General features: G+C 62.5%; 50 protein-coding genes, 1 tRNA gene and 1 pseudogene (2 of these 52 running past the window's edge). 27 read left to right on the top strand and 25 right to left on the bottom strand.

Annotated elements, in window-relative coordinates; genetic code table 11:
• From FW789_RS14715 to FW789_RS14750, 8 genes are all read left to right on the top strand, one after another.
• Positions 1-11: the 3' end of a ribose-phosphate pyrophosphokinase gene (locus tag FW789_RS14715; RefSeq protein ID WP_099773531.1), read on the top strand. 931 nt of this gene lie to the left of the window's left edge; the window shows 11 of its 942 coding nt (coding positions 932-942); its start codon lies beyond the left edge, outside the window; it ends in the stop codon at positions 9-11.
• A 123-nt stretch (positions 12-134) separates the two neighbouring features.
• Positions 135-731 carry a 50S ribosomal protein L25/general stress protein Ctc gene (locus FW789_RS14720; protein WP_150570046.1) on the top strand — a complete coding sequence of 199 codons (597 nt, stop codon included), beginning with the start codon at positions 135-137 and terminating at the stop codon, positions 729-731.
• A 77-nt stretch (positions 732-808) separates the two neighbouring features.
• Entirely contained in the window at positions 809-1,393 is a 585-nt protein-coding gene (gene pth / locus FW789_RS14725) for an aminoacyl-tRNA hydrolase (RefSeq protein WP_103436029.1), read from the top strand.
• Positions 1,394-1,415: 22 nt separating this feature from the next.
• Complete coding sequence (ychF, locus tag FW789_RS14730) at positions 1,416-2,516, top strand: redox-regulated ATPase YchF (RefSeq protein ID WP_103436028.1); 1,101 nt, start codon at positions 1,416-1,418, stop codon at positions 2,514-2,516.
• Positions 2,517-2,598: 82 nt separating this feature from the next.
• Positions 2,599-3,156, top strand: coding sequence for a histidine phosphatase family protein (locus tag FW789_RS14735; protein WP_207073611.1), 558 nt, complete (start codon positions 2,599-2,601; stop codon positions 3,154-3,156).
• A 326-nt stretch (positions 3,157-3,482) separates the two neighbouring features.
• Positions 3,483-3,872: a YybH family protein gene (locus FW789_RS14740; protein ID WP_446431659.1), complete on the top strand. Its 390-nt coding sequence runs from the start codon at positions 3,483-3,485 to the stop codon at positions 3,870-3,872.
• Between the two features lie 98 nt (positions 3,873-3,970).
• The gene (locus FW789_RS14745; protein WP_446431660.1) at positions 3,971-5,473 is read left to right on the top strand and encodes a purine-cytosine permease family protein; all 1,503 of its coding nucleotides are present in this window, start codon (positions 3,971-3,973) and stop codon (positions 5,471-5,473) included.
• A gap of 13 nt (positions 5,474-5,486) precedes the next feature.
• Positions 5,487-6,917 (top strand): aldehyde dehydrogenase family protein, encoded by a 1,431-nt coding sequence (locus tag FW789_RS14750; protein WP_446431661.1) that lies wholly within the window; start codon positions 5,487-5,489, stop codon positions 6,915-6,917.
• 43 nt (positions 6,918-6,960) lie between these two features.
• Here FW789_RS14750 and FW789_RS14755 read toward each other — a convergent pair whose 3' ends face one another.
• The 3 genes and pseudogenes from FW789_RS14755 to FW789_RS14765 all read right to left on the bottom strand — a co-directional run bounded on the left by FW789_RS14755 (position 6,961) and on the right by FW789_RS14765 (position 10,983).
• A complete protein-coding gene (locus FW789_RS14755; RefSeq protein WP_186701384.1) occupies positions 6,961-9,363 on the bottom strand; it encodes a DUF3772 domain-containing protein in 2,403 nt (800 codons plus the stop codon).
• Positions 9,364-9,418: 55 nt separating this feature from the next.
• Positions 9,419-10,222: pseudogene (gene ada / locus FW789_RS14760) on the bottom strand (bifunctional DNA-binding transcriptional regulator/O6-methylguanine-DNA methyltransferase Ada); the annotation flags it as partial.
• A gap of 128 nt (positions 10,223-10,350) precedes the next feature.
• The gene (locus FW789_RS14765) at positions 10,351-10,983 is read right to left on the bottom strand and encodes a DNA-3-methyladenine glycosylase family protein (protein WP_103436021.1); all 633 of its coding nucleotides are present in this window, start codon (positions 10,981-10,983) and stop codon (positions 10,351-10,353) included.
• 126 nt (positions 10,984-11,109) lie between these two features.
• Between FW789_RS14765 and FW789_RS14770 the strand changes: the two genes are divergently transcribed.
• The 3 genes from FW789_RS14770 to FW789_RS14780 all read left to right on the top strand — a co-directional run bounded on the left by FW789_RS14770 (position 11,110) and on the right by FW789_RS14780 (position 15,123).
• The gene (locus FW789_RS14770; protein ID WP_207073605.1) at positions 11,110-11,625 is read left to right on the top strand and encodes a sigma-70 family RNA polymerase sigma factor; all 516 of its coding nucleotides are present in this window, start codon (positions 11,110-11,112) and stop codon (positions 11,623-11,625) included.
• On the top strand, positions 11,612-12,568 hold the full coding sequence (locus FW789_RS14775) for a FecR domain-containing protein (RefSeq protein ID WP_446431662.1): 957 nt from the start codon (positions 11,612-11,614) through the stop codon (positions 12,566-12,568). The genes FW789_RS14770 and FW789_RS14775 overlap by 14 nt, the downstream gene beginning before the upstream one ends.
• Before the next feature lie 95 nt (positions 12,569-12,663).
• Positions 12,664-15,123 carry a TonB-dependent siderophore receptor gene (locus FW789_RS14780; protein ID WP_446431663.1) on the top strand — a complete coding sequence of 820 codons (2,460 nt, stop codon included), beginning with the start codon at positions 12,664-12,666 and terminating at the stop codon, positions 15,121-15,123.
• A 15-nt stretch (positions 15,124-15,138) separates the two neighbouring features.
• On the opposite strand, the gene FW789_RS14785 is transcribed toward FW789_RS14780, so the two are convergent.
• The 3 genes from FW789_RS14785 to FW789_RS14795 form a co-directional block, all read right to left on the bottom strand.
• Entirely contained in the window at positions 15,139-16,299 is a 1,161-nt protein-coding gene (locus FW789_RS14785; protein ID WP_181089123.1) for an MFS transporter, read from the bottom strand.
• Between the two features lie 382 nt (positions 16,300-16,681).
• Positions 16,682-18,757 carry a TonB-dependent receptor gene (locus FW789_RS14790; protein WP_446431664.1) on the bottom strand — a complete coding sequence of 692 codons (2,076 nt, stop codon included), beginning with the start codon at positions 18,755-18,757 and terminating at the stop codon, positions 16,682-16,684.
• 160 nt (positions 18,758-18,917) lie between these two features.
• Positions 18,918-20,132: an MFS transporter gene (locus FW789_RS14795; RefSeq protein WP_103436015.1), complete on the bottom strand. Its 1,215-nt coding sequence runs from the start codon at positions 20,130-20,132 to the stop codon at positions 18,918-18,920.
• 190 nt (positions 20,133-20,322) lie between these two features.
• On the opposite strand from FW789_RS14795, the gene FW789_RS14800 reads away from it, so the two are divergent.
• The 3 genes from FW789_RS14800 (at position 20,323) to FW789_RS14810 (ending at position 22,970) form a co-directional block, all read left to right on the top strand.
• A complete protein-coding gene (locus FW789_RS14800; protein ID WP_446431706.1) occupies positions 20,323-21,249 on the top strand; it encodes a FecR family protein in 927 nt (308 codons plus the stop codon).
• Positions 21,250-21,345: 96 nt separating this feature from the next.
• Positions 21,346-21,422 (top strand) — tRNA-Met (locus FW789_RS14805).
• 315 nt (positions 21,423-21,737) lie between these two features.
• Positions 21,738-22,970: an MFS transporter gene (locus tag FW789_RS14810; RefSeq protein WP_411562189.1), complete on the top strand. Its 1,233-nt coding sequence runs from the start codon at positions 21,738-21,740 to the stop codon at positions 22,968-22,970.
• Between the two features lie 2 nt (positions 22,971-22,972).
• On the opposite strand, the gene FW789_RS14815 is transcribed toward FW789_RS14810, so the two are convergent.
• A complete protein-coding gene (locus FW789_RS14815) occupies positions 22,973-23,584 on the bottom strand; it encodes a LysE family translocator (RefSeq protein WP_446431665.1) in 612 nt (203 codons plus the stop codon).
• Positions 23,585-23,725: 141 nt separating this feature from the next.
• Here FW789_RS14815 and FW789_RS14820 point away from each other — a divergent pair, with 141 nt between their 5' ends.
• Entirely contained in the window at positions 23,726-24,643 is a 918-nt protein-coding gene (locus tag FW789_RS14820; RefSeq protein ID WP_446431666.1) for a LysR substrate-binding domain-containing protein, read from the top strand.
• On the opposite strand, the gene FW789_RS14825 is transcribed toward FW789_RS14820, so the two are convergent.
• Genes FW789_RS14825 through FW789_RS14840 form a run of 4 tightly spaced genes read right to left on the bottom strand, consistent with a single transcriptional unit; the run spans position 24,583 to position 27,135 of the window.
• Positions 24,583-25,167 (bottom strand): D-Ala-D-Ala carboxypeptidase family metallohydrolase, encoded by a 585-nt coding sequence (locus tag FW789_RS14825; RefSeq protein ID WP_446431667.1) that lies wholly within the window; start codon positions 25,165-25,167, stop codon positions 24,583-24,585. The genes FW789_RS14820 and FW789_RS14825 overlap by 61 nt on opposite strands.
• Before the next feature lie 46 nt (positions 25,168-25,213).
• Complete coding sequence (gene can / locus FW789_RS14830; protein WP_101316418.1) at positions 25,214-25,852, bottom strand: carbonate dehydratase; 639 nt, start codon at positions 25,850-25,852, stop codon at positions 25,214-25,216.
• A gap of 51 nt (positions 25,853-25,903) precedes the next feature.
• Positions 25,904-26,359 (bottom strand): ribosomal protein S18-alanine N-acetyltransferase, encoded by a 456-nt coding sequence (rimI, locus tag FW789_RS14835; RefSeq protein ID WP_101316416.1) that lies wholly within the window; start codon positions 26,357-26,359, stop codon positions 25,904-25,906.
• On the bottom strand, positions 26,356-27,135 hold the full coding sequence (locus FW789_RS14840; protein ID WP_411562192.1) for an energy transducer TonB: 780 nt from the start codon (positions 27,133-27,135) through the stop codon (positions 26,356-26,358). Before FW789_RS14840 ends, rimI begins: the two co-directional genes overlap by 4 nt.
• 211 nt (positions 27,136-27,346) lie before the next feature.
• On the opposite strand from FW789_RS14840, the gene mksB reads away from it, so the two are divergent.
• The 3 genes from mksB to mksF are packed head-to-tail and all read left to right on the top strand — an operon-like array spanning position 27,347 to position 32,140.
• Complete coding sequence (gene mksB, locus FW789_RS14845) at positions 27,347-28,615, top strand: Mks condensin complex protein MksB (protein ID WP_181089112.1); 1,269 nt, start codon at positions 27,347-27,349, stop codon at positions 28,613-28,615.
• On the top strand, positions 28,605-29,312 hold the full coding sequence (gene mksE, locus FW789_RS14850) for an Mks condensin complex protein MksE (RefSeq protein WP_103436010.1): 708 nt from the start codon (positions 28,605-28,607) through the stop codon (positions 29,310-29,312). Before mksB ends, mksE begins: the two co-directional genes overlap by 11 nt.
• Positions 29,309-32,140, top strand: coding sequence for an Mks condensin complex protein MksF (mksF, locus tag FW789_RS14855; RefSeq protein ID WP_150570021.1), 2,832 nt, complete (start codon positions 29,309-29,311; stop codon positions 32,138-32,140). The genes mksE and mksF overlap by 4 nt, the downstream gene beginning before the upstream one ends.
• Positions 32,141-32,276: 136 nt before the next feature.
• Here mksF and FW789_RS14860 read toward each other — a convergent pair whose 3' ends face one another.
• From FW789_RS14860 to rplU, 5 genes are all read right to left on the bottom strand, one after another.
• Positions 32,277-32,738 carry a CreA family protein gene (locus tag FW789_RS14860; protein ID WP_150570020.1) on the bottom strand — a complete coding sequence of 154 codons (462 nt, stop codon included), beginning with the start codon at positions 32,736-32,738 and terminating at the stop codon, positions 32,277-32,279.
• A 4-nt stretch (positions 32,739-32,742) separates the two neighbouring features.
• A complete protein-coding gene (gene proB / locus FW789_RS14865; RefSeq protein ID WP_103438693.1) occupies positions 32,743-33,861 on the bottom strand; it encodes a glutamate 5-kinase in 1,119 nt (372 codons plus the stop codon).
• Between the two features lie 75 nt (positions 33,862-33,936).
• Positions 33,937-35,163, bottom strand: coding sequence for an Obg family GTPase CgtA (gene cgtA, locus FW789_RS14870; protein WP_101316404.1), 1,227 nt, complete (start codon positions 35,161-35,163; stop codon positions 33,937-33,939).
• Positions 35,164-35,349: 186 nt separating this feature from the next.
• Positions 35,350-35,607 carry a 50S ribosomal protein L27 gene (rpmA, locus tag FW789_RS14875; protein WP_101316402.1) on the bottom strand — a complete coding sequence of 86 codons (258 nt, stop codon included), beginning with the start codon at positions 35,605-35,607 and terminating at the stop codon, positions 35,350-35,352.
• Positions 35,608-35,645: 38 nt separating this feature from the next.
• Positions 35,646-35,960 (bottom strand): 50S ribosomal protein L21, encoded by a 315-nt coding sequence (gene rplU, locus FW789_RS14880; protein ID WP_101316400.1) that lies wholly within the window; start codon positions 35,958-35,960, stop codon positions 35,646-35,648.
• A 245-nt stretch (positions 35,961-36,205) separates the two neighbouring features.
• Between rplU and FW789_RS14885 the strand changes: the two genes are divergently transcribed.
• The 3 genes from FW789_RS14885 to FW789_RS14895 all read left to right on the top strand — a co-directional run bounded on the left by FW789_RS14885 (position 36,206) and on the right by FW789_RS14895 (position 38,179).
• Positions 36,206-37,174 carry a polyprenyl synthetase family protein gene (locus FW789_RS14885; RefSeq protein ID WP_446431668.1) on the top strand — a complete coding sequence of 323 codons (969 nt, stop codon included), beginning with the start codon at positions 36,206-36,208 and terminating at the stop codon, positions 37,172-37,174.
• Between the two features lie 270 nt (positions 37,175-37,444).
• Positions 37,445-37,786, top strand: coding sequence for a zinc ribbon domain-containing protein YjdM (locus tag FW789_RS14890; RefSeq protein ID WP_103436006.1), 342 nt, complete (start codon positions 37,445-37,447; stop codon positions 37,784-37,786).
• A 147-nt stretch (positions 37,787-37,933) separates the two neighbouring features.
• Entirely contained in the window at positions 37,934-38,179 is a 246-nt protein-coding gene (locus FW789_RS14895) for a PA4570 family protein (RefSeq protein WP_101316394.1), read from the top strand.
• Positions 38,180-38,219: 40 nt separating this feature from the next.
• On the opposite strand, the gene FW789_RS14900 is transcribed toward FW789_RS14895, so the two are convergent.
• From FW789_RS14900 to FW789_RS14915, 4 genes are all read right to left on the bottom strand, one after another.
• The gene (locus FW789_RS14900; protein ID WP_101316392.1) at positions 38,220-38,837 is read right to left on the bottom strand and encodes an FKBP-type peptidyl-prolyl cis-trans isomerase; all 618 of its coding nucleotides are present in this window, start codon (positions 38,835-38,837) and stop codon (positions 38,220-38,222) included.
• Positions 38,838-39,010: 173 nt separating this feature from the next.
• Positions 39,011-39,499, bottom strand: a complete 489-nt coding sequence (locus FW789_RS14905) for a TIGR00645 family protein (protein ID WP_101316390.1) — start codon at positions 39,497-39,499, stop codon at positions 39,011-39,013.
• A 114-nt stretch (positions 39,500-39,613) separates the two neighbouring features.
• A complete protein-coding gene (locus FW789_RS14910; protein WP_101316388.1) occupies positions 39,614-39,952 on the bottom strand; it encodes a PA4575 family protein in 339 nt (112 codons plus the stop codon).
• A gap of 162 nt (positions 39,953-40,114) precedes the next feature.
• Positions 40,115-42,553 carry a Lon protease family protein gene (locus FW789_RS14915; RefSeq protein ID WP_103436004.1) on the bottom strand — a complete coding sequence of 813 codons (2,439 nt, stop codon included), beginning with the start codon at positions 42,551-42,553 and terminating at the stop codon, positions 40,115-40,117.
• Between the two features lie 255 nt (positions 42,554-42,808).
• On the opposite strand from FW789_RS14915, the gene FW789_RS14920 reads away from it, so the two are divergent.
• The 4 genes from FW789_RS14920 (at position 42,809) to FW789_RS14935 (ending at position 46,285) form a co-directional block, all read left to right on the top strand.
• Positions 42,809-43,297 (top strand): DUF3015 domain-containing protein, encoded by a 489-nt coding sequence (locus FW789_RS14920; protein WP_103436003.1) that lies wholly within the window; start codon positions 42,809-42,811, stop codon positions 43,295-43,297.
• Between the two features lie 75 nt (positions 43,298-43,372).
• Positions 43,373-45,226: an Lnb N-terminal periplasmic domain-containing protein gene (locus FW789_RS14925; RefSeq protein ID WP_103436002.1), complete on the top strand. Its 1,854-nt coding sequence runs from the start codon at positions 43,373-43,375 to the stop codon at positions 45,224-45,226.
• 133 nt (positions 45,227-45,359) lie between these two features.
• The gene (locus FW789_RS14930; protein WP_103436001.1) at positions 45,360-45,716 is read left to right on the top strand and encodes a hypothetical protein; all 357 of its coding nucleotides are present in this window, start codon (positions 45,360-45,362) and stop codon (positions 45,714-45,716) included.
• 68 nt (positions 45,717-45,784) lie between these two features.
• Positions 45,785-46,285 carry a GreA/GreB family elongation factor gene (locus FW789_RS14935; protein ID WP_103436000.1) on the top strand — a complete coding sequence of 167 codons (501 nt, stop codon included), beginning with the start codon at positions 45,785-45,787 and terminating at the stop codon, positions 46,283-46,285.
• A gap of 149 nt (positions 46,286-46,434) precedes the next feature.
• On the opposite strand, the gene gdhA is transcribed toward FW789_RS14935, so the two are convergent.
• The 3 genes from gdhA to FW789_RS14950 form a co-directional block, all read right to left on the bottom strand.
• The gene (gene gdhA / locus FW789_RS14940; protein ID WP_186701374.1) at positions 46,435-47,775 is read right to left on the bottom strand and encodes an NADP-specific glutamate dehydrogenase; all 1,341 of its coding nucleotides are present in this window, start codon (positions 47,773-47,775) and stop codon (positions 46,435-46,437) included.
• Positions 47,776-48,007: 232 nt separating this feature from the next.
• Positions 48,008-49,675: an energy-dependent translational throttle protein EttA gene (gene ettA, locus FW789_RS14945; RefSeq protein ID WP_446431669.1), complete on the bottom strand. Its 1,668-nt coding sequence runs from the start codon at positions 49,673-49,675 to the stop codon at positions 48,008-48,010.
• Positions 49,676-49,881: 206 nt separating this feature from the next.
• Entirely contained in the window at positions 49,882-50,313 is a 432-nt protein-coding gene (locus FW789_RS14950) for a hypothetical protein (RefSeq protein WP_103435997.1), read from the bottom strand.
• 249 nt (positions 50,314-50,562) lie between these two features.
• On the opposite strand from FW789_RS14950, the gene FW789_RS14955 reads away from it, so the two are divergent.
• Entirely contained in the window at positions 50,563-54,393 is a 3,831-nt protein-coding gene (locus FW789_RS14955; RefSeq protein ID WP_411562196.1) for a sensor domain-containing protein, read from the top strand.
• A 136-nt stretch (positions 54,394-54,529) separates the two neighbouring features.
• Entirely contained in the window at positions 54,530-55,783 is a 1,254-nt protein-coding gene (glyA, locus tag FW789_RS14960) for a serine hydroxymethyltransferase (RefSeq protein ID WP_101316367.1), read from the top strand.
• 109 nt (positions 55,784-55,892) lie between these two features.
• Here glyA and FW789_RS14965 read toward each other — a convergent pair whose 3' ends face one another.
• Together FW789_RS14965 and FW789_RS14970 are read right to left on the bottom strand one after the other, a co-directional pair.
• Positions 55,893-56,798 carry an alpha/beta fold hydrolase gene (locus FW789_RS14965; RefSeq protein ID WP_446431670.1) on the bottom strand — a complete coding sequence of 302 codons (906 nt, stop codon included), beginning with the start codon at positions 56,796-56,798 and terminating at the stop codon, positions 55,893-55,895.
• Positions 56,799-56,993: 195 nt separating this feature from the next.
• On the bottom strand, positions 56,994-57,428 hold the 3' portion of the coding sequence (locus FW789_RS14970) for an LrgB family protein (protein WP_186701370.1). 252 nt of this gene lie beyond the right edge of the window; 435 of the gene's 687 nt are visible here — the last part of the coding sequence; its start codon lies off the right edge, out of view; the stop codon is at positions 56,994-56,996.

Genomic DNA, 57,428 nt, shown 5'->3' on the forward strand with positions numbered 1-57,428 from the left:
TGTTCCGCTAAGCGGAACCCCGTTGACGAAAAGCGCCCCGCCCCGACCCTTATGTCGGGGCGGGGCTTTTTTGCCCACCCCGTTTGGCGCTGGTCGCAAACGCCTGCGGGTGCTGGCTATTTTGGAGAAACAAAATGACTGATTTTACCCTGAACGCAATCAAGCGTACTGACCTGGGGAAAGGTGCGAGCCGCCGCCTGCGTCACACGCAGAGCATCCCTGCCGTCATCTACGGTGGCAACAAAGAAGCTGAGTCCGTGACCTTCGTTCTGAAGGAAATCGCCAAGCTGTTCGAAAACGAAGCTGCCTTCAGCCACGTGATCGAGCTGAACGTTGACGGCGCCAAGCAGAACGTCATCGTCAAGGCTCTGCAGCGTCACCCGGTCAAGCAGTTCATCATGCACGCCGACTTCATCCGTGTTGTCGCTGGCCAGAAACTGACCGCTCAGGTTCCAGTGCACTTCATCAACGAAGAAGCACCGATCAAGAAAGGCGGCGAGATCTCGCACGTTGAAGCTCAGATCGAAGTTTCCTGCGAAGCCAAAGACCTGCCAGAGTTCATCGAAGTTGACCTGGCTAACGCTGAAATCGGCACCATCATCCACCTGTCGGACCTGAAAGCTCCTAAAGGCGTAGAGTTCGTTGCTCTGGCCCACGGTGATGACAAAGCTGTTGCCAACGTTCACGCTCCGCGCGTTGTTGCTGACGCTGAAGAAGGCGCTGCTGAGTAATCTACTCGGCGCGCCGGTGTTGACCGGGTTACAGTGCCCAGCACTGTGACCCACCAACTCCAAGGAAGAGCCCCTACGTGACCGCCATCCAGTTGATCGTCGGCCTGGGTAACCCCGGCCCCGAATACGAACAGACCCGGCATAACGCAGGGGCTCTTTTCGTTGAACGCATTGCCAGCGCCCAGCGGGTTTCACTCACTGCTGATCGCAAATATTTCGGCCTGACGGCAAAATTCAGCCATCAGGGCAACGACGTTCGTCTGTTGATCCCCACCACCTACATGAACCGCAGCGGCCAGTCCGTGGCGGCCTTGGCCAATTTCTTCCGGATCAAACCGGAGGCCATTCTGGTGGCTCACGACGAACTCGACCTGCCTCCGGGCGTCGCCAAACTCAAACGAGGTGGCGGCCATGGTGGGCACAACGGGCTGCGCGACATCATCGCGCAACTCGGCAACCAGAACGACTTCCATCGCCTGCGGCTTGGCATCGGCCACCCAGGTGACGCCAAGCTGGTCTCCAACTTCGTCCTTGGCCGCGCACCGCGCGCCGAACAGGACAAGCTCGACGCCAGCATCGACTTTGCCCTCGGCGTGCTGCCGGACGTGCTCGCCGGCGACTTCGCCAAGGCCATGCGCGAGCTGCACAGCCAGAAGGCCTGATCTCACCAAGAGGGGAATTTCCATGGGTTTCAATTGCGGCATCGTCGGCCTGCCCAACGTCGGCAAGTCCACCCTGTTCAACGCGCTGACCAAGTCCGGCATCGCGGCTGAGAACTTCCCCTTCTGCACCATCGAGCCGAACAGCGGTATCGTGCCGATGCCGGATGCGCGCCTCGCGGCTCTGGCTGAAATCGTCAAGCCGAACCGCATCCTGCCGACCACCATGGAGTTCGTCGACATCGCCGGCCTGGTTGCTGGTGCCTCCAAAGGTGAAGGCCTGGGCAACAAGTTCCTCGCCAACATCCGCGAGACCGACGCCATCGCCCACGTGGTGCGCTGCTTCGAAGACGAGAACGTGATTCACGTCTCCAACAGCGTCGACCCCAAGCGTGACATCGAGATCATCGACCTCGAGCTGATCTTCGCCGACCTCGACAGCTGCGAGAAGCAACTGCAGAAAGTCACCCGCAATGCCAAGGGCGGTGACAAGGAGGCCCTCGCGCAGAAGGCCATCCTCGAGAAGCTGATCCCGCACTTCACTGAAGGCAAACCAGCGCGCAGCCTTATGAAGACCATGGCTGACGACGAGAAGGCCGTGATCCGTGGCTTCCATCTGCTGACCAGCAAGCCGGTGATGTACATCGCCAACGTTGCTGAAGACGGCTTCGACAACAACCCGCACCTTGATGTAGTGCGCGCGATTGCTGAAGAAGAAGGCGCAGTGGTGGTGCCGGTATGCAACAAGATCGAGGCCGAGATTGCCGAGCTCGATGACGGCGAAGAGAAGGACATGTTCCTCGAAGCCCTGGGCCTGGAAGAGCCTGGCCTGAACCGGGTGATTCGCGCCGGTTACGAGCTGCTCAACCTGCAGACCTACTTCACCGCCGGCGTGCAGGAAGTGCGCGCCTGGACCGTGCGCATCGGTGCTACCGCACCGCAGGCGGCTGGCGTGATCCACACCGACTTCGAGAAAGGCTTCATCCGTGCTGAAGTAGTCGCCTATGACGACTTCATCCAGTTCAAAGGTGAGAGCGGCGCCAAGGAAGCAGGCAAGTGGCGCCTGGAAGGTAAGGATTACATCGTCAAAGACGGCGATGTGATGCACTTCCGCTTCAACGTCTGATTGGTTTCAGGTTGATGTGAAAAATCCGATGCCTTGGCGTCGGATTTTTTTTGTGGCGAATTCAACAAGGAAGCAGAGCAGCATGGAACAGCAGATTATTCTTATGCGTCATGGCCAACCGCAACTGGCTGTGACCGGTCGAGTTGCCCTCGGTGATATGCGGAGTTGGATCGAAGACTATGATCGTTCAGTCATCACCCAGGATCCGGCACCTGCTGCCAGCGTGCAGTTGGCGACCGGGTCGCAGGTAGTTGTCTGCAGCAGCGCGCCGCGAGCGCTCAGCTCAGCGCAGGCGCTTGGGGTCGAGCCTGTTGTGGTTGATGCGGTGTTCTGCGAGGCGCAGTTGCCGGGTGGCCGTGGGCGGTTGGCGAAGCTTTCGCCGTTTACCTGGGCGGCTGTGCTGCGGGTGCTCTGGTTGTGCGGCTATTCGGCTGGGGTTGAGTCGGCCAAGGCGGCCGGTGCGCGGGCGGATGACGGGGCTCGGCGGTTGCAGTCGATGGCTGAGGGTGGGCCGGTGTTGTTGGTTGGGCACGGGATCATGAATCGGTTTATTGGCAAGCGGTTGCGGGCTGCAGGCTGGGTGCGGCAGGCGTCCGGTGATAGTGGGTATTGGAGTGCTGTGGTGTATCGGCGTAGCTGAGTGGTTTGCGCCTGCAAGGCCGCCATGGCCAGTGATCAATGACCTGTGGGAGCGGCCTTGTGTCGCGAAAGGGCCGCAAAGCGGCCCCGGCTATCCCGCTCGGTGACCTACTGGCCCTACCACCACAAACACCGATAAGCCCACAGCAACAGTAAGCTACTCCCAAGCCAACCGGCACCTACCCTCACGGTACAACACACAATCCCCATCCCCCAAAATCACTTCACAAATCCCTGAACTAATTATTTCACCCAGCAGATTTTTCCCCCCACCAACCCTGCGCAAACTCCCCCCACCATAATCACAATAACCGTGAGACCACCGCAGTGGACCAGACCCTCCAGGTAAGCCAGGCCGCCGCCGAGCTGGTAGCCGCCTTCGCCAGCAACGACACCGAGCGCTACTTCGCCTGTTTCAGCGAAGATGCAACCTTCGTCTTCCATACCCTCCCCCAGCCGCTGCTCTCGCGCCAGGCCTACCAAGCCCTTTGGCAACAGTGGCAAGAGGAAGGCTTCAAAGTGCTCGATTGCCAATCGAGCAACGCCACCATCTCCCTGCAGGGCGACCTGGCAATCTTCATCCACAGCGTCGCCACCCGCATCACTATCAACGGTGAAGAACAACAACTGGCCGAGCGCGAGACCATCCTGTTCCGCCGCCACAACACCCGCTGGCTCGCGTGCCATGAACACCTTTCGAGGGTTTCGCCAGCCTGAGCCAGCGGTAACCCTTGCGGCCCTGCCGCACCTGCCAACGCACCCATAAAAGCGTCCGCGCCTTGCGCCGACCACAACAACCGCGCTGGAGCATCAACATGAGCCACTCGACCGGTATCGAGAGCAATGGCGTCGAGCAAATCCCCGACGCGCAACGCCATGCCACCCCTCTGGACCTGTTCCGCCTGATTTTCGGCGGCGCCAATACCTTTGCCACTGCCGTGCTCGGCAGCTTCCCGGTGCTGTTCGGCCTGTCGTTCCAGGCCGGGTTCTGGGCGATTTTGCTGGGTGTTGGTGTCGGCGCCTTGATTCTTGCCCCGATGGGCCTGTTCGGTGCGCTGAACGGCACCAACAATGCAGTCTCCTCCGGCGCGCACTTCGGCGTGCACGGGCGCATCGTCGGCTCGTTGCTGTCACTGCTGACCGCCGTGGCGTTCTTTTCACTGTCGGTGTGGAGTTCCGGCGATGCATTGGTCGGCGGCGCCAAGCGCCTGGTCGGATTGCCGGAAACCGACGTGACTCTGGGCCTGGCCTACGGCCTGTTCGCGGTGCTGGTGCTGGTGGTGTGCATCTACGGCTTTCGCTTCATGCTGTGGGTCAACAAGATCGCCGTGTGGGCATCGAGCCTGCTGTTTCTGCTGGGCATCTTCGCCTTCGCCGGGCCCTTCGATGCGGGCTACGCGGGTAGCGTCAATGTCGGCCAGGCAGGCTTTTGGGCGGCGTTTGTCGGCGCGGCGATCCTGGCCATGAGCAACCCGGTGTCGTTCGGCGCGTTTCTCGGCGACTGGTCACGCTACATCCCGCGCGAAACGCCAAAAGCGCGGATCATGCTGGCCGTGATTTGCGCCCAGGCCGCCACCTTGATCCCGTTTCTGTTCGGCCTGTGCACGGCCACACTGGTCGCCAGCCAGGCGCCTGACTATATCGCTGTCAACAACTATGTTGGCGGCCTGCTGGCGATTTCGCCGAGCTGGTTCTTCTTGCCGGTGTGCCTGATTGCGGTAATCGGCGGCATGTCGACCGGTACCACCGCGCTGTATGGCACCGGGCTGGACATGTCCAGCGTGTTCCCGCGGCTGCTCAGCCGCGCCGCAGCCACCTTGCTGATTGGCGTGGCAGCAATCGGCTTCATCTTCCTTGGCCGCTTTACCTTCAACCTGGTGCAGAGCGTGTCGACCTTCGCCGTGCTGATCATCACCTGCACCAGCCCGTGGATGGTGATCATGATCCTCGGCCTGATTACCCGTCGTGGCTTCTACCACGCCGATGACCTGCAAGTGTTCACCCGCGGCCAGCGCGGCGGCCACTACTGGTTTCTGCATGGCTGGAACTGGCGCGGCATGGGCGCCTGGCTGCCCAGCGCAGCGCTGGGCCTGTGCTTCGTCAACCTGCCAGGGCAGTTCGTTGGGCCGTTGGGTGAACTGGCCGGCGGTATCGACGTGAGCCTGCCGGTAACTCTCGGCATCGCCGCCCTGCTCTACCTGAGCCTGCTCAGACTGTTCCCCGAACCCGCTGGCGTGTATGGGCCGAACGGCCCGCGCTGGGTGCGCTGCAGAAACAGCGCGCCACAACCGGTAACTTCTGCCGCCGAAATGGCCTGACTGGAATCTGCCCATGAACACGTTCAACTACATCGATGGCTGCTGGGTCGAAGGCCAAGGCACTGACTGCATCACCGTCCACGACCCCGCGCTGGGCGCGCCATTCGCCGAGCTGATGGCCGCCAGCACGGCCCAGGTTGACCTGGCGGTTACCGCCGCGCGACAGGCGCTGCCGGCCTGGAAAGCCACCCCGGCAAGTGAGCGCGCCCGCCTCTTGCACGGCTTCGCCGAGCAGCTGACGGCGCGTCGTGAAGCGTTGGTCGCCCTGCAGATGCGCAACAACGGCAAGCCCCGCCACGAGGCTGAAGTCGACCTCGATGACGCCGTTGCGACCTTCACCTATTACGCAGCGCTGGCCGAGCAATCGCCGGCGAGCAACCGCGAAGTACCCTTGGCAGTGCCAGGCTTCACCTCGCGTACGCGGCTGGAACCGATCGGTGTGGTTGGCTTGATCGTGCCGTGGAACTTCCCGCTGGTCACCAGCGCCTGGAAGCTCGCCCCGGCCCTGGCGGCAGGCTGCACGGTGGTGCTCAAGCCCTCCGAAGTCACGCCACTGGCGGAGCTGGCCTACGGCGAAATCGCCAGTCAGATCGGCCTGCCCGCAGGCGTGCTGAACATCGTCAACGGCAAAGCCGAAACTGGCGCCGCGCTCAGCGGCCACCCCGGCCTGGACAAGCTGTCATTCACCGGCAGCAATGGCGTCGGCAGCCAGGTCATGCGTGCCTCGGCGGCGCACTGCCGGCCGCTGTCACTGGAGCTGGGCGGCAAGTCGGCAATCATCGTGTTCGACGACTGCGACGTGCAGCAGGCGGTTGACTGGATCATCGCCGGCATCACCTGGAACGCCGGCCAGATGTGCTCGGCGACCTCACGTCTGTTAGTGCAGGAAGACATCGCCGACGCGCTGCTAAGCCAGCTGCAGAGCGCCCTGACGCAACTGCGGGTGGGTAATCCATCACGCGAAGAGGTCGACATGGGCCCGCTGACCAGCCAGGCGCAGTGGCTGAAGGTGGCGGGTTACTTTGCCAGTGCCCGCGATGAAGGTTTGCGCTGTATGGCCGGCGGCAAGGCAGTGGATCGTGATGGCTGGTTTGTCAGCCCGACGCTGTATGTCGATGTGCCCGCGAGCAGCCGCCTGTGGCAGGAAGAGATCTTCGGGCCGGTGCTCTGCGCGCAGCGGTTCAGCACCGAACAGCAGGCAATCGAGCATGCCAATGACAGCCGCTTCGGCTTGGTGGCTACCGTATGCTCCAACGACCTGCAGCGCGCCGAACGGGTCGCCGACAGCCTTGAGGTCGGCCATGTCTGGATCAACTCGGTGCAAGCGGTATTCGTCGAAACGTCCTGGGGCGGTACGAAGGCCAGCGGCATTGGCCGCGAGCTGGGGCCATGGGGGTTGTCGGCCTATCAGGCAGTCAAGCATGTGACCCGCTGCCTGGGCTAGTCGACGCGCCCCTTGGCCGGCAATGGGCGCGCCGCTACCGCGATCAGGCGGGTTCGTCGGCGGGCTTGGGCGCTTCTTGCACCAGCACCATGCTCTGCGGCGAAGACAGCGGAATGTCGGCATCGCGCAACCGGCCGAGCACGGTGAACAGCAGGTCGCTGCGGGTGCCGGAGACCTGCCGCGGGCTGGCCACATAGCCGCTGATGCTCAGCGTCATGCCGCTGGCGGTAAGGTCCTTGAACGTCACCGAGGGTGCCGGCGCATCCAGAATCGCCTCGTGCTCGTGGTACGCCGCCATCAGCAGGTCACGCACCTGATCAGGGTCGGTTTCCAGCGGCAGAGTCAGGGTGATACCCACCACCCCCAGCGCATTGCCCATGGTCACGTTGCGCACGTTCTGCGAGATGAACTGCGAATTCGGCACGATCACCGTCGAACGGTCGGACATCTGGATCTCGGTGGCGCGCACGTTGATCCGGCGGATATCGCCTTCGACGCCAGCCAGGCTGACCCAGTCGCCCACCTTGACCGGGCGCTCGGTGAGCAGGATAAGGCCGGAGATGAAGTTCTGCACGATCTGCTGCAGACCGAAACCGATACCCACCGACAACGCACTGACCACCCAGGTCAGGCTGGTCAGGTTGATGCGCAGGGTCGTCATCACCAGCATCGCCAGGAACAGGAAGCCCAGGTAGCCGACAAGGGTCACCAGCGAGGCACGCATGCCGGCGTCCATGTCGGTCTCGGGCAGCAGCCGCTCGCTCAGCCAGCGCTTGACCACCCGAATGGCGAACAGCCCACCGAGGAACATCGCCACGGCGATGAAAATATCTTGCGGCACGATGTTCAGATTGCCGAGCACCTTGCCGCCGCTGCCGTCCCAATCAGCCAGGCTCATCAGCAGCTCGCTGGGGCTGGTGCCGGACGGCATCAGCGCCAGCAGCGCCGCGAGGAACAGCAGCAGGGTGCGGCCGATGCCAGCCAGAACAGTGCTGGCCTGGGCCTGATGACGCGGCTTCAAGCCGAGCGTCGAAGCCAACGCCAGGCCACCAGGCTGGCGTGGCGAGAGCAGGGTTTCGCAGAGGTCGCCGAATACCGTCACCAGCAGGTAGGCGCAGGTGACGACCACGCTGATCCAGAGCATTTTCGCCGCGAGGAAGTACGCCAAGGTCAGGTAGCCCGCCAGCAATGCCAGCAGGATCAGCAACACCCAGACCACGATCACGAACGGGATCAGCCCGGCGAGGCCGGTTGGTCGCTCGATCTGGTGCTTGCGTCGGGTGCGGCGGTAGCGCACCAAGGCGGCGAAGAACACCAGTGACACCACCAGAGCGGTCAGACCATTGGTGGCAACGGTCAACGCCAGGCTGGTGCCAATCACACTGTTGATCCGCTCCTGGGTCAACAGCACCATCAGCGCTACGGCCAGCACCTTGGGAAACCAGCCCAGCGCGCTGGCCACTTCGTCGGGGATCGGCGGCAGCCGCCAGGACGGCCGCTGCAGCATCAGCATGGCCCGGCCCAGGCCGGTGATGAAGGCACTGAACACCACCAGCGTCAGCACGTGGTTGATCAGGCTGGCGATATCGGCGCCCAGCTCGGCGCTGGTCTCCAGCCCCCAGCGCACCAGCGACACCGAACCCGCAATGGTCGCCAGCGTGGCCAGGCTGACGCCCAGCGCCAGGGCGCTGCGGCGCAGGCGGCCTTCAGGCAACCAACGGACCATCGCATCGGCCAGCAGACGCTCGACCAGCAAACGCGCCAATGTCCATACCAGCAGCGCGGCGACCAGGCTGGCGATGAACAGCCAGCGGTGTTCAGGGCTGAGCGCGCTGGCCAGGGCATCACTGGCCTCGGTCTTCAAGGCCTGCAAGCGGGCGACGTCATCGTCGGTCGGGCGAATCATGCTCGACCAGAACGCCGGGCTCAGCGGGCTGGCGGCGCGGCTGGTGACCTGCGAGTTGAACTGGCTGCGGCGCAGATTGACGATCTGGGTCGACAAGTCACGCGCTGACTGGGTCAGCTGGGTGGCGTTCTTCTGCTCGGCCAGTAGCTTCTTCTTGTCACTGGTGAGCTGCTGACGCTGTCGGGTGATGCTTTCGCCCTCGTCGGGCAGCACATCGCCAAGCACCTTGAGCTGATCATCCAGGCGGCTGATGTCGGTGGTGCGTATGGTGGTCAGCGCATCGGCCTGGCGCTGCACCTGCATGGCCGCCTGGCGCAGCTGCGACAGCTGGTCGTCGTTGGCATTGCTGGTGACCCCCTGGCGGATCTGGTCGAGCCGATCGGTCAACTGCTCCAGGCTGGCGTTTTCCTCCAGCGCCGGCATCTCACCGGCCAGCAGTTGCGATACCGGCGTAGCGCCTGCCGACCAGGCTGGGGTCGCCACCCACATAAGCAGGGCCAGTAACCCCACACACAAACGGTCAAGGCTTACACGGCTCATCAAAATCACCTATAGACAGACTCTGCTGGCGGCGAATTCTACGCCGCTTGCCGGCTTAGGGAAGTGCCGTTTCTCTCTCCAGCAACTGCCGTTTACGCTCAACTCCCCAGCGGTAGCCGCTCAGATCACCGTCACGGCGAACGACCCGGTGACAGGGGATGGCCACGGCGATGCGGTTGGCTGCACAAGCGAGTGCTACCGCCCGCACGGCTTTTGGCGCACCGATGCGCTCGGCGATGTCGGTATAGCTGACGCGCTGGCCTGCCGGGACTTCACGCAGGGCCTGCCAGACCCGCTCCTGAAACGCCGTGCCCTGCACATCCAGCGGCAGGTTAAGGCCCAGTGCGGGTTGTTCAACAAAGCCCACTACCTGTGCGATCAACTGCTCGAAGCGGTTGTCGGCACCGATCAGTTCGGCGTTGGCGAACTGATCCTGCAGGTCATTGAGCAACTGCGCAGGGTCATCGCCAAGAAATATCGCGCAGACACCACGCGCACTCTGCGCCACCAAAATGGCCCCCAGCGCGCACTGACCAACGGCAAAGTAGATGGTCGCGCCTGCACCACGTGCGCGGTACTGCTTGGGCAACATGCCCAGGCGTTGGCCGGCGCCTTCGTAAAAGCGGCTGTTGGAGTTGTAGCCGGCATCGAACAGCGCTTCGGTCACGGTCACTGCCTCGCCTTGCAAGCGCTCGCGCAGGCGCTGCGCGCGAAACGCCGAAGCATAGGCCTTGGGGGTAAGGCCGGTCTCGGCCTTGAACAGGCGGTGCAGATGAAACCGGCTGACCGCGAGCTCGACCGCCAGTTGGTCGAGGCTGGGCAGGGTGTCACTGGTTTCGATCAGGCGGCAGGCGCGCGCAATCAATGCGGTACGCCGGGCGCTGGTAGTGTCGACAGGGTGCATGTCGCAGTCTCCTGGCTGGGATGGGCAAAGCGTGGCAGAGCCTCTGCCAGCGATCACTCCGATTCTTGCGCTTGTTCCACTGGTCAGCCTACCGCACGCCATAGATACCACGCCGCAGCCGTCCGATAGGGGCTCAAGGGTAGTGCCAACGCGCGCATCTGCGCAGGCGTCGGCGCCTTGTCCAGACCCTTGATGCGCCGATAACCCTCGCGCACACCAAAATCATCGACCGGAAGGATATCCGAGCGCTCCAGGCAGTAGATCAGCAGCATCTCTACCGTCCAGCGGCCGACCCCACGCAACGTCACCAGCCGCTCGATCAATTCGTCATCGGCCATACCCAGCGCCTCGGCCCGGCTTGGCACCAGGCCGTCGAGGCGGGCCTGGGCGATGCCCTGCACAGTGGTCAACTTGTTCGCCGAAAAACCACACCCGCGCAGCGCCAACGGAGTGGTCGCCAGCAACTGCTGAGGGCTGGGAAACGCCGCTTCCGGGTATAACGCGAGCATCCGCTGCAAGATCGCCTCGGCCGCGCGCGCGTGCAACTGCTGGTAGGCAATCGCCCGCACCAACGCCTCATAGGGCTCCCGCCCGGGCGTAGCGCGATGCAGGCAAGGGCCTATCGTCGCAACATGGCGGGCCCAGTCAGGATCAATGCTTGCCAGATGAACGCTGGCCTGCTGCAGCCCCGCCGCGCTGAGGTCGGACACAATCATTGGCAAAAACCTGTGTTGAGCCTGATCGCCCATCTTAGCCCAGGCCTTTACCTGAACCCTACTTCACCCATAGAATTGAGAACCATTAACAAACGCATTTAACTCTAGTTCAGGGCCATTGATCCGATGCAGATGAACGACACGCTCAAGCCGTCCGAGGTCGATCTGCTCTATCAAACCCACCATGCCTGGCTGCGTGGCTGGCTGCGGACTAGAGTCGGCTGCATGGAAAACGCTGCCGACCTGGCTCAGGACACCTTCGTCCGCCTGTTGCGGGCACGCCAGGTATCACCGCTGAAGGAACCCCGCGCTTATCTGAGCAGCATCGCCCGTGGCCTGATGATCGATCAGTTTCGCCGACGTGCGCTGGAGCGGGCCTATCAGGACAGCCTGGCCTGCCTGCCCGAGGGCGAAGCGCCCAGCGAAGAGTACCGGCTGATCATTCTCGATACCCTCGAACGCCTGGATCGCGCCCTGCAGCAACTCAAGCCGCGGGTGCGCCAGGCGTTTTTGCTGGCACAGCTGGATGGCCTGAGCATTACCCAAATCGCCATGCGCCTGGAGGTTTCCCGCGCCACCATCGAACGCGACCTGGCCAAGGCACTTGGCGTCTGCTACCGGTTGCGCTATGCCGACCTCTGAGCGCACGCCGGCGCAGGCCCAGGTCGATCAGGCCATCGACTGGCTGGTCAAGCTACGTTTCGACGAGCCAAGTGCACGCACCCAGCGCCAGTTCCAGCAATGGCTTGCCAGCCATCCGCATAATGCCCTGGCCTGGCAACGGGTCAGCGAGCTGAGCGAAGAGCTGGCCGGCCTGCCCAGCGACTTGAGCCGGCGTACCCTCGATGGCAGCCGTCGGCAGCGCATCAGCCGCCGCGATCAGCTCAAGCTGATGGCTGTGCTGGCGGTTGGCGGCAGCCTCGGCTGGGCGGCGCGTGAACCCCTCGGCCTGCAGGCACTGCTCGCCGACAGCAGTACCGGCACCGGCGAGCAACGCCAGGTGCAAGGCAGCGACGGCAGCATGATCCAGCTCAACACCGCCAGCGCCATCGACCTGCGCTACAGCAGCGCGCAACGCCATTTGAGCCTGCTGCGTGGCGAGCTGACACTGGACAGCAATGGCGACGATAACCGGCCTTTCATCGTCAGTACCCGGGTGGGTCAGCTGAGCACGCAGAACGGGCAATTGCTGTTGCGCGAAAACGACGCCGGCTTGTTGCTGGCGGTGCGTCGTGGCTCAGTCACTGTTGACTCGCAGAGCAACCCGTTGCGACAGGTACAGGCGGGCCAGGTCGTGCAATTGTCGATGTCTGGCGCCGCGTCAGCGGTGCAACTGCATGGCGATCCCTGGGCCTGGACCGACGGTGTGCTCAGCGTGCAGCAGATGCCCCTTGGCGAGTTCATCAGCGAGCTGTCGCGCTACCGGCCAGGGTTGTTGCGCTGTGCAGATGAGGTTGCTCGGTTGAGGGTGTCCGGTACCTACCAATTGGCCGATACCGAACAAATTCTGCTGCTGCTGGCGCGCACCCTGCCGCTGCGCGTCGACTACCGCACACGCTACTGGGTCAGCATTGACGCTGCCTGAAAAAACCCGAAAATAAATGAGGTGGAATCTCATTCTCGCTCGGCCTGAAGGAACAAAGCCCGAAAAGTGGACTTGATCATCTTCAGGAGCGCTGCATGATTCACCGCCGTCCCCACCGCCCCGATCGCCTGCGGCATGCCGTGCAGGCCGCCCTGCTCGGCCTCGGCCTGAGCGCCGCCGCTCTGCCAGTGCTGGTCCAGGCCGCCCCCGTCAGTCAGAACCAGCAACGGGACTGGAACATCACCGCCGGCCCGCTGGCCAGCGCCCTGGACCAGTTGGCCCGGCAAGGCGGCCTGAGTCTGTCGTTCGACGCCAACAGCCTGCAAGGCAAGACCACCCGAGGCGTGCAAGGCCGGTATGACAGCGCCCAGGCCTTGTCGATCGTACTGCAGGGCAGTGACGTGCAGGTCCAGCAGGAGAGCGCCAGCAGCTTCCTGCTGATCCCGGCAATCGACGCCGGCGGCGCGCTCGAGTTGGGCGCTACCAGCATCTCAAGCGACCGTCTGGGCGAAACTACCGAGCATTCCGGTTCCTACACTACCGGCGCGGTGACCATCGGCAAAACCGCCCAGAGCATCCGCCGCACGCCGCAGTCGGTCACGGTGGTCACGCGCCAACGGATCGACGACCAGAACATCACCAACCTGACCAATCTGCTCGAGCAGACCCCGGGCGTGGTGGTGAACATGACCGACAGCGAGCGCGTGCAGTACTACTCCCGCGGCTACGCGATCGACGCAATTCAGTACGACGGCGCCACCGTGGTGCAAGGCAGCGGCGGTGGCTCGTTCATCCAGAGCGACTCGGCGATCATCGACCGCGCCGAGATCCTGCGCGGCGCCACCGGTATGCTGCGCGGTGCCGGCAACCCGTCCGGCACGGTCAACCTGGTGCGCAAGCGCCCTACTGCCGAGTTTCAGGGTGAAGGCAGCGTGACCCTGGGCAGCTGGGATGCGCAGCGCTATGTGGCCGATGTGTCCGGCCCGCTGACCGAAACCGGCAACGTACGTGGCCGGATGATTGCCGTGCACGACGACAAGGATCACTTCCAGAACTCGCGCATGGAGCGCAAAGAGGTGCTGTACGGCGTACTCGCCTTCGACCTCAGCGACAGCACCACGCTGACCACCGGCCTGGAATGGACCAAGCTCGACGCCACCGGCGCCTGGGGCAACCTGCCCGCCGACTTCGACGGCAAGCCGCTGCCGTTTGGCCGCAGCACCTATCTGGGTTCGGACTGGAACCGCTGGGACCGCAGCAATCTGCAGACTTTCGCCGAGCTGGAGCACCGCTTCGACAACGACTGGAAGCTCAAGCTGATGGCCCAGCGTACGCACTTTGAGCTTGACGACCACGGCTTCAAGCAGACCTTCTTCAGCCGGCCCACTGGCACCAGCAATCCCTACCTGATGAATTACCAGGTCACCGAAGGAGATGGCGGCGAGAGCATCCAGAACAACCTCAGCGCCACCCTCAACGGCCCGTTCGAGCTGCTCGGTCGCACCCATGAATTGATGCTCGGCGTCGAACGGATCCGCAACGACTCCTACGCCTCGGCCACCAACAACGTCGCCTCCGGGCAGTTCGATCTGCGCAACTGGGACCCGAAGACCAGCCTGCCGGAGCCGGATATCACCATCTTCGCGCACCCGGTGCGCACCCGTACCACCCAGCAGGCGGCCTATGCCACCTGGCGCATTTCCCTGGCCGAGCCGCTTACAGCGATCATCGGCGCGCGCAACAACTGGTACGACTACGAGCAGGAAAACAACGTCAAATCCAACGGCAAGTTCGCCGTCGACAACAAGATCGTGCCGTATGCCGCGCTGATTTATGACATCAACGACAACTTCAGTACCTACGCCAGCTATACCGAGATCTTCAACCCGCAGACCGCCACCGGGGTCAGCGGCGCGGTGCTCGAGCCGACTACTGGTGAAGCCTACGAGACCGGGATCAAGGGTGAGTTCTACGAAGGGCGGTTGAATACCTCGCTGGCGTTCTTCCGCATCTATCAGGTCGGCAACGCCCTGGATGACATCAGCGGGCCTAACCCGTGCCTGCCCAACTACACCAGCGGCTACTGCAAGGTCGCTGCCGGCAAGAACCGCAGCCAGGGCTTCGAGCTGGAGATTTCCGGTGAAGTGCTGCCGGGCTGGAACGTCGGCGGTGGCTACACCTACAACACCACCGAGTACCTGAAGGACACCAGCAACAGCACCGGCAACCCGATCCGCACCACCGACCCCAAGCGTATGTTGCGCCTGTTCACCAGCTACCGCCTGCCGGGCGAGCTGGAGGCGTGGACCATTGGCGGCGGGGTGCAGGCGCAGAGCGATATCTACAACCGCAATGGCACGGCAGAAGCGTCGCAGGCGGGCTACGCGGTGTACAACGGCATGCTCAACTACCGCTTCAACCAGCAGTACTCGCTGCAGCTCAACGCCAACAACATCTTCGACAAGAAGTACTACCGCCAGGTCGCGCCGACGCCAACCGGCTATTACTGGGGTGATCCGCGCAACGTCTCGGTGACCCTGCGCGGTAGCTTCTGAGCCTTCGCCGAGCGCTTACTCGGCGGCTGCCTTGAGCTTGCCGGCGCGGCGGTACGACTGCCGGGCAAAGCACACGAACAGCCCTGCCATCAGTGCCAGCGCCATCGGCAGACCATGCGGTGCGGCGCCCATCGCGGCGCCGCTGAGCAGCGGCCCAATCAGGCTGCCGACGCCCCACAGCAGGCCGACGCTGGCATTTGCCGTGACCAGGTCGCGGCCCCTGAAGCGCTGGCCGATCAGCACCAGCGCCAAGGTGTAGATGCCGCCAGCCACCGCGCCCAGCAGCACCAGCATCGGCCATAACAGCCAGCTCATCTGCAGCAACCATGGCAGGCCGATGCCGATCAGCATTGCTAGCACCCCGCATAGCAAATGCAGGCCGGTGCGCTCGACCCGATCCGCCAACCAGCCCAGCGGCAGCTGGAACAGCATGTCGCCGGCAAACACCACGGTCACCATCAGCGCCGCCACGGCCACGGCAAAGCCATGACTGGTGGCATACACCGGCAGCAACGACAGCACCACCGCATCGAAGAACGAGAAAAACAGCACCGCCACACACAGCGCCGGCGCGACCCGGAAGAAACCAGCCAGGGTAAAGCTCTTGTCGTCTTCTTCAGCGTGTTCGACGTGGTCGTTGGGTACGGTCAGCACGATGCACAGCAGGGCCAGGCCATAACAGGCCGTAACCACCCCGGTGATCCACGGGCTGTGCGCGCCGACCAGCGCCAGCATCGCCGGGCCAAGGACCTGGAAGCCGGTAAAACTGGTGGCGTACAGCGCCATGATCTTGCCGCGGTTGTGCTCCGGGCACAGCTCGTTGACCCACGATTCACCCAGAATGATGGCGATCCCCATGCCCAGGCCAAGCCCTAGTCGCAACAAGGCCAGCAGCCAGATCGATGAGAACGCCCACTCCAACAGGCCGATGGACAGCGCGCACAAGCTGAAGCACAGCAAATAGATGGTGCGTCGGGTCAGGTAGCGGCAGCAGGCATCGACCAGAAACGCCGAGAGCATCATCCCCGCCGCCGGTATCGCCGCCATGATGCCGATCTGCAGGGTGTTGGCACCGCTGTCCTGCAGCCGCAACGACACCAGCGGCAGGCTCGCCCCGAGGCTGAAACCCACGACCGATACGGCGAACAGAAGGCCCGCCAGCAAACGCATGTTCATTACCCACTCCTTGCATGCCGGCACGGCGGCACCTGCGGCCGCGTCGGCTGATAACCCTGAAAAATGACTGCACACAGGCGCCCATGGCCAGGCGCAAAGGGCGCTGGTCGCAGCGGCGCGAATCAGTTCAGGGCAAGGTGTGGCGAGAAGGTGAAGGCAAACAGCACGCTGCGCCGCCGCTTGAGCACCGTGTCGCTCGGCCAGGCACGCCGACAGGCCTGGGCTGCAGGCTGAAGGGCTTGGAGGAGACGCTGACTACGGCGCATTGCATCGACTACGCAGGTAAATAGGAAGCGGCACTCTAGGCCAAGGCTGGCGAGCGCGTCAATCGGGGGGCATGCAAGGGCGGTGAAGCGAACCGTGCGCTTCACCGCCTCCAGGCTTACATGTCGTAACGCAGCGCCAGGCCAAAGGTACGTGGTGCACCGGCATCGATGATGTCGCCGCCACGGTTGTTGGTCACGTACTCCTTGTCGAAGGCGTTTTTGACAAAGCCGGACACCGCGATGTTCTTGGTGACCTTGTACTCGCTGCTGAAGTTGGCCAGCACGTAGTTGTCGCTTCTGCGCTCACCAATAACCTGGCCCGCGGTATTGAAGTCGTATTGCGACGGCGCCGTGCTTTGGTAAGTCAGGTCAGTGTTGAAGGTAAGCCGTTCATTGACCCGATACAACGCGCCCAGCGACATCTTGTACTTGGGCGCATAGAGGAACGCCTCGCCACTGCGGTCCTGGCCGTTGCCGGCAACGAAGTCCTTGTACTTGCCATCGGTGACCGAGCCACCCAAGGTCAGCGTCAGTTGCTCGCTGAGGTCTTTTTCGACAAACACTTCCAGGCCTTTGATGGTGCTGCGACCGGCGTTATACACATTGATAACGTTGCTGTTGTCCTGGCGTACGCTGACCTGCTGGTCTTTCCAGTCGGTGTAATAGAGGTTGGCGCGAGTGCGCAGGCTGCCTTCCATGAATGTCCCGCGATAGGACAGCTCATAGTTGGTGGTGTATTCCGGGTCATACGACTCGTGACCACTGCCGGAGCGCACGTTGACGCCACCGCCGCGATAGCCTTTCTGCACCATGAAGCCGAGGAACTGATTGGCCGCCAGTTCATAGTTCAGACCCAGCTTGGGCAACAGGGCGTTGAACGATTCACTGACTTGCCCCGGACTGGACAGATCGTCCTGCTTGACGTCGGTGTCATTGGTTTCGTGGTCGTAACGCAGGCCGGTGATCAACGTCCAGCGCGGCGCGAAGGTCCAGTTGACCTCACCGAATACAGCCTTGTTATCGATTGTCGTGTCGCCTTTGACGGTGGCGAACAAGGTGTCATCGAACAACAGGCGGTCATGGAATTTGTTGGTGCTGTGGCCGTAATAGGCGCCGATGAAACTCTTCACGTCATCCGAGCTGTAGTTCAGCCGCAGTTCCTGGCTGAACAAATTGCCATCGTGTGCACGGAGGATGACGTCGTTGCTCTCGGCGGTCTGGTCGAAGTCCAGGCGGTTGCTGTAATCGGAGCGGGTGTTGACGGTCATGCTGGTCAGCGACCAGGCATCACTCAGGCGATAGTCGACCTTGGCGCTGACGGTGTCCTGCTTGAGGTTGTCAAAGGCCTGGGTATTGGACGACACCTTGTAGTAGCGGACTTTGTCGTTCTCGCGCATGACCGAGTTGTCGCCCTGACGGTGCTCGCTGTGGGCATAAGTCAGCAGTACATCGAGGTCGTCATTGGGCAGGATCAGCAACTTGCCGCGAGCATTGCTGGTGCGATGCGGGTTGGCATCCTTGCCCAGCGCGATATTGTCGATATAGCCGTCGCCGTCCTGGCGGTCCACAGCGATACGCCCGGCGACCTTGCCCTCGACAATGGCGCCACCACCAGCAACGGCCAGGCCTTTTTCACCGTAGTTGCCAACGTTGGTCTGGGCAGAGAAGCTTGGGTCGAAGGTCGGATCCTTGGTCTTGATCACCACTGCACCGGCCAGCGAGTTGCGCCCTTGAGTGGTGGACTGCGGGCCAAGAAACACCTCGACCTGCTCGGTATCCCACAGCGGGTTCGGGCTCAAGGTCAGTGCCCGGTTCGGCTGCACAGCGCCATCGATATAGACCGACACGGCACCGTTCATGGTCGACGGCCCCTGGTCATCGAAACCGGACACCGGCACACCACGGATGCCCCAGTTCTCGTTGCCGGCCTGGCTGTATACCCCAGGCGTTCGCGCAAACACATCAACCAGGCTGTGATCGGCCTTGTCGCGCAGTTGCTGGTCGGTGACGACCACAACGCTGGACTGGGTCTGCTCGAGGGTGCGGTCGATCTTCTCGCCGGTCACCGTGATTGGCGCCATCTCGACCACGTTTGGTGATGCAGCGTTCGATGTTTCAGCGGCCCAGCCGCTATTTGCCAGGCACGCGACAGCGCCCACAGCCAGGGCAAGCGTATTCTTCTTGAAATTCACGACCCGCTCCACTACGCCAGATATTGTTGTTTTGCGCAGGCCCACTGCTCGTTGCGGCCAGCGGGGCGGATTCTAAGTGAAAGTGAGCGTTATAGGAATAAGATTGATAATTACTCTTATTAACTTGCAGTGAGGCCGCATTGCGGCCCCACTGCACTTGTCAGCGTTTGCCGGTAGACGGCAGCAATATTGCCAGCAGGCCAAACAGCGGCAGATACGAACAAAGCGCATACACGTATTCGATCCCGCGCAGGTCGGCCACATAGCCCAGCAGCGCCGCGCCGATGCCGCCAAAGCCGAACATCAGGCCGAAGAAGATCCCGGCGATCATGCCAACATTGCCCGGCACCAGCTCCTGGGCGTAAACGACGATGGCCGAGAATGCCGAAGCGAGGATAAAGCCGATCACCACACTGAGGATGGTGGTCCAGAACTGATCGGCATACGGCAGCGCCAGGGTGAACGGCGCCACACCGAGAATCGAGAACCAGATCACCGCCTTGCGCCCGAAGCGGTCGCCAATCGGCCCGCCAAAGAAGGTCCCCGCCGCCACTGCGCCAAGGAACAGGAACAGGTGCAACTGCGAGCTGGCCACCGAAACGTCGAACTTCTCGATCAGGTAGAAGGTGAAATAGCTGGTGAAGCTGGCCATGTAGAAGTACTTGGAAAACACCAGCAAGCCCAGCACCACCAATGCACCAATCACGCGCTGGCGCGACAGGCCATGGGTCGCTTCTACCGCCTTGCGCGCCTTGGCCTGGTTGAGGTGCTCCTTGTACCAGCGGCGCAGCAGCAGGGTTACGCCGAAGAAGAACAAGCCAGCCAGGCCGAACCAGGCGACATGGGTCTGGCCGAACGGAATGACGATCGCGGCTGCCAGCAGCGGGCCCAGCGCCGAGCCGGCATTACCGCCGACCTGGAAGGTCGACTGGGCCAGGCCAAAGCGCCCACCTGAAGCCAACCGGGCAATCCGCGATGTCTCGGGGTGGAATGCTGACGAACCGATGCCGACCAGCGCCGAAGCCACCAGAATCATCGGGAAGCTGCCAACAAATGCCAGCAACACGATCCCGACCAAGGTGCACAGGGTGCCCAGCGGTAGCAGATTCGGCGTCGGCCGCTTGTCTGTGAAAAAGCCCACCCACGGCTGCAACAGCGACGCAGTGATCTGGAACGTCAGAGTGATCAGGCCGATCTGGGCAAAGCTCAAGTTGTAATTGGCCTTGAGCATTGGGTAGATCGCCGGCAGCACGGCCTGGATCAGGTCGTTGATCAGGTGCGCCAGCGCACAGAAGCCGATGATGCGCATCACCAGAGGGTTGGCACCTGAAGCCGTAGTTGCGCTGGAGGTGGTTTGAGAACTGCTGATGGCCATGGGCTCGACATCCGTCCGCGGGTTTGGGATCCGATTATCGGGAAACAAATCGATACATAGCTAGCTTTTTTACCATCGGCCCGACACGCACTTGCAAATGGTTCTCAATATAATTAGCATCCATGGCACATTGCCCCACTCCCTTTCGCCGCTTCCGCCTCACCTGCGAGCCGACCGATCAATGAACCCGATGCCCGCCCAGCAGCCCACGCCCGACGCCGATCGCGAGGCACTGGAGTGCTTTTCCATGCTCCGTCAGCCAGGCTGCGATGAGCTGCAGCGGCAGGCGTTCGCCACGTGGCAGCAGCAGGACCCAGCCAACGCCCGCGCCTACGCTGAGCTGGAAGCCTACTGGCAGCAACTCACTCCGCCTCCAGCAAGGCCGCGCCCGCGTCAGTTGCAAACCCGCCGCAGCTATCTCGGCAAAACCCTCGCCGCGCTGTTTCTGTTGATCCTCGCCGCTCTTGCCTATCTGTATTGGCCGTTGATGCAGCGCCTGGCCAGTGAACTGCACACCGCCAGCGGCGAGCGCCGCAGTGTGCGCCTGGCCGACGGTTCAACGATGCACCTGGACAGCGCCAGCGCGATGAACGCCGACCTGCGCGGGCGCACTCGCCAGTTGCAACTGGTGCAAGGTCAGGTTTCGCTCGAAGTGGTGCTCGATGGCCGCGCCCTGGAAGTGCAGGTCGGCCAGGCGCGCATTCAGGTCTATGGCACTCGCCTGATGATCGCCCGCAGCGGCCAACATGATGAACTGGTCGTGCTCAACGGCAAAGCCATGATCATTCAAGGCGGCGATCAACGCCTGCTCTCGGCCGGCGAACGGGTAACCTTCACCGAACAGCGCATCGACCCTGTGCAAAAAATCGACGTGCAGCGCGTGGAGGCCTGGCGCAGCGGGCACTTGCAGGTCAAGGATCAGCCCCTGGCCAGCGTGCTCGGGCGCCTGGCCGGCTATCAAGGCCAGCGCGTCTGGCTGATGGATGAGCAAACCGCTTATCGCCGGGTCAGCGGTGATTTCAACCTCGACCGCGCCCAGGCCAGCCTCGATCAGCTCGCCGCCGAGCAGCAATTGCAGCTGTATAGCCTGTTCGGCCAGTGGCTGATCGCCCGCTGAAACCGCACTCGCAGGCTAAGCGGTTGAAACCGTGTAAATTTTTTTTGATCCGGGTGTTGACAGAGGGGCGTCTGAAGCGAATAATGCGCGCCAGTTGGCTACATAGCTCAGTTGGTTAGAGCATAGCATTCATAATGCTGGGGTCCGGGGTTCAAGTCCCTGTGTAGCCACCACCCTTCAGATCTACAGATTTCTCACGAGGTCTGTAGATCTAACAAGAAGCCCGCCTAGTGCGGGCTTTCTTGTTTCTGGCGTTCTGTCCTTGAATCGCCCTGCAACTTCTCTCCGTATTCCTCTGGGCAAAATTTCCTGCCTACCCCCTCTCCGTGCCGATGCCGCGAGAAATCAACGCACTTACGTTCAGTACGTATGATTATTTACATTCACCACGTATCAATATAGGGTCCCTTTCATACGCCGCGTATGTTCTGTTCCAGATACCACTGCCAGACGACAAGGCTTGCTTGAAAACTCAAAGGACCTGAACCATGAGCACGTCTTCATCCGAACTCACAGCAACCTCCGCGCAGCACCCCTGGCTGGCCGTCAGCGCAGTCGGCCTTGCGACATTTTCCGTGGTCACCACTGAAATGCTCCCGGTCGGGCTGCTGCCACCGATTGCCGAATCGCTGAACACGTCCACCGGCACGGCAGGGCTGATGATCTCACTGCCTGCACTACTGGCAGCGTTTTTTGCCCCGCTGGTGGTCATCGCATCCGGCGGCATTGATCGACGCAGGATCCTCTGCGGATTGCTGGGGCTATTGGTGATCGTCAACATCGCCTCGGCGTTGGCCCCGAGCATGGCCTGGATGCTGGCCGCGCGTGTACTGGTCGGCTTTTGCATGGGGGGGATCTGGGCGATCGCCGGGGGGCTGGCGGGGCGGCTGGTGGCGGCGCACTCGGTTGGCCTGGCGACCTCGATCATCTTCGGCGGGGTGGCCGCTGCTTCGGTGCTTGGCGTGCCGCTGGGTGCGTTGATCGGCGACTATGCCGGGTGGCGCTGGGCCTTTGCCGGCATGGCCCTGTTCAGCGCATTGGTGCTGGCGTTGCACCTTGCGGTGATCCCCGGGCTACCGGTAACCAGTTCGGTGACCGTGCGCCAGTTTGCCCAGCAGCTGGGTAGCCGCAAACTGCAAGTGGGGTTGCTGCTGACGCTGGCACTGGTCGCCGGGCACTTCATGCTGTTCACCTACGTGCGGCCCTTGCTGATGTCGGTGTCAGGCTTCGATAGCCAATGGGTCAGCGCACTGCTGTTCGCCTATGGCTTCGCCGGCATCGTCGGCAACTTCCTTGCCGGCGTCATCGCCGCGCGGCGCACAGCACGTACCTTGCTGGCGATCTCGACCGGGCTGCTGCTGACGCCGGTGCTGTTCCTGCTCATCGGCAATTCCAACTTCGGCGGCGGCATGCTGTTGCTGGTCTGGGGGCTGGCCTATGGCGGCGTGTCGGTAGGCCTGATGACGTGGATGATGAAGGCCGCACCAAGTGCAGTGGAAGTCGCTACGGCGCTTTATGTAGGGGTTTTCAATGTTGCCATCGCCTTGGGCGCATGGGCTGGCGGCCGGGTGCTGGATGGCGTTGGTCTGGAAGGTAATCTTTGGGTTGGCGCGGGGCTCGCTACGGTCGCCTTGCTGCTGTCGCTCGGTATCTGTATCACAGAGCGAGGGAGGGAGCATGAACGGGACCACCTCATGCAGAGCAAGACACCCATCAACTAAACTCAGCGCACGCCCGCCACCAGCACGGTCACACCCAGACCGATCAGCGCCACGCCGATCAGCCGATCAACCACTCGCTGGCGCTCGATCATTGCCAGGCGCAGCGCTGCGCTGGAAAAAAACACCGCCACCAGGCTGAACCACAGCCAATGGGCGAAGGACATGAACGCGCCGTAGGCAAAGTCCTGCGCCAGCGAGCTGCCCGGCTGCACCACCTGGGTGTAGGCGCTGATCACAAACAGCATGGTCTTGGGGTTCAGCGCGTTGGTGAAAAATCCTGTGCGTAACGCCCTCAAACTACCCCAGCTCTGCCTCTGGCCGACGTCGTCGAGGTGGATCCGCTTGGTATTGGTTAGCGACTGGTAGCCCAGATAAATCAGGTAGCCCGCGCCCAGCACCTTCATGGCCATGAACAGCGCTGGGCTTTGGCTGATGATCACGGCGATGCCCAGCACCGTGTACAGCACATGCACCTGCACGCCCAAGGCAATGCCGACCGCAGCGGCCAGGCCGGCCTTGCGCCCCTGTGCATAACTGCTGCGGGTGACCATGGCAAAGTCAGCGCCGGTCACGGCAAGTACGGTAAACACGGCGACGGCAATCAGTTCATTCACTCAGGCGGCCTCGATAGACGATGAAAATCCACAGGTCGCCGATTATCGAGGGCTTATCCACAGGTCAAAATCGATTTATAGTCGCGCAGATACGCTAGTTTTTCTCACAGATATGCAGCGTTCACTTGCGCCGAGATTTCAATGAAACTGCCGCCGCTCAACACCCTGCGTTTTTTCGACGTTGCCGCCCAGACCGAGAGCTTTGTGCGCGCGGCCGAGCGCCTGCACGTCACCCATGGCGCGGTTAGCCGGCAAGTACGCTTGCTAGAGCAAAGTCTGGGGGTCGAACTGTTCGAGCGGCGCAACCGGGCGCTGTTTTTGACAGCCGCCGGGCGCGCCCTGCAGAGCACCACCCAGGCCATCTTCGAGCAGATCGAAGACACCGTGCAGCGCATGCAACAACCGCTTCAGGACAACGTGCTGGTGCTCTCCTGCGAGCCGACCATCGCCATGCGCTGGCTGATCCCACGGCTGCCGGACTTTCATGCCGCGCACCCGGATATCCAGCTGCAACTGGTCGCTGCTGGCGGAGCAGTGGACTTTGCCCGCAGCGGCATAGACCTGGCCTTGCGGCGTGACGATTTTCACTGGGAACGCACGCTGCACAGCGTGAAGATCTGCGATGAATGGATGGGGCCGGTCTGTCGAGCGGGCAGCCAGGAAGCGGCGCAAAACCCTCGTTTGCTGCACAGCCGCACCCGTCCCAAGGCTTGGTCTGACTGGCATCGGTTGCGCGGCGAAGGGGTACGGCACCGCGCAGGCAGCGAGTATGAGCACTTCTATCTGTCGATCCAGGCGGCCAGCGCCGGCCTTGGGATGGCCATGGCGTCAGCCTTGATGGTCAGCGACGAGATTGCCAGCGGCCAATTGCGCGCGCACGCCGGGTTTATCGCGGATGGCTCGGCGTATCACCTGCTCAGCCCGCAGGCGTTTCTGCCCGGCTGCAAGCGCCAGCGCTTTGCCGACTGGGTGCGCTGCCAATCTCAGGCCTGCCTGGCTCACCTGGGCCTGATACAGAACGACGAGCCGGCTTTGCCATCACCGCCCCAGGTGCGGTAACCGGCGGTGTCGATATGAATCCGCCCCGACGGATAGCGGCCCAGGCCCATGCTCCAGGCCTGGCCATGCTGCTGCCAGAAGCGGCACAAGGGATTGGGGTCAGCCCATGCCGGCAGTAACAGATCGACCGCAAAAGCCCGCGTGTGAGCGCTCGCCACCGCACCGCCAGCACAGGCGTTGAGCTGCGGATCGCGGTACGCCGAGACCACCTCGAACTGGCGCAGAACATCCTGCTCAGCCAGAGTTTTCAGCAACGCCAGCGTCGAGCGCACTGCCGGCCACTGCGCCGTCGGCGGCACCGCGAACGGCAAGGCACGACACTGGCGCCAGTCCGACGCCGAGCGCAGCAACTGATGAATCGGCACCACGCCGTACAGCCGCGCCTCGACCAGCATCTCGCGAAACGGTCGGGTCTGATGGTCGCCGGCCCACTGGGCGAACATCCACAGGTCGCGCGGGTCGGCCTGAGCAACACTGGCGATGCTCAAGCCAGCTGCACAGAGCAGCATCCTTGCAGTTTTCATTGCTCACCCCTTCAGCCAGTTGGCGGCTACTGGCTTAGAGTTAAGCCTACTCCTGTGGGCGCAGGCGGTATTGCGGCGGCAATTGGGCAAAGCCGCTTATGGTGGTGTCCAGGCTCTTCCAGCGGCCATCCTTGATGCCATAGATGCAACCATGGATAGACAGCTCCTGACCGCGATGCCAGGCGTTCTGGATGATGCTGGTGTGGGCAACGTTGGCCACCTGCTGAATCACGTTCAGCTCGCACATGCGGTCGACCCGCGCCTCGTCCGTGTCGAGCTTGGCCAGCTCACCGCGTTTTTCGTAGTAGAGGTCACGAATCGAGCGCAGCCAGCCGTCGATCAGTCCGAGTTGACGGTCTTGCATGGCCGCGCGCACGCCGCCGCAGCCATAGTGGCCGGTGACCAGGATGTGTTTGACCTTGAGCACTTCGACCGCGTACTGAATCACCGACAGGCAGTTAAGGTCGGTGTGCAGCACCACGTTGGCGACGTTGCGGTGGACGAACAGATCGCCCGGTAGCATGCCGACGATCTCGTTGGCCGGCACGCGTGCGTCGGAGCAGCCGATCCAGAGAAACTCCGGCGTCTGCTGACGGGCCAGCTTGGCGAAGAAGTCGGGGTCACGCTGGGTGATCGCGTCAGCCCAGCGCTCGTTGTTGTCGATCAGTTCCTGCAGGTCGTGCATGGTCTTGCCTCATCAGGTTATGCCTGTGTGACTGGACCTGACGGCGCAAGGTCACTCGTCGAACAGGGTGCAGGCCATTACCAGGGCATCTTCGCGGCCACCAGCCATTGGATAGTAGTCGCGGCGCCGGCCAATCTCGTTGAAGCCGAAGCGTTCATACAGACGATAGGCCGACTGGTTGCTCGCGCGCAGCTCGAGGAAGCACTCGCGGCCATTGAGCTTGTAGGCCTCGGCCATGAGTTTTTCCAGCAGGCGCAGGCCCAGGCCGCGGCCCTGGTTTTCCGGTTTTACGGTGATGTTGAGCAGGTGCGCTTCGTCGATGATCACGTTGATCACACCATGACCCACCTGCTGGGCGCCATCGAACATCAACCAGATCTGGTATGACTTGAGCGCATCCAGAAAAATCCCGCGGGTCCAGGGATGGCTGAACGCGGCGTACTCGATCTTCAGCACGGCATCCAGGTCCGCCTCGGTCATCGGGCGGAAACTGATCGAATCACTCATTTAACGCTCTTCCAGCGCGCCATCAGCTGGCGCATCGCTTGCCAGACGTCCGCCTTGCGCTGCGGCTCGTCCATCAACAGTTCCAGGCCAGGCAGCGCCCAGGCAGTGCCCAGCGCTTCGACCTGCAGTTCTTGGTAATAGGCCGGTGCCTCGGCCTGGGCGGCAAAGCGCAGCGCCGGCAGGCCGATCAGCCACAGGCAGGTGCAGGGTGATTCTTCCAGGCGCGCCTGGATAAAGCCCTGGACGAAGTCACGCGCAGCCTCGGGGCCTTGGTCCATGTTGCCGCGCACCAGCAGCGGCCAACGGATCGGCTCGCCGATGATCTGCGGCGCATCCGGCAGGCCGGCGGCGCGGAGCATGTCCTTGAGCAGCAGGTAGGATGGGTCGCGGCTCTGGAACGGCTGACCAGTGGCCAGCTCGACCAGCACCAGGCAACTGCCGGCGCGCAGCAACTGCAGGGCAAACCGTGGCGGTGGCACCGGCGCCGCACGGACCACTGGCTCAGCCTCGGTCTCGGCCGGCTTGGCCGCTGGCTTGACGCTGCTGGCTGGGCGCGGAATCTCGATTTTCGGCCGTTCGATGCTGCGTGCCTGCGGCGCGACCGGTGCGGCGGCGGGCGCTGGCGCCAGGGCTTCGAGCTCGACTTCCTCGACCGGCGCCTGCGGCAGCAGCAGCTCGGGGCGCGACGGCGCGGCGAACGGCAGTTCGGCACGCGGCAGCCAGTGCACCACTTGCATGGCAGACAGGTAAGCGCGGCGGCGGGACTCGATCAGCACAGCACGGTCATCCGGGAAAAGTCAGTCGCGCATTCTAACGCCGTTGACCGCCCCGCGCCGCTACAGGTTGGCGGAAATTTGCCAGCCGGCAAAACCCTGGGCCAACCCGGTAAATCCCTGACGCAATCTCATTACAGACCAAGGGGTGAATTCCTCCCCCCTGGATGCAGTACAATCGCCGGCTTTAATTTGGCAACGAGTCGACCCGCCAATGATCGAACCCAAGCGCGTCCTGCGCGCCCTCGCCGAACACTGGGCATTGATCGAGCCGCTGTGCGAACGCTTCGACCAGGGCACATTGAGCCTGATCGAACTGCGCCAGCAACTCGGCCGCCAGCAGGTAGAAAGCACTCCGCAGGACATCACCCAGCTGCTCGATGTGTGGATCCGCCTGGATATTCTGGTACCGGTGGCAAAAAGCCCGAACCGCTTCGAGCTGAATGCGCAGATCCACGACTTTCTGGCCTACCTGCGCCGCGAGCACCGGCTCGGCCTGTGCCTGGAAATCGAAGCCTATCTGCGCCATCTGGAGCGCTTGGCCGGGCATATTCAGGACGCATTCGACAACCGCGACAGCGACGATCTGGCGCGCCAACTGCGTTTGCTCGACATGCGCGTGCGCGACGTGTTGAAGAAACTCGACAACGACGAGCAGGCGCTGGTGGCCGTGGCCGAACGGGCCAAGACCAGCAACCGGCAGATCCCGCTGCGCCAGCGCTACGCCGAAGTACTGGCAACCTGGGACGAGTACGTCGAGCCGATGATCCAGCTGGTCAACGCCGACGGCGCCTTCGAGCAAGGCGTGCGCAAGGTCGAGACAGTGCTGCTGCGCCTGCTCGGCGAACAGGCGCGGCTCGGCCACCTGGTCGACGACGACATGCTCCTGCGCACCCACGCGCGCATCCTCGAGATGCAGACCAGCGCCCAGCTGACCCTGCGCCATGCGCGCGAGCTGCTGCTGCCGCTGCGCGAAGAAGCGCGCCGGCACAACGCCGTGACCCGTGGCGCGGCGCTGGCCCTGTCAGTGATCCGGCGCAAGGGCATCGATGCCGTGCCGCACGCGGCCATGCCGATGTTCACTCGCCCGCAAAGCACCTTTCTCGGCAGCGCCAGCCAGGTCGAGGCTTACGTTTACGCGCTGGCCCGCTTCGAGCCCAAGCCGGCGCGCTTCCCCAAGGCCCACCGCACCGACAAGGGCCCGACGCCACGTGCCCCGCGCACGGTCAAGGAAATGCTCGAACGCTGTGCCAGCGCTCTGCCACTGCCCGACCTGATGGTCTGGCTGCTGGAGCAGGAGCCCGAAGGCGCCACCGACGAGCTGCTGTACTGGTTCTCGCGCCTGTCGCGCGAGAAGCGCTTCAGCCGCGAGCGCCTCGAACGGCGCGACTATCTCACCGCCGAACACCGGGTGAGCTTGCGCTCCTTCGCCCTGACCGAATCATCGCCTGCATCCACTGCGAGCCCAGCCAATGCATCTTGATCTCTCCGAACTGTCCCAGCTCGCGCCGATCTTCCGCGAGCTGTTCAAAGGTTTCCACGTCAGCCGCCGCGACCCCGAGTTGTACGCCCAGCTGTCGAACTTCCAGGACCAGTACCGCACCCTGTTCAAGGCACTTGGCTTCGAGCTGGTGTGCGATACCCGCGGTTTCTATTACTTCGTGCCAGAGCTGGCTGCTGCGCAGGTCAACAAGACCGCCCAGCGCCTGTCGCTGTTCACGTTCATCCTGGTTGAACACCTGGCTGACCAGGGCCGCGACCCGATCGCCGTGCTCGATGGCGGCAGCATCGGCCGCGATGAGCTGCCGTCGCTGCTGGAAAAGTACCGAGACCTGTTCATTCAGGCCGAAGTACAGACCGTCGACGAGCTTGAAGAAAAGATCCTCCGGCGCATGACCCAGCTGGGCTTCGCTCATGAAGAAGGCGGCATCTACCGTTTCCTGCCGCCGATGCACCGCTTCATCGATGTGTGCCTGTCGGTGCAGCAGGACCGCGACCTGGCCGCGACCCTGCACAGCGCCCTGCCACTGCCGGTACCGGTGCTGGCCGACGACGACAGCGCCGAACAACTCGACAGCACCGACGACCCGCTCGACCTCAGCCCGTTTGCCGGCGACGAGAGCGAAGAAGATGCCCTTGCCCGCGCCATCCGCGAAGAGCAACAGGAGATTGACGCATGAGCCAGCAACGCTACGGCATCCGCCGCTTCGCCTTGCTCAACACCGCCGGCTACAGCCTCGGCCTGTTCCCGCTGGAGCACCCGCTGTCGGTCTATGGCGCCAACAACCTGGGTAAGTCGGCGTCGATCAACGCCCTGCAGTTCCCGATTCTGGCGCGCATGTCGGACATGAGCTTCGGCAAGTACAGCCTCGAGCAGTCGCGCCGCTTCTACTTCGCCAGCGACACCAGCTACATCCTCTGCGAGCTGGACCTGCCCCATGGCCCGCACGTGATTGGCGTAGTCGGCCGCGGCCCGGGCGGCGGCTTCGGTCACCAGTTCTTTGCCTACCAAGGCCAGCTGGACCTGGCTCACTACCAGAAAGACGACACCTGCCTGCGCCAGAAGGAGCTGTTCACCAACCTTGAGCGCAATGGCCTCAAGGCTTACGAGCTGAAGCCCGACGAACTGCGCCGTCTGCTGGTCGGTGGCCACACTTCGGTGCCACTGGACCTGACCCTGATCCCGTTGCGCTCGACCAGCGAGCAGAGCCTGAAGACCTTCCGCGCCCTGTTCATCAACCTGCTGCACATGCGCGAAATCACTGCAGCCAAGCTCAAGCAGCTGTTCCTCGATGCCTTCGAGCACAGCCTGCGCTCCGGCAGCGTCGACTACATCGCTGCCTGCGAAGAGGCCTTCCGCGACGTACGCCGCATGGAAGGCGATTACAACGCCCTGGTCGCCGCCGGGCCGTTGGTCGAAGCCCTGGCCGGCGGCGTCGCCCAGCGCGACATCCTGCGTGGCAAGCTGCATCGCCTGTCGCCGCTGCTGGATAACCTGCTCGGCACCTGGCAGGAATATGCCATGGCGCGTAAAGAAGAACTGGTGATCCAGTCCGAGCATTACCGCAGCGAGCAGGACCGCCTGCAGAACGACCAACGCGGCGGTACCCAGGAGCTGATGCGCCTGGAGCGCGAGATCAGCGGTATCCAGCGCTGGCTGGGCGAACTGTCGGTGCTGAAGAATCGCTTTGCGCTGGTCGATGATGTACGCGTCCTCGAGCAGCAGTTGCTTGCCGCCAAGGACGCCCACGACGAACTTGCCGGCGCCCTGGCGCAATCGCGGCAGTTCTCCGCCGAAGACCTCGACGAGCGTGTGCGTGACCTCGAGAAGCGGGTCAAGGTGGTCAAGCAGCAGCTCGATCATGCCGACAACAACAGCTACGCACGCCTGCGCGAAGAGTTCTCGCAAGGCGACGTCGACCGCCTGATGCGCCTGTTCAACGGCGCACTGTTCAGCCTGCCGCTGGGCGAGCGCGGCATCGAACTGGATGACAGCGACCTCTGGGTCAAGTCACTGGAAGCGGTGCTCGACAGCTTCAAGGGCGAGCGTTTCGAAGCCCCGGGCCTGTCCATCGACCTCTCGCACATCGAGCCGCCGGCGCTGCAAGCGTTGGCTGACCGCGCGGCCCTGCGCGACCAGAAAGACCGCCTCGACCGCGAACTCAAGCAGCTCAAGACCCAGCAGGCGGTCGCCGCCGACCGCACCGCCAGCAAGGCCCAGACCGAAGCCCTGTACCAGCAGGTACTGGATGCGCAAAAGGCCCTGGAAGACTTCCGTCGCAGCGAAACCCTGGCCGCTGAAGAGCCAGAGAAGCTTGAGCAACTGGCCCAGCTTGAAGCGGCCCAGGACGAACTCAAGCGCTCCAGCGACGCGTTCACCGAGCGCGTCCAGCAACTGTCGGCCAAGCTGCAACTGGTCGGCCGTCAGTTGGCCGATCTCGAAGCCAAGCAGCGCACCCTCGAAGACGCCCTGCGCCGCCGTCAGCTGCTACCCAACGACATGCCGTTCGGCACGCCGTTCATGGAAGCGGTGGACGACTCGATGGACAACCTGCTGCCGCTGCTCAACGACTACCAGGACAGCTGGCAGGCGCTGCAGCGGGCAGATAACCAGATCGAGGCGCTGTACGCCCAGGTACGCCTCAAAGGGGTGGCCAAGTTCGACAGCGAAGACGACATGGAGCGCCGCCTGCAGCTGCTGATCAACGCCTACTCGCACCGCACCGAAGAAGCCCTGACCCTGGCCAAGGCGCGCCGTGCGGCGGTTACCGACATCGCCCGGACCCTGCGCAACATCCGCAGCGACTACGACAGCCTCGAGCACCAGCTGGCGCTGTTCAACCGCGAGATCAACAAGCGCCAGGTGTCCAACCTGGAAAGCTTCCGCGTGGTGCTGGCGCCGAACAAGGAAGCGCTCAAGCACATCGACCAGATCATCCACAGCGCTGGCCAGTACGAAGAAGGCGAGACCCTGTCGGTGTTCGATCTGACCCAGAGCAGCGACCAGGATCACAAGAACGAAGAGGCCAAGGAGTACCTGGCCCGGCTGGTGGCAGCCAACCACAACCAACTGGGCCTCAAGGACCTGTTCGAGCTGGCGTTCGAGATCACCAAGATCAACAGCCAGCCGGTGATCCACGCCGACATCGATGGCGCTGCCTCCAACGGCACCACCATGACCATCAAGGCGCTGACCAACATGTACTTGTTGCTGCACCTGATGGACCGCGACCTGGCCGGACGCATTCGCTTGCCGTACTACCTCGACGAGGCCGCCGACATCGACGAACGCAACCAGGCGGCGCTGCTCGAGACCAGCCAGCAACTGGGCTTCGTGCCGATTCTGGCCAGCGTCAAGCCACAGGTGTCGGCGCACGTGGCGATCGATCTGGAAGGTGGTAGCGGGCCGAATGGCATCTACATCGACGAATCGGACTGGAAGTACATCAGCCGGATCGATGCAGAGAAGGCGATTGTGCGTGAGGATGTGGCCGAGGAATTGGCCTGATCTGCGGTAACGGGGGCCGCTGCGCGGCCCTTTCGCGACACAAGGCCGCTCCTACAGGATGCTGCGATCTGCTCTTGTAGGAGCGGCCTTGTGTCGCGAAAGGGCTGCAAAGCAGCCCCAAAATACGTATTACCTGCTACTGCGCCCAAGGCAGGATTGGAATCGCCGTCACCGCGTTCTGCGGGCTGCCTTCGATCATGCGATCGCTGTAGACCAGGTACACCAGGGTGTTGCGCTTCTTGTCGAGAAAACGCACCACCTGCATGGTCTTGAACACCAGCGAGGTGCGCTCCTTGAACACCTCGTCACCGTCCTTGAGTTCACCCTTGAAGTTGATCGGCCCAACCTGACGGCAGGCGATCGACGCTTCTGCACGGTCCTCGGCCAGGCCCAGGCCACCCTTGACGCCGCCAGTCTTGGCCCGCGACAGGTAGCAGGTGACACCCTCGACCTTGGGGTCATCGAAGGCTTCGACGACGATCCGATCATTCGGCCCGACAAACTTGAACACGGTCGAGACCTGGCCGATTTCTTCAGCGCCCGCGACCATCGGCAGCATCAACACCGCCACGGCAAACAGCTTTTTCAGCACAGTCATCCCCTTACACCAGAACCAGGTTGTCACGGTGCACCAGCTCGGGCTCCGCGCTGTAGCCAAGCAACGCCTCGATTGCATCGGACGGTTGGCCGATGATCTTCTGCGCTTCCAACGCACTGTAATTGGCCAGCCCGCGGGCCACTTCATGGCCGTCCGGGCCGACGCAGATCACCATCTCGCCGCGACGGAAGCTGCCCTGAACAGTCTTGACCCCAACCGGCAGCAGGCTCTTGTTGGCCTGGCGTAGTGCCCGCACGGCACCCTCGTCGAGCACCAGTGTGCCGCGGGTCTGCAGGTGGCCTGCCAGCCACTGCTTGCGCGCCGCGAGCATGCCGCGCTCTGGCGACAGCAGCGTGCCGAGGCGCTCACCGGCCTTGAGCCGATCCAGCACGCGTTCGATGCGTCCGCCAATGATGATGGTGTGCGCGCCGGAACGCGCCGCTAGGCGCGCCGCACGCAGTTTGGTCTGCATGCCGCCGCGCCCCAGCGCACCGCCGGTGCTGCCGGCCACGGCGTCGAGCGCCGGGTCATCGGCGCGCGCTTCGAAGATCAGCTGGGCGTCGGGGTTGTGCCGTGGGTCGGCATCGAACATACCGTCGCGGTCGGTGAGAATCACCAGCAGGTCCGCCTCGACCAAGTTGGCCACCAGCGCTGCAAGGGTGTCGTTGTCGCCGAAACGGATCTCGTCGGTAACCACCGTGTCGTTCTCGTTGATCACCGGCACCACACCCAGATCGACCAGAGTGCGCAGGGTGCTGCGGGCATTCAGGTAACGCTTGCGGTCAGACAGATCGTCGTGGGTCAGGAGGATCTGCGCGGTGTGCTTGCCGTGCTCACCAAAGCTCGACTCCCACGCCTGCACCAGGCGCATCTGGCCCAGCGAGGCGGCGGCCTGCAGCTCGTTCATGGCACTCGGTCGCTTGTTCCAGCCAAGCTGGCTCATGCCCGCTGCTACGGCCCCGGAAGAGACCAGCACCAACTCCACCCCTGCTTCACGCAGGGCCACCATCTGCTCGACCCAAACGCCCATGGCACCGCGGTCCAGGCCCTTGCCATCGGCGGTCAGCAGGGCGCTGCCGATCTTCACGACCCAGCGCTTCGCGCCCGTCACCTTGCTTCGCATCTTCATCCAACCCATGTCGATTCGTAGATACTAAAACGCCGCTCCTGAGAGCGGCGTTTAGTGTACTGCAAGCGATCAGTCGCGCACGTAAATGATTTCCGGGCCGTCTTCGTCGTCCTCGAAATCATCATCCCAGACATCGTCTTCGCCGACGCTGTGCACGCTCTTGACGCCAGTGCGGCGCAAGGTACGGGCATCGTCCAGGGCCTGCAACTGAGCACGCGCTTCGTCTTCGATGCGCTGATCGAGGCTGGCCAGCTGCGCGGCGTAGGCCGGGTCGGCGGCCAGGCGGTCGGCGCGGTCTTCGAGGTAGCGCATGATGTCGCGGCTGAGGGCTTCGGTACCCTGCTTGGAGATTGCCGAGATCACATAGACCGGCCCCTTCCACTGCAGGCGCTCGACCACCTCTTTGACCCGCTCGTCACGCTCGTCGTCCATCAGCATGTCCGACTTGTTCAGCACCAGCCAGCGCTCACGCTCGGCCAGCGACGGGCTGAAGCGGGTCAGCTCGTTGACGATGACTTCGGCAGCGTCGGCCGAGTTGGTCTCGTCCAGCGGCGCCAGGTCAACCAGATGCAGCAGGATGCGAGTGCGCGCCAGGTGCTTGAGGAAGCGGATACCCAGGCCGGCACCTTCCGAGGCGCCTTCGATCAGGCCGGGGATGTCGGCGATGACGAAGCTCTTCCAGCGGTCGACGCTGACCACGCCCAGGTTTGGCACCAGGGTGGTGAACGGGTAGTCGGCGACTTTCGGCTTGGCGGCCGATACCGAGCGGATGAAGGTACTTTTGCCAGCGTTGGGCAGGCCGAGCAGGCCGACGTCAGCGAGGACTTTCATTTCCAGTTTCAGGTCACGCTGATCGCCCGGCTTGCCTGGGGTGGTCTGGCGTGGAGCACGGTTGGTGCTGGACTTGAAACGGGTGTTGCCCAGGCCGTGCCAGCCGCCTTGGGCGACCATCAGCTTTTGCCCGGCCTTGACCAGGTCGCCGATCACTTCCTGGGTCGAGGCATCGATCACGGTGGTGCCAACCGGCACCCGCAGGATCATGTCTTCGCCCTTCTTGCCGGTGCAGTCGGTACTGCCACCGTTGGCGCCGCGCTGGGCGTCGAAGTGACGGGTGTAGCGATAGTCGACCAGGGTGTTGAGGTTTTCGTCGGCAATCATGTACACCGAGCCACCGTCGCCGCCATCACCACCGTTGGGGCCACCGTTCTCGATGAACTTCTCGCGGCGGAAGCTCATGCAACCGTTACCGCCATCACCGGCTTTGACCCGGATCGATACTTCGTCAACAAACTTCATAGAAACCGCCTCTCGTCAGCAGACGAGTTGAAATGACTCAAAAACATGAGGCTCTTGCAAAAATGAGCGCGGCGACCCCGAGACGCAGAGACCGACGCCGGCAGCCCAGACAAACAGCTTTGCAAGAGGCTCACCACAAACGAAAAAGCCCCGTCGCGTGACGGGGCTTCTCCAGCGACAGCGCGATTAGCCCGCGACGACGCTCACGTAACGGCGGTTGAATTCGCCTTTCTTCTCGAACTTGATCACGCCTTCGATCTTGGCGAACAAGGTGTGATCCTTGCCCATGCCAACGCCGTAGCCGGCGTGGAACTGGGTGCCACGCTGACGGACGATGATGTTGCCGGCCTTGATGACCTGGCCGCCATACATCTTCACGCCAAGGCGTTTCGATTCTGAGTCGCGACCGTTACGAGTACTACCACCAGCCTTCTTGTGAGCCATGGTTCAATTCTCCAAATAAATTCAGGGGATCTAGGAAATTAAGCCTGGATGCCGGTGATTTTGATCTCGGTGAACCACTGGCGGTGGCCCATACGCTTCATGTGGTGCTTACGACGACGGAACTTGATGATGCGAACCTTGTCGTGACGGCCTTGCGAGATGACCTCGGCAACCACGGTAGCGCCAGCAACAACTGGAGCACCGATGGTGACTGCGTCGCCATTGGCAACCAGCAGGACGCGATCGAAGGTCACGGATTCGCCAGTGGCGATTTCCAGCTTCTCGATCTTCAGGTATTCACCTTCAGCGACTTTGTACTGCTTGCCGCCGGTAACAATTACTGCGTAAGACATGGTATTTCTCCGATAATCCTGCTCACCCAGCTCTTTATATATTGAGTATTGGCTGGCATGGCTGCACAAGGCTGGAACGGCCCGGCGCAATTGCGTAAGGCAGGTGCTGCCCAGGAAAGTTAGGGTGCGCGATTGTACGCAACCCAGGATGGCCTTGCAAGTCCCGCCCCGGCGCGGCAGGCAGCGTGCCTTGACACACCGCAACCCTCGACCTAGCATGCCGCGCAACCCCAATGGAGCAGCCGATGCAACCCCAAACCTTCTACCGCGCGGTAGCTGATGATTTCAGCGCCGTCGACGAGATCATCAAGAAGCAGCTGACCTCGCGCGTGCCGCTGGTATCGAAGATCGGCGACTATATCACGTCGGCCGGCGGCAAACGCCTGCGGCCCTTGCTGGTACTGCTCTGCGGCAAAGCGCTGGGTCGCGAGAGCGACGACCTGCGCCTGCTGGCAGCGACCATCGAGTTCCTCCACACCGCTACCCTGCTGCACGACGATGTGGTCGACATGTCCGGCATGCGTCGTGGCCGCTCCACCGCCAACGCACTATGGGGCAACGCGCCGAGCGTGCTGGTGGGCGACTTCCTTTATTCGCGCTCGTTCGAAATGATGGTCGAACTGGGTTCGATGCCGGTGATGCAGATCCTCGCCAAGGCCACTCGCGTGATCGCCGAAGGCGAAGTGCTGCAGCTGTCGCGGGTGCGTGATGCGAGCACCAGCGAAGAGGTGTACATGGAAGTCATCCGCGGCAAGACCGCGATGCTCTTTGAAGCCTCGACCCACAGCGCCGCTGCGCTGGCCGGCGCCAGCGACGAGCAACGTGAAGCGCTGCGCACCTTTGGTGATCACCTTGGCGTGGCCTTCCAGCTGGTCGACGACCTACTCGACTATCAGGGCGACTCGGAAACCCTGGGCAAGAACGTCGGCGACGATCTGGCCGAAGGCAAGCCGACCCTGCCGCTGATCTACACCATGCGCGAAGGCTCGCCCGAGCAGGCCGCACTGGTGCGCAAGGCGATCCAGAAGGGTGGCCTGGAAGACCTCGAGCAGATTCGCGCAGCCGTGCAGGACTCAGGCGCCCTCGCCTACACCGCGCAGATGGCCCGCGACTACGTCGCCCGCGCCATCGCCTGCCTGGAAGTACTGCCAGCCAGCGAGTACCGCGATGCACTGGTCGAGCTCAGCGAGTTTGCGGTAGCCCGTACTCACTAAGCAGGGCTGCTGGGCCAGGGATTGTTTAGATACCGTGCGCTGTCTGCTTTGTGTAGGAGCGGCCTTGTGTCGCGAAAGGCCAGCATAGCTGGCCCGGCAATTTCGGCGGCGAAGCTGATATCTGGGGCCGCTACGCGCCCCTTTCGCGACACAAGGCCGCTCCTACACGAGCTGCACCAACTCCGGGTGATGAGAGCGAATCTCATCGCCCCGCTCACCGGCAAAACCTTATACAATGTAGGCTTTTCCAGCCCTGCCAAAGGACCCGTAGTGAGCACTCTGCCTGCCTGCCCCAAATGCAATTCCGAATATACCTACGAAGACGGCACCCAGCTGATCTGCCCTGAATGCGCCCACGAGTGGTCGGCCAGCGACGATGCCGAAGCAGCCAGCGATGACGTGGTGAAGAAGGATTCGGTCGGTAACGTCCTGCAGGACGGCGACACCATCACCGTGATCAAGGACCTCAAAGTCAAGGGCACCTCGCTGGTGGTCAAAGTCGGCACCAAGGTCAAGAACATCCGCCTGTGCGACGGCGACCATGACATCGACTGCAAGATCGACGGCATCGGCCCGATGAAGCTCAAGTCCGAGTTCGTGCGCAAGGTCTGACTTGCTCTGGTCTGGGGCTGCCCTCGGTGGCCCCGACAGATCCTGCAACAGGATCGACCGACCATTGGCGAAAAAAACCAATAGTTACTTGCTATTTTGATAATAAGAATTATTCTCATTGGAAACCGCTATCCAAGGAGAGTAGCCATGACTTATCTGATTGACGCCTGGCTGGACCGCCCCCATCCCTACCTGAGAATTCTCCACCGCGAGACCGGTGAAGTGTGCGCGGTACTTGAGCAGGACGCCCTCAACGAGCTACGCGACCAGGGTGACCTGGACCTGCATGGGCTTAATTCAAGCGAGCCGGTGGTGCTCAAGGAGCTGGTACGCAATTTGTTTCTGTTCTGCTATGCACGGGCATTGCGCCCTGGCGGGACGGACTGGAACTGAAGGTCAAGCGAAAGGGCCGCACCAGGCGGCCCAGACGGTCTTACAGAACGTCGAGCAGCTCGACGTCGAACACCAGAACGCTGTGCGGCGGGATACTGCCAACGCCTTGAGCGCCGTAAGCCAGCTCGCTGGGCACGTACAGGCGCCATTTGCTGCCGGCATTCATCAGCTGCAGAGCTTCGGTCCAGCCGGCGATCACGCCACCAACCGGGAATTCAGCAGGCTGACCACGATCGTAGGAGCTGTCGAATACAGTGCCGTCGATCAGGGTGCCATGGTAGTGGGTGCGTACAGTGTCGTCGCGGCTTGGCTTGGCGCCAACACCGGCGGTCAGCACTTCGAACTGCAGGCCCGAAGCCAGGGTGGTGATGCCTTCGCGCTTGGCGTTTTCAGCCAGGAACTCGACGCCCACAGCAGCAGCGACTTCAGCCTTGGCGGCGGCTTCGGCTTGCATGATGTCGCGGATGGTCTTGAACGCAGCCGACAGGTCGGCCTCGTTGACGCGGCTTTCAACGCCATTGAAGGCATCGGTCAGGCCGGCGACGATGGCTTCCAGGCTGACGCCTGGTGGCGGGTTGTCACGCAGCTGACCGCCGAGCTGACGGCCAATGCCGTAGCTGACGCGGGTTTCGTCGGTGGACAGAATGAGTTCGGACATTGACTTGCTCCGCAGCAGGGCGCAGTGCAGCCGCGCCCTTGATCAAAAGGGCGAGCAGCCTAGCACACTGCGGCGCAGCAGATCAGCTACCGGGCCACTGCGCACCGCAGATACACAACCGCCCGGCCGTTGGGCAACGGTCGGGCGGCATGGGCAATGCGGCAGAGCAGCGCTTAGTGCTTGGTCAGCTTGTCCAGATAACCCATGACAAATGCCGAAATGACAAAGGTCATGTGGATGATCACGTACCACATCAGCTTGTCGGTGGAGATGTTCTGCGCATCCATGAACACCCGCAGCAGATGAATGGAAGAAATTGCCACGATCGACGCGGCGACTTTCATCTTCAGCGAGGTCGAGTCCATCTTGCCCAGCCAGCTGAGCTTTTCCTTGCTGTCGTCGATGTCCAGCTGCGAGACGAAGTTCTCGTAGCCAGAGATCATCACCATCACCAGCAGGCCGCCAACCAGCGACATGTCGATCAGCGACAGGATGACCAGGATCAGGTCGGCCTCGCTGAGAGCGAACACATTGGGCAGCACATGCAGGACTTCTTGGAAGAACTTCAGCGCCAGCGCCAGCAGGCCAAGCGACAGGCCAAAGTAGATCGGGGCAAGCAACCAACGCGATGCGTACATCGCGTTCTCGAGAAAACGTTCCATGGAGGATCAAACTCGTCAGGTGAGCGGAAAGCGATCGCGAGTATAGCCACCCACCTGTTACAGCAAAAGCCTGCGGTCGGTTGCCGCAGGGTACAAATCGCTCAAGCGGACGGGTCAGGTTTCAGGATGAAACTGATAGTCGCCCAAATTGCGGCAGCGTTCACCGTTGATCTTGCGCAGTTGCCCTTGCAGGTGCACACACCAGATCTGCGGGTCTTCAGCGACGTGGTAACCATGCAAGGTCAGGCTGTCGACAATCGCGTTGAGCACCGACTCGGCCACCAGCGGTCCATGAAACGGCCCCTGGGCCTTGATCGCCGAGGGCTGTTCACCGGCCATGCCGGCCGCAAACAGCAGCGTCCACATGCCGTTGTCGCCAGACAGCGGACGAATGCTGCATTCAATACGAGTCACCAGGCCAAGGCACTGGCGGGTGAGACTGAGGTTGCGCATGGCGGCGTCCCCTCCGAGGTAACCATTTCAGCCAATCACTGCAGGCTGTTTCCATCCTGAACGCTGTTGCTCTCCCTAAGTTCCAGCATAGAAGATCAACGGAAAAAGATGGAAAACCGGCGCCGAACGGTAGCACATTGCCGCCAGCGCCGTTTTTTTGACTCACGCCGGTTTAGCTTGAGCGATCATCTCCTCCATACGCTCCTTCTCAGCGTCTTTGATGTCTTCCTCGCTGATCATTTCGGCAATCTCGCTGAGCCGCTCGACCACTCGGGCGTTGACACTGCCCTCTGGGAATTCACCGTTCTCATCTGGCGTTCCGGCATCCGTGCCGACCAGCAGGCTCAACGCTTCGTCCGCCTGGCTGACCGCGTAGACGTTGAACTGACCCGCCTCCACTGCCTGCAACACACGCTCATCGAGCATCAACGTGGCGACGTTGGCGCGCGGGATGATCACCCCTTGCTCCCCGGTCAGGCCGCGCGCTTCGCACAGGCGGAAAAAGCCCTCGATCTTCTCGTTGACCCCGCCAACCGCCTGCACCTCGCCAAACTGGTTGATCGAGCCGGTGATGGCGAAACACTGTTTGAGCGGCGTGCGCGACAGCGCCGAGATCAGCGTACAGGCCTCGCCCAGCGACGCACTGTCGCCATCGACATAGCCGTAGGACTGCTCAAGGGCGATGCTCGCCGAGATCGCCAGAGGGAACTCCTGGGCGTACCGGCTGCCCAGATACCCGGTTAGGATCATCACCCCCTTGGAGTGGATCGGCTGGCCCAGATTGACCTCACGCTCGATGTCGACGATACCGCTACCACCCGGATACACCGTGGCCGAGATCCGCGCCGGCATACCGAACGCCGAATCACCCACCTCGAGCACGGTCAGCCCGTTGCACTTGCCGATCGCCGCACCTTCTGTGTCGATCAGGATGATCCCGGCCAGCATGTCATCAAGCACCCGCTGCGAGACGCGCCCGGTACGAGTCGCCTTGGCTTTCAGGGCTCGTTCGATGTGCCCGGCATCAGTCATTTCGCCGTTGGCCAACTGACGGATGAAGTCCGCCTCACTGACCAACTGGAACAGGTCGCCGATGCGTGCCGAGAGGCGTGACTGGTTTTCTGCCAGGCGAGCGCTGTAGGTGGCCAGACGCGCAACTGCGTCGCTGGTCAACGGCGCCATGCCCTCTTCGTTGGTGCGGGTACGCAGCAACTGGGCGAACTGCTCAAGGTTCTCGTCGACCATGGGCATGTCTTCGTCGAAATCGACCAGCACCCGGAACATCTCCTGGAAGTCCGAATCATGGTCTTGCAGCGCGTAGTACAGCTGACGCGAGCCAATGATCACCAGCTTGACGTTGAGCGGGATCATCTGCGGCGCGAGGCTGACCGTGGCTACGCGGCCCAGCTCACCCAGCGGCGATTCCATCTTCAGCTTGCGCGACTGCAACGCACGCTTGAGGCCGTCCCAGACGTACGGCTCGCCGAGCATCTTCTCTGCTTCAAGGATCAGGAAGCCGCCATTGGCCCGGTGCAAGGCACCTGGACGCAGCTGGCGGTAGGAGGTGTACAGCGCGCCCTGGTCGGTGCTGTATTCAATGCGACCGAACAGGTTGTCGTAGGTCGGGTGCGGCTCGAACACCACCGGCGCGCCGCCGCTGTTGGGGTGACCGACCATCAGGCTTGGCGCGTAATATTCTTCGAGCATCTTGCGCGCGACCGGGTCGGCCTTGGCGTCATCGACCAGTTCTTCAACCACGGTGCGCAGCAGGTTCAACTGCACCGACTGCAGATAGGCGCAGACTGCTGCGTTTTCAGCGTATTTTTCCGACAGCGGTGCCAACAGCGGCTGCAGTGCCAGGGTGATGGTTTCTTCGTTGAGCTGGCGCAGTTGGTTGTTCGACTCACGCTTCCATTGCGGCAGGCTGGCAAGCTCTTCGTTGAGACGCTCTTCAAGCTGCGAGATGTCGTCGTGGAAGCGCTCGCGCACTTCGTCCGGCAACTGGGCAAACTCCGCTTCGTCCAGCGCCTTGCCGTCGCTCATCGGCGTGAAGGCAACGTTGCTGGCGTCGCGGTACAGGGCCACGTCCTTTTCCAGCGAGGCGCGTTCGATAACGTCCAGGGCACGGTCGTAGCGCTGGTTGAAGGCGCGGTCGATGGCGCTTTTTTTCTGCTGGTAGGACGGGTGCTCGAACACTGCCGGGAAGGTCGCCAGCAGGTTGTCGATCAGACCGTTCATGTCACTGATGAACTCGCCGGCAGTGCCCGACGGCAGCTCCAGCGCACGCGGCTCGCGCATGTCCTCGAAGTTGTTGACGTAGACCCAGTCAGCCGGCGTCTTCTGGCGCTTGCCCTCGGCGCGCAGGTAGCGTTTGACGAAAGAGAAGCGACCGGTACCCGGCTCGCCCATGACAAACACGTTGTAACCAGGGCGCGGCATGGCCACACCGAATTGCAGGGCCTCGACAGCACGTTCCTGGCCCAGAACGCCGCGAAACGGTTCCAGATCGTCAGTATTGGTGAAAGCAAACTGCTCGGGAGAAAAACGCCGGGTCAGGGCTTCAGGCGCAAGACGCAGGCGCGCAGCGACAGGATCGGGCATTGGGTTTCCTTACTTCGGCGGGGCGATGAAAGCATTCTGGCGCTGCCTGACCGCACGTTGCAAGGCTCACCGGGACTTTATGTCGCAGCCAACCTCTGGCAATTACTCATGCAATTTTTTGTAATAAGCCACGCAACCTTTGGATCATGCCTAAACTCCAACATTGCGCGGGGTAGCATTATGCTGTTCCGAGCTGGCAAGGAATTGCCAGAACCCCTGACCATTGGTAAGTCTACTAAGAAAGAGAACGAAGCTATGAAACGGATTCTTCTGGGTACTCTGTTCACCGCAATCTCGATCAACGCCATGGCAGACGCGCCTGGTGGCCCGAACTGCGGCTGGGGCAACATGCTGTTCGAAGGCCAGCGCGGGACTCCTGCTCACTTCCTGGCTTCCACCACCAACGGTACTTCCGGCAACGCCACCTTCGGCATGACCTCGGGCACCAACGGTTGCTCGACCAAGGCTTCGCTGACCTACGGCGGCAAGTCCTGGTTCGCCATGAACGGCATGATGAACGAGCTTTCCGAAGACATGGCGCAAGGCCAGGGCGAAGCTCTGACCACCTACGCCGTGGTTCTCGGCGTTGCACCTGAAGATCGCGCGCACTTCGCCGCGGTTACCCACCAGCACTTCGGCGAGATCTTCAACAGCGCCGACGCCACTGCTGAAACCGTGCACAACAACACCCTCGCGGTGCTCAAAAGCGACCCGCAACTGGCCAAGTACGCTACCGAGGCTTGAGTCCGGCCCTTCCCGCCCCTCACCGGGGCGGGACTGGCATCATCATCGGCATCCTTCAAGAAGTAGTTGCCCGACATGCTCAAACGCCTTGCCCTTCTGGCTCTGCTTGGCAGCGCCCAGCTCAACGCTGCACCCCACGTAGACCCTGCGCGCCTGCAACAGCTGGCGGCCACGCCCTACTGGATTGCCCTCGGCCACTACGAGACCGGCAAATTGGGCGGTTGGCGCAGTTATGTCGACGATGCCAAATTCTTCCTCGCCGAAGACGGCGGGCACCATCCCGACCGCGAACTGGCGGCCACGGTACAAGCGTTGTACGCGCCGGCCAGCCTCGGCGACAAGCACGCCCAATGCGTCTACCCCGCGCGCACCCGCTGGCTGCGCGAGCAACTCGATCTGCAAGACCTGCCGCAGCCCGACTGCGCCGAATTCCGCCAGTGGTATCAGTCGGTAGACCCGCACAGCGCAGTACTGATATTCCCCGCGGCTTACCTGAACAGCCCGTCGTCGATGTTCGGCCATACCCTGCTGCGTATCGACCAGGCCAAGACCCGCGACGACGACACCACCCTGCTCAGCTACGCGATCAACTTCGGTGCCTACATCGAAGGCAGCGACAACAGCATTCTATATGCCTGGAAAGGCCTGGCAGGCGGCTACCCCGGGTTATTCGCCCTGATGCCGTACCAGGAGAAGTTGTCCGAGTATCGCAGCCTGGAAAACCGCGACCTGTGGGAGTACCAGCTGGACCTGACGCCGACCGAGACCGGGCGCATGGTCGAACACGTGTGGGAACTCAAACAGGTCCAGTTCGACTATTTCTTCTTTGACGAAAACTGCTCGTATCGCCTGCTCGAACTGCTGCAAGTCGCCCGCCCCGGGCTGGATCTGACCTCGCAGTTCCCGCTGACCGCGATCCCTACCGACACGGTCAAGGCAGTCAAGCAATCCGGGCTGGTTTCCAGTGTTCGCTACCGGCCCTCGCGTGAACGTGAACTGCTGGCCCGCGCAGATTCGCTCGATCATCAGGAAAAACAGCAGGTGCTGGCCATCAGCGCCAACACCGCGCAGCTGCAGAGCGCCGAATTCAACGCACTGCCCAAGCCGCGTCAGGCCTTGGTCCAGGATGCCGCCTACCGCCTGGAGCGCTATCGCGCCAACGGCCAGGAACGCGACCCGGCTCAGGCCAAGCGCAGTTTCGAGCTGCTACAGGCAATCAACCGCAATCCACCTGAGCCACTCGAAGTAGAACGCCCGGGCCTGCCTGAAAACGGCCACCAGTCGCGCACCTGGCAGGTTGGCGTAGGCACCCGTGAGGACCGTGCCTTTGCCGAGTACGGCCTGCGCATGGCCTACCACGACCTCAACGACAACGCCTACGGCTTCCCGCTCGGCGCGCAGATCGAGATTCTCCAACTCAAGCTGCGCCAGTACGAAGGCAACGATTGGCAGGTACAGCAACTCGACCTCGCCACCATCCGCTCCCTGACGCCGCGCAACGAGCTGCTCAAACCGCTGTCGTGGCAGGTTGCCGGTGGCCTTGAGCGGGTACCGGGCAAGCATGACGATGAAGTGCTGGTCAGCCACGTCAACGGCGGCGCCGGCGGCACCTGGCAGTTGGCCGACGGCTTGCTCGGCTTTGCCTTGGGCACGGTACGGGTCGAACACCACAACGACTTTGCCGAGTTCATCAGCCCGGCTGCAGGCTTCAATGGTGGCCTGCTCTGGCGCAACGGGCTGGGCAACATGACCGTCGAAGCCAAGGGCGATTACTTCACCAACGGCGAAGTGCGCCGCAGCCTCAGCCTCAATCAGCAGTGGGAAATCAGCCAGGACCTGGGCCTGCGCTTGAGCGCCAAGCGTGAGTACAGTCACCTGGCCACTGCGCAAAACGAGGTGATGCTCGAGTTGAAGTGGTACCACTACTGATGCAGCCGGCCCCGGTCTGAGCGCACAGGGTTGCGTTCAGGCCGGGTTTGGCCGTACAGCAATCCAACATTGTTTTGACATCAGCGCGACAATCCGGCGCCTAGACTTTCTCTATAACGTGGAGGTCTGGCACATGTCGCGGTACTGGCTTGGAATCGGAATAGCATTGTTGCTCACGGGGTGCCAGTCAGCTCACGAGCAGATGATCGAGCACGGCTATCCGCCCGCCTACGCCGATGGTTACGGCGACGGCTGCAGCAGCGGCCGCCAGGCGGCGGGCTTGATGGTCGGGGACTTTCGCAAGAACGTGCCGCGCTATCTAGCCGAGCGCCAGTATGAAACCGGCTGGGACGATGGCTTTCGGCAGTGCCAGAGCATGCAGGCCAATCAGGATTTGCGTGACTACCGCGAACACTACTGGAACGAGCGTGACCGCGACTGGCAGCAGGAAAAGGATCGCGACACCGCGCGGGCCTACCGTCATAACTAGGCCCCGAACTGGCTTGCACTGAAACGACCAGCCTTTGGCAGAGGTCTCATGCCTGAGGAGGGCCGAGCATGAGCCGAGCATTTGTCAACGAAGACCACGCCGCCGCCCAGGCCGAACAGCCGGTTGAACGGCGGGTCAGCGAGCAACCCAACTACGTCACCGCTGCTGGCCTGCGCTTGCTGCAGCAGCGCGTGGCCGCGCTGAACGCCCAGCGAGCGCAACTGCTGGCAGAGGGTGAGCGTGCCGACAAGCAGCAGGTGGCAAACACCGAAAGCGAACTGCGTTACTTCGCCGCGCGCGTGCAGAGCGCACAAGTGGTGCCACCGGCAACCTCCGAGCAGAAGGTGCAGATTGGCAGCTGCGTGATGTTTATCGATGAGGATGAGCAAGAACACAGCGTGCAGTTGGTCGGCGAGGATCAGGCAGACGCCAGGCAAGGCCTGATCAACTGGGGTTCGCCATTGGGCCGCGCATTACTGGGCGCGGCGCCGGGGGATGAAGTCCTGTGGCGGCGCCCGGCCGGGGACCAGATGATCGTTATTACCGCCATAACGCCGGACGCTGTGTAGGAGCGGCCTTGCCGGGGCGCCGGACCGGTCGGAAAGGGTCGCGTAGCGGCCCCGGGATCTACACAACGCCGCTGAATTGCTGGGCCCGCTGTGCGGGCCTTTCCGACCGGTCCGGCGCCCCGGCAAGGCCGCTCCAACACAAGCGTATGTCAGACCACGCCTTGCGCCAGCATCGCGTCAGCGACTTTGACGAAGCCGGCGATGTTGGCGCCTTTGACGTAGTTGACCTTACCGTCGGCTTCTTCGCCGTAATACACGCAAGCATGGTGGATCGATTGCATGATGTTGTGCAGCTTGCTGTCCACCTCACCCGCGGTCCACAGCAGGCGCATGGCATTCTGCGACATTTCCAGGCCGCTGACGGCAACGCCGCCGGCGTTCGAAGCCTTACCCGGGGCATACAGAATGCCCGCGTCGATGAAGATATCCACAGCCTCGAGCGTGGTCGGCATGTTGGCGCCTTCTGCCACACAGATACAGCCGTTGCGCAGCAGAGTCTGCGCGTCTTCGGCGCCCAGCTCATTCTGAGTAGCACATGGCAGGGCGATGTCGCAGGCCAGGGTCCATGGCGTCTGCCCCTTGCGGAACTCCAGGCCGAACTGGCTGGCCAGCTCGCTGATACGCCCACGCTTGACGTTTTTCAGCTCCATCAATGCATCCCACTGGGCATCGTTCAGGCCGGCTTCGCAGTACAGCGTACCTTCAGAGTCGGACAGCGAGATGACCTTGCCACCCAGGTCCATGACCTTGCGCGCTGCATACTGAGCCACGTTGCCGGAGCCGGAGATGGCCACCCGGCGACCGTCGATACGCAGGCCCTGACGCTTGAGCATTTCTTCAGCGAAGTACACGCAGCCGTAGCCGGTCGCTTCCGGGCGGATCAGGCTGCCGCCGTAGGTCATGCCTTTGCCGGTCAGCACCGAGGTGAACTGGTTGGCCAGGCGCTTGTACTGGCCGAACATGAAGCCGATCTCGCGTGCACCAACGCCGATATCACCGGCCGGCACGTCGCAATCAGCACCAATGTGGCGGTACAGCTCGCTCATGAAGGCCTGGCAGAAGCGCATCACTTCAGCGTCGCTCTTGCCCTTTGGATCGAAGTCCGAGCCGCCCTTGCCGCCGCCCATGGGCAGCGAGGTCAGCGAGTTCTTGAAGGTCTGCTCGAAGGCGAGGAACTTGAGCACACTGAGGTTGACCGAGCGATGGAAGCGCAAGCCGCCTTTGTAGGGGCCGATGGCGCTGTTCATCTGGATGCGGTAGCCGCGGTTGACCTGGACCTTGCCCTGATCATCGACCCAGGAGACACGGAACAGAATCGCGCGCTCAGGCTCGACGATACGCTCGAGAATGCCGGCTTGCAGGTAGTGGGGGTTGGCCTCGAGGAAGGGCCAAAGCGTACGCAGGACCTCTTCCACCGCCTGGTGGAATTCGGGTTGGCCTGGGTCACGTTGCTGCAGGCGCGCGAGGAAATCGTCGACGGATTCGATCATGCTAGACATCTCACCAAGAGAGGGTTGGACTTATATTTTTTCCCGACTCTATCAAGAACCGCTCGCACTGCAACAGGGCGAAATGTCGTTTTTTTGAAATAAATTGGTGCGTTTTATATAAATGTATACAAAGCACAACACGGAATGCTCGTGAAAGCAGCCTGACCGGCGCTCAGGCAGGCACAAAAAAGGGGCCCCACAGGGCCCCAATCTTGTGCAGCGGATGAAGCTGTTACTGCGCCAGCTTCTTGTGGCGAACACGGTGCGGCTGGGCCGCTGCATCGCCGAGGCGTTTCTTGCGATCAGCTTCGTACTCGGTGTAGTTACCTTCGAAGAACAGCACGTTGGAGTCGTCTTCGTAGGCGAGGATGTGCGTGGCGACACGGTCCAGGAACCACCGATCGTGAGAGATCACGATGGCTGCGCCTGGGAAGTCGAGCAGTGCTTCCTCCAGCGAACGCAGGGTTTCGACGTCGAGGTCGTTGGACGGTTCGTCGAGCAGCAGGACGTTGCCGCCTTCTTTCAAGGTCAGCGCCAGGTGCAGACGGCCACGCTCACCACCGGACAGGTCCTTGACGAACTTCTGCTGATCCCCGCCCTTGAAGTTGAAGCGGCCAACATAGGTACGCGCCGGGATCTCATAGTTGCCGATGCGGATCTGGTCGGAGCCGTCGGAAATCTGCTGGAATACCGACTTGCTGCCGTCGAGGTCCTCGCGGCTCTGGTCAACACAGGCCAGCTGCACGGTTTCGCCGATCTCGATGGTGCCCGAGTCCGGTTGCTCTTTGCCCATCAGCATGCGGAACAGGGTCGACTTACCGGCACCGTTGCCGCCGATCACGCCAACGATGGCGCCTTTAGGCATGGCGAATGAGAGGTTCTCGATCAGCACGCGATCGCCATAGCTCTTGCTGACGTTCTTGAACTCGATGACCTTGTCGCCCAGACGTGGACCGGCCGGGATATAGATCTCGTTGGTCTCGCTGCGCTTCTGGAATTCCTGCGACTGCATTTCTTCGAAGCGTGCCAGACGAGCCTTGGACTTCGACTGGCGGGCCTTGGCGCCTTTGCGCACCCACTCCAGTTCTTCCTTCATGGCTTTTTCGTGAGCGCTCTGCTGCTTGGACTCTTGCGCCAGACGGTCCGACTTGGCTTCCAGCCAGCCCGAATAGTTGCCTTCGTACGGGATACCGGCGCCGCGGTCGAGCTCGAGGATCCAGCCGGCAACGTTGTCAAGGAAGTACCGGTCGTGGGTAATCGCGACCACGGTGCCCGGGAAGTCGTGCAGGAAGCGCTCGAGCCAGGCCACCGAATCAGCATCCAGGTGGTTGGTTGGTTCGTCGAGCAGGAGCATGTCGGGGGCCGACAGCAGCAGGCGGCACAGGGCGACGCGGCGTTTTTCACCACCGGAGAGGTGCTCGACCTTGGCATCCCATGCCGGCAGACGCAGGGCATCGGCGGCGACTTCGAGCTGACGCTCGAGGTTGTGGCCGTCGGCGGCCTGCAGGATCGATTCGAGCTTGGCCTGCTCGGCAGCCAGCTTGTCGAAGTCGGCTTCCGGTTCGGCGTAGGCAGCGTAGACCTCGTCCAGGCGCGCCTGGGCGTCCTTGATCACGCTCACCGCTTCCTCGACCACTTCACGCACGGTCTTGGTTGGGTCCAGCTGCGGCTCCTGAGGCAGGTAGCCGACGTTCAGTTCAGGCATCGGACGGGCTTCACCGTCGAACTCTTTGTCGACCCCAGCCATGATCTTCAGCAAAGTCGATTTGCCCGAACCGTTGAGGCCGAGCACGCCGATCTTGGCGCCAGGGAAGAACGACAGCGAAATGTTCTTCAGGATTTCGCGCTTCGGCGGCACGACCTTGCTCAGCCGATGCATGGTGTAGACGTATTGAGCCAAAACCAAGCCCTCTATAGATAGGTGAAGACATCCGAACTACCCGGCTGATGCCAGGGGGATGTGCTTACAGGGTGTCAGTGAACAAAGGCGACCATTCTACGCCAACTGTGGGCGTTGGCCAGATGTCAGGGGTGCGGCCTTCGCGGGTGAACCCCCACAGGGACCGCGCCGCGCAGCCCCAATCACACAGCTGTCAAGCCAGCAGCTCAACCACGCCGCTGCTTGGCCTGCTTGCCTCGCGGCGGGCGGTTGCCGGCCTGCTTGACCAGCTGCGCCGCCCAGGCGGCCTTGGCATTGAAGCTGGCCGCAGGCGCTGGCTGGCTCGACACTGGCTGCTTGAGCACAGACGCCAGCGCAGGGTTGACCTGCGGCGTGGCTACCGAAGGAGCCGATGCAGGCAATACCACCGAGACGACCGCAAAACCAGGCTCACTGGCAGCCTTGGCAGCCTTGGCCGACTTGCGCAGCTCAGCCAGCGACGGGCTCTTGCGCACCACTGCCGCGTCGGCATCAGGTTTGACCAGCGAGCGCTGGCAGGATTTACACGAAACAGCATCGGCCACACCGGTGCTGACCAGGGTCTGGCTGCTGCGCCCGCAGGCGGAATCGAGGCCGTTGAGGGAATAGTGGGTAACCAAAACCGTACATCTCCAGAAGCATAAACAGTCGAGCGGCAGGCATTCTCGCACAGCCAGCCTGGGGTTGCCGAACCGGACCCGATCAACGCATCGGCGACAGGCTGAATGCGGAGCTGGCACTTCGCCACAATTGCAGGCATGCTACCCGCCTTCATGTGTCCACAACTATAAGTGCGCGCCACTCCAGGCTCAGGCACGACCCATGCATGTTGCGCCCCTGCCGTCGCCGCCCAATTGCAGGACCATCGCTTGACCAATCTCAACCAACCGCCCGTTTTGCGCCCTGCTCCCACTTCGAGCAGTGTATCCCTGCGCGGCTCGCTCAAAGGCGCGCTGGCCATGCTTGCGCTGGTTTTGCTGGGTTTGCTGTTGTGGCAGCTGTTTGCTCAGTTCCGCCATACCCAGGCTGACATGCGCGAACACACGGTTGTCGCCAGCGCCAAATTGGCCGATAACCTCAACCTGAATCTGGCGCTCAAAGCTCAGCAAGCGCTGAACCTGGTCCAGCCCTACGTCAAAGCGCCGACGCCTGAAGCATTGCCGTCGCTGCTGCAAACCCTGCAGGCGCGCCTGCCTAGCCTGCGCCATGTGGCCTGGTTGAACCAGAATGGTCAGGTCGTGGCCGACAGCCTGGTCGGCAGCCCTGACCGCCAGTTGATTGACGAGTTGCTGCAATTGAATCGCGGCCGCAGCCATTTCTTTGCCAATGCTGCGGACAACGGCATGATCTATCTGCTGCTGCGCCAAACGCCGGAACAAGGCGTCGGTTATTGGCTGCTGCGTCTGAGCCCTGACTATTACCCGGCGCTGACCGAGCATCTGGACGGCCCTGACCACCCGCTCTGGCTGCTGGAAAGCAGCCGCGACGGTGCGGTGCTGGAGCGCCATGAGTCCGCCGTTTCCAGTGGTGAACCGCTACAAAGCGTGATGCTTGCCTTCCTCGATAACAGTAGCTGGCAACTGCGCGGCCTGTATGACGAAGGCCTGACTCGCCAGCAACTGCTGCTGCCAATGCTGGGCAAGTGCCTGTTGGTGGTGATCTGTGCGTTGCTGCCGTTGCTGGCACTGACCAACATGCGCCGGCGCCAGCGCGCGCTGCAGGAAGACCGCCGCCGCTATCACGAGATTTTCGAAGGCACCGGGGTTGCCCTGTGCGTGCTCGACCTGTCGAGCCTGCCCGGTCAGCTCGACCGCTATCACCTGCGCAACCTGAGTGCACTGAGGCAGAGCCTGGCGCTGGAGCCAAACCTGCGCCGCTCGTTGCTGCAGGAGCTGAAAATCACCGAGATCAACCAGGTGGCGCGCCAGTTGCTCAGTGTCGAATGCCACGAAGGCGCCTGGCAGCGCCTGATCGAGGCGTCCGGGCATGGCCGCGAGAGCGTCGGCATGCAGTTGATCGACGCCCTGATCGAGCAGCGCAGCGTGCTTGAACTGGAAGTCTGCCTGCCGGCGCCACTGGGAGGCGACCTGCACCTGTGGCTGATGGTGCGTCTGCCACAGCAACGCCGCGATTATCAGGCGGTGATCCTCAGCATCAGTGATATCACCAGCCGCAAGCAGGTCGAGTTGTCGCTGCTGGAGCGCGAAAGCTTCTGGTCGGACGTGGTCCGTACCGTGCCCGATCAGCTTTACGTGCAGGACGTGGCCAGCCAGCGGATGATCTTCAGCAACCGGCATCTGGGCCAGACCCTGGGCTACGACCGCGCCGAGCTGGCACAGATGGGCGAGCGCTTCTGGGAGCTGTTGCTGCACCCCGAAGACGCCGCGCACTATCGCAGCCAGCTGCAGTTGCAACGCGACAGCGGCCACCGCGAGGCGCTGCACTGCCAGTTGCGCTTCCGCCACCATGACGGCGGCTGGCGTTGCTATGACATCCGCGAGCAGGTGCTGACCCGCGACAACGATGGCCAGGTCACGCGCATCGTCGGCGTCGGCAAGGATGTCACCGTACAGATCGAGGCCAGCGCGTCGCTGCGTGACAGCGAGCAACGCTACCGCATGCTCGCCGAGAGCATCAGCGACGTGATCTTCTCCACCGACAGCCGCTTGCTGCTCAATTACGTCAGCCCGTCGGTGCGCGCGGTGCTCGGCTATGAGGCAGAGTGGATATTCGCCAATGGCTGGCAGTCGGTGGTCGCCAACCCGGCCCAGTTGAGCGGTGTCTACAGTTTGATGGAGCAGGTCAGCAAAGCGATCGATGACCGCGCGCAACTGGCCCTGCTGCGCACCGAGCTGCCGACCCAGCTGTTCCTGTTCGACTGCCTGCGCGCCGATGGCCGCAAGATCCCGATTGAGCTGCGCCTGGTGCTGGTGTGGGATGAGCACGAGCGCTTCGAGGGCATCCTTGGGGTCGGCCGCGACATCAGCCAGCAACGCCGTGCAGAAAAAGACCTGCGCATGGCGGCAACGGTATTCGAGCACTCGACCTCGGCGATTCTGATCACCGACCCGGCCGGCTACATCGTTCAGGCCAACGACGCCTTCAGCCGGGTCAGTGGTTATGCGGTCAGCGAAGTGCTCGACCAACTGCCACGCCTGCTCACCGTCGAGGACCAGCAGGAATCGCACCTGCGTTACGTGCTCAAGCAACTCAACCAGCGCGGCAGCTGGGAGGGCGAAGTCTGGCTCAAACGCCGTGACGGCGAGCATTACCCGGCCTGGGTCGGCATCACCGCGGTGCTCGACGACGAGGGCGACCTGGCCAGCTACGTGTGCTTCTTCACCGATATCAGTGAGCGCAAGGCCAGCGAACAGCGCATTCACCGCCTGGCCTATTACGACGCCCTGACCCACCTGCCCAACCGCACCTTGTTCCAGGACCGCCTGTACACGGCGCTGCAGCAGGCCGAGCGGCAGAAGTCGTGGGTGGTGCTGATGTTCCTCGACCTGGACCGCTTCAAGCCGATCAACGACTCGCTCGGCCACGCCGCCGGCGACCGCATGCTCAAGGACATGGCCCAGCGCCTGCTCGAGTGCGTCGATGACGACGACACCGTAGCGCGCATGGGCGGCGACGAATTCACCCTGCTGCTGCAGCCCCGCGCGAGCCGCGAGCAAGCCCTGAACCGCGCCATTCATGTTGCCGAGAGCATTCTTGGCAGCCTGGTGCGGCCGTTCGTACTGGAGAACCGCGAGTTCTTCGTCACCGCCAGTATCGGCATCGCCCTGAGCCCGCAGGATGGCAGCGAACTCAGCCAGCTGATGAAAAACGCCGACACCGCCATGTACCATGCCAAGGAGCGCGGCAAGAACAACTTCCAGTTCTACCAGACCGAGATGAACGCCAGTGCCCTCGAGCGCCTGGAACTGGAAAGCGATTTGCGCCATGCCCTCGAACAGAACGAATTCATCCTCTATTACCAGCCGCAATTCAGTGGCGACGGCAAACGCCTGACCGGCGCCGAAGCGCTGCTGCGCTGGCGCCATCCACGCCGCGGGCTGGTGCCGCCGGGCGATTTCATTCCGGTGCTGGAAGAGGTCGGGCTGGTGGTGGATGTCGGTGACTGGGTGTTGCGCGAGTCGTGCCGCCAGCTCAAGGCCTGGCATCTGGCCAAGGTGCGCGTACCGAAAGTGTCGGTGAACATCTCGGCGCGGCAGTTCTCCGACGGCCAGTTGGGCACGCGCATCGCGACCATTCTTGAAGAAACCGGGCTGCCGCCGGCGTGCCTGGAGCTGGAGCTGACCGAAAGCATCCTGATGCGCGAAGTGCATGAGGCCATGCAGATTCTCGACAGCCTGAAAAACCTTGGCCTGAGCATCGCCGTGGATGACTTCGGCACTGGCTACTCATCGCTCAACTACTTAAAGCAGTTCCCCATCGATGTGCTCAAGATCGACCGCACCTTCGTCGACGGCCTGCCCTCCGGCGAGCAAGACGCGCAGATCGCCCGGGCGATCATCGCCATGGCCCACAGCCTCAACCTGGCGGTGATCGCCGAGGGTGTCGAAACCCACGAGCAGCTGGAGTTTCTGCGCGAGCACGACTGCGACGAAGTGCAGGGCTACCTGTTCGGCCGGCCAATGCCGCCGCAGCAGTTCGAAGCGCAGTTCAGCAACGAGACGCTGTTCATGTTCCAGTGAGCCGAGCGGCATGTCCGCCCGGTCATTTTACGACGTGAATGGCATTGGTCTGCGACATGACGCCAGTTCATATGCCACGCCTCGGCCAATCGGTTAGAATGCACACCCAATTCAGCCCCGATCCTTGAGGACCGCCATGTTCAGCCGTGATTTGACCATTGCCAAGTACGACGCCGATCTCTTTGCCGCCATGGAGCAAGAAGCTCAGCGTCAGGAAGAGCATATCGAGCTGATCGCTTCGGAAAACTACACCAGCCCCGCGGTGATGGAAGCCCAAGGTTCGGTACTGACCAACAAGTACGCCGAAGGCTACCCAGGCAAGCGCTACTACGGCGGCTGTGAATACGTCGACGTGGTCGAGCAACTGGCTATCGATCGCGCCAAAGAGCTGTTCGGCGCCGATTACGCCAACGTCCAGCCGCATGCCGGCTCCCAGGCCAACGCTGCGGTCTACCTGGCACTGCTGTCGGCCGGTGATACCATCCTGGGCATGAGCCTGGCTCACGGCGGTCACCTGACCCACGGCGCCAGCGTCAGCTCGTCGGGCAAGCTGTACAACGCCGTGCAGTACGGCATCGACGGCAATGGCCTTATCGACTACGACGAAGTCGAGCGCCTGGCTGTTGAACACAAGCCGAAAATGATCGTAGCCGGCTTCTCGGCCTACTCGCAGGTTCTCGACTTCCCGCGCTTCCGCGCCATCGCCGACAAGGTCGGTGCCTACCTGTTCGTCGACATGGCCCACGTTGCTGGCCTGGTTGCCGCTGGCGTGTACCCGAACCCGGTGCCGTTCGCCGACGTGGTCACCACCACCACCCACAAGACCCTGCGCGGTCCACGTGGCGGCCTGATCCTGGCCCGTGCCAACGCCGACATCGAGAAGAAACTCAACTCGGCAGTGTTCCCAGGCGCCCAGGGCGGCCCGCTCGAGCACGTCATCGCCGCCAAGGCGATCTGCTTCAAGGAAGCGCTGCAGCCTGAGTTCAAGGCTTACCAGCAGCAAGTGGTGAAAAACGCCCAGGCCATGGCCGAGGTGTTCATCGAGCGCGGCTTCGACGTGGTGTCCGGCGGTACTCAAAACCACCTGTTCCTGCTCTCGCTGATCAAGCAGGACATCTCCGGTAAAGATGCTGACGCTGCCCTGGGCAACGCTTTCATCACCGTCAACAAGAACTCGGTACCGAACGATCCACGTTCGCCGTTCGTCACCTCGGGCCTGCGCTTCGGCACCCCGGCTGTGACCACCCGCGGCTTCAAGGAAACCGAATGCCGCGAGCTGGCTGGCTGGATCTGCGACATCCTCGCCGACCTGAACAACCAGGCTGTGATCGACGCGGTACGTGAGAAGGTCAAGGCCATCTGCAAAAAGCTGCCGGTTTACGGCAACTGATCCACGCGTGATCCAGCCTGTCGCTTTTTGTTCTTGAAAATCAGGCTGCATGAAAAACCGATGTCAGTTCGCTGACATCGGTTTTTTGTTTTTCAGCCCGGCGGCTCCATCAACACCAAGCCACTTTCTGCGGCACAAAGCTCAACGGCTGCTCGCGAAAGCTCAGGTAATGGCGCAGCACCTGCACCGGCGCTTCGATGTGCGGGTAATGACCAATGCCCTGCAACTGCACCGTATCGGCATCCACGACGAGCTGGCGGAAGGCGTCGACCATGTGGGCACCGCACAGCGGATCAACCGAGCCGTTGATCAGGCGCAAACGCACGCCATCACCCTGCAGCGCGCCGACCCAACGCTCACGCTGCTGGCGCCGTTCATGCACGTAGTTGATCAGCCGGTGCAGGATATGCGTGCCACGGTTGGCGGTGATCAGGCTCCAGCTGTCATCCAGAGCGCTCTCGCTGGGGTGGGTGCAGGGCCCATAGATCTGGGTGACGGTACGCACCAGGTCATCCCGGCCGAACGAGCGGCCGATCAGCCAGCCAAGCGGGCTGAGCAACAGCTTCTGCACCAGCAGCAGCGGGCAACTCTCGGGGAACAGCGCGCTATTGAGGAAGGCACAGCTGGCGATGTTGCTGCGCTGCTCATAGTGCCGTGCGAGCAACTCTTGAGCGACGCTGCCGCCATAGTCGTGGGCGAGCAGGTGCACTGGCTCGTCGATGCCCAAGTGAGCAAGCAAGGCCTGCTGCAAATCGGCCTGTTCGATCAGACTGTAGCGATGGCCGAGCGGCTTGGCAGAGTCGCCAAAGCCGAGCATGTCGCAGGCCACTACGCGAAAGCGCTGGGTCAATGGGCCCCATAAATAGTGCCAGTCCCAACTGGCCGTGGGGAAACCGTGGAGAAGCAGCAGAGGCTCGCCTTGCCCTGCCGTCCAGTAGCGGATGCTCTGGCCCCGGAATGAGAAATCCTGACCCCGGGTACGCCAGACGCACAATGGAATTTCGGCCAAAGGCATCAGAGTTGTCCTGGAGTAGTAGCTTGGATCAAAGCTTCGTGGGTCGAATACGGCAAGGCTGCGGTCATTGCATGTCACCTTGGCACTTACATGTGCTCTTTATGTTGCGTCCTGCACAGCATAGTCAGCGCCTCGATCGGCGGAACTCGCCTTGGCAGCCAGCTTGATGACCGTACAGGTCAGTGGCACGAACGGTCACAGCAACGCCGCCAGCAATGGCGCGGCGAACAGGTTGAGCAAGCCGGTCAGGACCATGACCAGGCCGGCAACCGAACCTTCTTCGCGACCCACTTCCTGCGCCCGGCTGACGCCAGCGCCATGTGCGCCGACGCCAAACAGCGCGCCACGGGCCAGTGGCGTGCGCAACGGCAACCATCGCAGCAAGGTGCCGCCGAACAGCGCCCCGAGCACCCCGGTGAACATCACGAACACCGCAGTAAGCTCCGGCACGCCGCCCAGATCGTGGGCCAGCGGCATGGCAAACGGGGTGGTGATCGAGCGCGGCAGCAGCGACAGGCTGACTGCCTCGTCCAGCGCCAACAGGTGTGCCAGGCCCCAGGAGCTGCCGATCGACACGCAGCTGCCGGCCAGCATGCCCAGCAGCAACGCCGGCCAATGCCGCGCGAGCAA

It is taken from the genome of Pseudomonas sp. 1121_17 (assembly GCF_052850745.1).

What these genes read in the sequence shown, in the direction of transcription:
- can (WP_101316418.1), bottom strand. Translation starts at nt 25,852, where the DNA reads ATGCACGACCTGCAGGAACTGATCGACAACAACGAGCGCTGGGCTGAC.
- rplU (WP_101316400.1), bottom strand. Translation starts at nt 35,960, where the DNA reads ATGTCTTACGCAGTAATTGTTACCGGCGGCAAGCAGTACAAAGTCGCT.
- FW789_RS14820 (WP_446431666.1), top strand. Translation starts at nt 23,726, where the DNA reads ATGAAACTGCCGCCGCTCAACACCCTGCGTTTTTTCGACGTTGCCGCC.
- rpmA (WP_101316402.1), bottom strand. Translation starts at nt 35,607, where the DNA reads ATGGCTCACAAGAAGGCTGGTGGTAGTACTCGTAACGGTCGCGACTCA.
- FW789_RS14780 (WP_446431663.1), top strand. Translation starts at nt 12,664, where the DNA reads ATGATTCACCGCCGTCCCCACCGCCCCGATCGCCTGCGGCATGCCGTG.
- FW789_RS14785 (WP_181089123.1), bottom strand. Translation starts at nt 16,299, where the DNA reads ATGAACATGCGTTTGCTGGCGGGCCTTCTGTTCGCCGTATCGGTCGTG.
- FW789_RS14930 (WP_103436001.1), top strand. Translation starts at nt 45,360, where the DNA reads ATGTCGCGGTACTGGCTTGGAATCGGAATAGCATTGTTGCTCACGGGG.
- gdhA (WP_186701374.1), bottom strand. Translation starts at nt 47,775, where the DNA reads ATGATCGAATCCGTCGACGATTTCCTCGCGCGCCTGCAGCAACGTGAC.
- FW789_RS14745 (WP_446431660.1), top strand. Translation starts at nt 3,971, where the DNA reads ATGAGCCACTCGACCGGTATCGAGAGCAATGGCGTCGAGCAAATCCCC.
- FW789_RS14735 (WP_207073611.1), top strand. Translation starts at nt 2,599, where the DNA reads ATGGAACAGCAGATTATTCTTATGCGTCATGGCCAACCGCAACTGGCT.
- FW789_RS14765 (WP_103436021.1), bottom strand. Translation starts at nt 10,983, where the DNA reads ATGATTGTGTCCGACCTCAGCGCGGCGGGGCTGCAGCAGGCCAGCGTT.
- FW789_RS14895 (WP_101316394.1), top strand. Translation starts at nt 37,934, where the DNA reads ATGACTTATCTGATTGACGCCTGGCTGGACCGCCCCCATCCCTACCTG.
- proB (WP_103438693.1), bottom strand. Translation starts at nt 33,861, where the DNA reads ATGCGAAGCAAGGTGACGGGCGCGAAGCGCTGGGTCGTGAAGATCGGC.
- FW789_RS14920 (WP_103436003.1), top strand. Translation starts at nt 42,809, where the DNA reads ATGAAACGGATTCTTCTGGGTACTCTGTTCACCGCAATCTCGATCAAC.
- FW789_RS14825 (WP_446431667.1), bottom strand. Translation starts at nt 25,167, where the DNA reads ATGAAAACTGCAAGGATGCTGCTCTGTGCAGCTGGCTTGAGCATCGCC.
- FW789_RS14750 (WP_446431661.1), top strand. Translation starts at nt 5,487, where the DNA reads ATGAACACGTTCAACTACATCGATGGCTGCTGGGTCGAAGGCCAAGGC.
- FW789_RS14775 (WP_446431662.1), top strand. Translation starts at nt 11,612, where the DNA reads ATGCCGACCTCTGAGCGCACGCCGGCGCAGGCCCAGGTCGATCAGGCC.
- FW789_RS14905 (WP_101316390.1), bottom strand. Translation starts at nt 39,499, where the DNA reads ATGGAACGTTTTCTCGAGAACGCGATGTACGCATCGCGTTGGTTGCTT.
- FW789_RS14925 (WP_103436002.1), top strand. Translation starts at nt 43,373, where the DNA reads ATGCTCAAACGCCTTGCCCTTCTGGCTCTGCTTGGCAGCGCCCAGCTC.
- rimI (WP_101316416.1), bottom strand. Translation starts at nt 26,359, where the DNA reads ATGAGTGATTCGATCAGTTTCCGCCCGATGACCGAGGCGGACCTGGAT.
- mksB (WP_181089112.1), top strand. Translation starts at nt 27,347, where the DNA reads ATGATCGAACCCAAGCGCGTCCTGCGCGCCCTCGCCGAACACTGGGCA.
- FW789_RS14810 (WP_411562189.1), top strand. Translation starts at nt 21,738, where the DNA reads ATGAGCACGTCTTCATCCGAACTCACAGCAACCTCCGCGCAGCACCCC.
- FW789_RS14885 (WP_446431668.1), top strand. Translation starts at nt 36,206, where the DNA reads ATGCAACCCCAAACCTTCTACCGCGCGGTAGCTGATGATTTCAGCGCC.
- FW789_RS14910 (WP_101316388.1), bottom strand. Translation starts at nt 39,952, where the DNA reads ATGCGCAACCTCAGTCTCACCCGCCAGTGCCTTGGCCTGGTGACTCGT.
- ychF (WP_103436028.1), top strand. Translation starts at nt 1,416, where the DNA reads ATGGGTTTCAATTGCGGCATCGTCGGCCTGCCCAACGTCGGCAAGTCC.
- cgtA (WP_101316404.1), bottom strand. Translation starts at nt 35,163, where the DNA reads ATGAAGTTTGTTGACGAAGTATCGATCCGGGTCAAAGCCGGTGATGGC.
- FW789_RS14915 (WP_103436004.1), bottom strand. Translation starts at nt 42,553, where the DNA reads ATGCCCGATCCTGTCGCTGCGCGCCTGCGTCTTGCGCCTGAAGCCCTG.
- FW789_RS14755 (WP_186701384.1), bottom strand. Translation starts at nt 9,363, where the DNA reads ATGAGCCGTGTAAGCCTTGACCGTTTGTGTGTGGGGTTACTGGCCCTG.
- FW789_RS14935 (WP_103436000.1), top strand. Translation starts at nt 45,785, where the DNA reads ATGAGCCGAGCATTTGTCAACGAAGACCACGCCGCCGCCCAGGCCGAA.
- mksE (WP_103436010.1), top strand. Translation starts at nt 28,605, where the DNA reads ATGCATCTTGATCTCTCCGAACTGTCCCAGCTCGCGCCGATCTTCCGC.
- mksF (WP_150570021.1), top strand. Translation starts at nt 29,309, where the DNA reads ATGAGCCAGCAACGCTACGGCATCCGCCGCTTCGCCTTGCTCAACACC.
- FW789_RS14800 (WP_446431706.1), top strand. Translation starts at nt 20,323, where the DNA reads ATGCCCGCCCAGCAGCCCACGCCCGACGCCGATCGCGAGGCACTGGAG.
- FW789_RS14795 (WP_103436015.1), bottom strand. Translation starts at nt 20,132, where the DNA reads ATGGCCATCAGCAGTTCTCAAACCACCTCCAGCGCAACTACGGCTTCA.
- FW789_RS14770 (WP_207073605.1), top strand. Translation starts at nt 11,110, where the DNA reads ATGCAGATGAACGACACGCTCAAGCCGTCCGAGGTCGATCTGCTCTAT.
- FW789_RS14900 (WP_101316392.1), bottom strand. Translation starts at nt 38,837, where the DNA reads ATGTCCGAACTCATTCTGTCCACCGACGAAACCCGCGTCAGCTACGGC.
- FW789_RS14860 (WP_150570020.1), bottom strand. Translation starts at nt 32,738, where the DNA reads ATGACTGTGCTGAAAAAGCTGTTTGCCGTGGCGGTGTTGATGCTGCCG.
- glyA (WP_101316367.1), top strand. Translation starts at nt 54,530, where the DNA reads ATGTTCAGCCGTGATTTGACCATTGCCAAGTACGACGCCGATCTCTTT.
- FW789_RS14965 (WP_446431670.1), bottom strand. Translation starts at nt 56,798, where the DNA reads ATGCCTTTGGCCGAAATTCCATTGTGCGTCTGGCGTACCCGGGGTCAG.
- FW789_RS14720 (WP_150570046.1), top strand. Translation starts at nt 135, where the DNA reads ATGACTGATTTTACCCTGAACGCAATCAAGCGTACTGACCTGGGGAAA.